At 62.9% G+C, this 57,671-nt stretch carries 49 protein-coding genes, 3 tRNA genes and 3 rRNA genes (2 of these 55 only partly in view); 30 read left to right on the top strand and 25 right to left on the bottom strand.

Annotated features, from left to right (window positions below; translation table 11 throughout):
* The 7 genes from PF049_04790 to nadA all read left to right on the top strand — a co-directional run.
* Positions 1-491: the 3' portion of an MBL fold metallo-hydrolase gene (locus PF049_04790; GenBank protein ID WBY17472.1), read on the top strand. The gene continues 394 nt to the left of window position 1, outside the view; 491 of the gene's 885 nt are visible here — the last part of the coding sequence; its start codon lies beyond the left edge, outside the window; it ends in the stop codon at positions 489-491.
* Positions 476-1,186 carry a DUF4230 domain-containing protein gene (locus PF049_04785; GenBank protein WBY17471.1) on the top strand — a complete coding sequence of 237 codons (711 nt, stop codon included), beginning with the start codon at positions 476-478 and terminating at the stop codon, positions 1,184-1,186. The genes PF049_04790 and PF049_04785 overlap by 16 nt, the downstream gene beginning before the upstream one ends.
* Positions 1,187-1,347: 161 nt before the next feature.
* Entirely contained in the window at positions 1,348-1,677 is a 330-nt protein-coding gene (locus PF049_04780) for a BCCT family transporter (protein WBY17470.1), read from the top strand.
* Between the two features lie 169 nt (positions 1,678-1,846).
* The gene (locus tag PF049_04775; GenBank protein WBY17844.1) at positions 1,847-2,623 is read left to right on the top strand and encodes a TonB-dependent receptor; all 777 of its coding nucleotides are present in this window, start codon (positions 1,847-1,849) and stop codon (positions 2,621-2,623) included.
* A 105-nt stretch (positions 2,624-2,728) separates the two neighbouring features.
* Positions 2,729-4,702 (top strand): sulfotransferase, encoded by a 1,974-nt coding sequence (locus tag PF049_04770; GenBank protein ID WBY17469.1) that lies wholly within the window; start codon positions 2,729-2,731, stop codon positions 4,700-4,702.
* Between the two features lie 57 nt (positions 4,703-4,759).
* Entirely contained in the window at positions 4,760-5,545 is a 786-nt protein-coding gene (locus PF049_04765; protein WBY17468.1) for a hypothetical protein, read from the top strand.
* A gap of 72 nt (positions 5,546-5,617) precedes the next feature.
* Complete coding sequence (gene nadA, locus PF049_04760; GenBank protein WBY17467.1) at positions 5,618-6,619, top strand: quinolinate synthase NadA; 1,002 nt, start codon at positions 5,618-5,620, stop codon at positions 6,617-6,619.
* Positions 6,620-6,649: 30 nt separating this feature from the next.
* On the opposite strand, the gene PF049_04755 is transcribed toward nadA, so the two are convergent.
* Both PF049_04755 and PF049_04750 read right to left on the bottom strand, forming a co-directional pair.
* On the bottom strand, positions 6,650-7,390 hold the full coding sequence (locus PF049_04755; protein WBY17466.1) for a Brp/Blh family beta-carotene 15,15'-dioxygenase: 741 nt from the start codon (positions 7,388-7,390) through the stop codon (positions 6,650-6,652).
* Positions 7,391-7,469: 79 nt separating this feature from the next.
* On the bottom strand, positions 7,470-8,339 hold the full coding sequence (locus PF049_04750; protein WBY17465.1) for a bacteriorhodopsin: 870 nt from the start codon (positions 8,337-8,339) through the stop codon (positions 7,470-7,472).
* 158 nt (positions 8,340-8,497) lie between these two features.
* Here PF049_04750 and PF049_04745 point away from each other — a divergent pair, with 158 nt between their 5' ends.
* On the top strand, positions 8,498-9,796 hold the full coding sequence (locus PF049_04745; GenBank protein ID WBY17464.1) for a DUF2254 domain-containing protein: 1,299 nt from the start codon (positions 8,498-8,500) through the stop codon (positions 9,794-9,796).
* A complete protein-coding gene (locus tag PF049_04740; protein WBY17463.1) occupies positions 9,796-11,121 on the top strand; it encodes a DUF2254 domain-containing protein in 1,326 nt (441 codons plus the stop codon). The genes PF049_04745 and PF049_04740 overlap by 1 nt, the downstream gene beginning before the upstream one ends.
* Here PF049_04740 and PF049_04735 read toward each other — a convergent pair.
* Positions 11,118-12,017 (bottom strand): DMT family transporter, encoded by a 900-nt coding sequence (locus tag PF049_04735; GenBank protein ID WBY17462.1) that lies wholly within the window; start codon positions 12,015-12,017, stop codon positions 11,118-11,120. The genes PF049_04740 and PF049_04735 overlap by 4 nt on opposite strands.
* Before the next feature lie 64 nt (positions 12,018-12,081).
* Between PF049_04735 and PF049_04730 the strand changes: the two genes are divergently transcribed.
* Both PF049_04730 and PF049_04725 read left to right on the top strand, forming a co-directional pair.
* Entirely contained in the window at positions 12,082-13,173 is a 1,092-nt protein-coding gene (locus tag PF049_04730) for an alkene reductase (GenBank protein ID WBY17461.1), read from the top strand.
* A gap of 35 nt (positions 13,174-13,208) precedes the next feature.
* On the top strand, positions 13,209-14,090 hold the full coding sequence (locus tag PF049_04725; protein ID WBY17460.1) for a CoA ester lyase: 882 nt from the start codon (positions 13,209-13,211) through the stop codon (positions 14,088-14,090).
* 7 nt (positions 14,091-14,097) lie between these two features.
* On the opposite strand, the gene PF049_04720 is transcribed toward PF049_04725, so the two are convergent.
* A complete protein-coding gene (locus tag PF049_04720) occupies positions 14,098-14,361 on the bottom strand; it encodes a hypothetical protein (protein ID WBY17459.1) in 264 nt (87 codons plus the stop codon).
* A complete protein-coding gene (gene lipB, locus PF049_04715; GenBank protein ID WBY17458.1) occupies positions 14,358-15,017 on the bottom strand; it encodes a lipoyl(octanoyl) transferase LipB in 660 nt (219 codons plus the stop codon). The genes PF049_04720 and lipB overlap by 4 nt, the downstream gene beginning before the upstream one ends.
* Positions 15,018-15,076: 59 nt before the next feature.
* Between lipB and PF049_04710 the strand changes: the two genes are divergently transcribed.
* Entirely contained in the window at positions 15,077-15,925 is an 849-nt protein-coding gene (locus PF049_04710) for a hypothetical protein (protein WBY17457.1), read from the top strand.
* Positions 15,926-15,932: 7 nt separating this feature from the next.
* Here PF049_04710 and PF049_04705 read toward each other — a convergent pair whose 3' ends face one another.
* Complete coding sequence (locus PF049_04705; protein ID WBY17456.1) at positions 15,933-16,562, bottom strand: methyltransferase domain-containing protein; 630 nt, start codon at positions 16,560-16,562, stop codon at positions 15,933-15,935.
* Between the two features lie 169 nt (positions 16,563-16,731).
* On the opposite strand from PF049_04705, the gene PF049_04700 reads away from it, so the two are divergent.
* Entirely contained in the window at positions 16,732-18,099 is a 1,368-nt protein-coding gene (locus PF049_04700) for an MFS transporter (protein WBY17455.1), read from the top strand.
* Positions 18,100-18,150: 51 nt separating this feature from the next.
* On the opposite strand, the gene arsC is transcribed toward PF049_04700, so the two are convergent.
* Complete coding sequence (gene arsC, locus PF049_04695) at positions 18,151-18,495, bottom strand: arsenate reductase (glutaredoxin) (GenBank protein ID WBY17454.1); 345 nt, start codon at positions 18,493-18,495, stop codon at positions 18,151-18,153.
* Positions 18,496-18,686: 191 nt separating this feature from the next.
* On the opposite strand from arsC, the gene PF049_04690 reads away from it, so the two are divergent.
* Positions 18,687-20,765 carry a TonB-dependent siderophore receptor gene (locus tag PF049_04690; GenBank protein WBY17453.1) on the top strand — a complete coding sequence of 693 codons (2,079 nt, stop codon included), beginning with the start codon at positions 18,687-18,689 and terminating at the stop codon, positions 20,763-20,765.
* Between the two features lie 14 nt (positions 20,766-20,779).
* On the opposite strand, the gene PF049_04685 is transcribed toward PF049_04690, so the two are convergent.
* Complete coding sequence (locus tag PF049_04685; protein WBY17452.1) at positions 20,780-21,325, bottom strand: (2Fe-2S)-binding protein; 546 nt, start codon at positions 21,323-21,325, stop codon at positions 20,780-20,782.
* Between the two features lie 32 nt (positions 21,326-21,357).
* Positions 21,358-22,122: a class II aldolase/adducin family protein gene (locus tag PF049_04680; protein ID WBY17451.1), complete on the bottom strand. Its 765-nt coding sequence runs from the start codon at positions 22,120-22,122 to the stop codon at positions 21,358-21,360.
* 131 nt (positions 22,123-22,253) lie between these two features.
* Between PF049_04680 and PF049_04675 the strand changes: the two genes are divergently transcribed.
* Genes PF049_04675 through PF049_04665 form a run of 3 tightly spaced genes read left to right on the top strand, consistent with a single transcriptional unit; the run spans position 22,254 to position 24,942 of the window.
* Positions 22,254-23,636 carry an MATE family efflux transporter gene (locus PF049_04675; GenBank protein ID WBY17450.1) on the top strand — a complete coding sequence of 461 codons (1,383 nt, stop codon included), beginning with the start codon at positions 22,254-22,256 and terminating at the stop codon, positions 23,634-23,636.
* Positions 23,633-24,211, top strand: coding sequence for a TIGR04282 family arsenosugar biosynthesis glycosyltransferase (locus tag PF049_04670; GenBank protein ID WBY17449.1), 579 nt, complete (start codon positions 23,633-23,635; stop codon positions 24,209-24,211). The genes PF049_04675 and PF049_04670 overlap by 4 nt, the downstream gene beginning before the upstream one ends.
* Positions 24,208-24,942, top strand: coding sequence for a glycosyltransferase (locus tag PF049_04665; protein ID WBY17448.1), 735 nt, complete (start codon positions 24,208-24,210; stop codon positions 24,940-24,942). The genes PF049_04670 and PF049_04665 overlap by 4 nt, the downstream gene beginning before the upstream one ends.
* 3 nt (positions 24,943-24,945) lie before the next feature.
* Here the strand turns inward: PF049_04665 and PF049_04660 are convergent, their stop codons facing one another.
* A complete protein-coding gene (locus tag PF049_04660) occupies positions 24,946-25,959 on the bottom strand; it encodes an SDR family oxidoreductase (protein WBY17447.1) in 1,014 nt (337 codons plus the stop codon).
* Positions 25,959-27,014 (bottom strand): methyltransferase domain-containing protein, encoded by a 1,056-nt coding sequence (locus PF049_04655; GenBank protein ID WBY17446.1) that lies wholly within the window; start codon positions 27,012-27,014, stop codon positions 25,959-25,961. Before PF049_04655 ends, PF049_04660 begins: the two co-directional genes overlap by 1 nt.
* A gap of 98 nt (positions 27,015-27,112) precedes the next feature.
* On the opposite strand from PF049_04655, the gene PF049_04650 reads away from it, so the two are divergent.
* The 5 genes from PF049_04650 (at position 27,113) to PF049_04630 (ending at position 33,285) form a co-directional block, all read left to right on the top strand.
* Positions 27,113-28,540 (top strand): FAD-dependent oxidoreductase, encoded by a 1,428-nt coding sequence (locus PF049_04650; protein ID WBY17445.1) that lies wholly within the window; start codon positions 27,113-27,115, stop codon positions 28,538-28,540.
* Positions 28,537-29,535 carry a radical SAM protein gene (locus PF049_04645; protein ID WBY17444.1) on the top strand — a complete coding sequence of 333 codons (999 nt, stop codon included), beginning with the start codon at positions 28,537-28,539 and terminating at the stop codon, positions 29,533-29,535. Before PF049_04650 ends, PF049_04645 begins: the two co-directional genes overlap by 4 nt.
* A gap of 65 nt (positions 29,536-29,600) precedes the next feature.
* Positions 29,601-30,590, top strand: a complete 990-nt coding sequence (gene cysD / locus PF049_04640) for a sulfate adenylyltransferase subunit CysD (GenBank protein ID WBY17443.1) — start codon at positions 29,601-29,603, stop codon at positions 30,588-30,590.
* Positions 30,590-32,527, top strand: a complete 1,938-nt coding sequence (cysN, locus tag PF049_04635) for a sulfate adenylyltransferase subunit CysN (GenBank protein ID WBY17442.1) — start codon at positions 30,590-30,592, stop codon at positions 32,525-32,527. Before cysD ends, cysN begins: the two co-directional genes overlap by 1 nt.
* Before the next feature lie 14 nt (positions 32,528-32,541).
* Positions 32,542-33,285, top strand: a complete 744-nt coding sequence (locus PF049_04630) for a 3'(2'),5'-bisphosphate nucleotidase CysQ (protein ID WBY17441.1) — start codon at positions 32,542-32,544, stop codon at positions 33,283-33,285.
* 3 nt (positions 33,286-33,288) lie between these two features.
* Here PF049_04630 and PF049_04625 read toward each other — a convergent pair whose 3' ends face one another.
* Genes PF049_04625 through PF049_04610 form a run of 4 tightly spaced genes read right to left on the bottom strand, consistent with a single transcriptional unit; the run spans position 33,289 to position 37,995 of the window.
* Positions 33,289-34,152, bottom strand: a complete 864-nt coding sequence (locus PF049_04625) for a CoA ester lyase (protein ID WBY17440.1) — start codon at positions 34,150-34,152, stop codon at positions 33,289-33,291.
* Positions 34,153-34,155: 3 nt separating this feature from the next.
* Positions 34,156-34,608 (bottom strand): MaoC family dehydratase, encoded by a 453-nt coding sequence (locus PF049_04620; GenBank protein WBY17439.1) that lies wholly within the window; start codon positions 34,606-34,608, stop codon positions 34,156-34,158.
* A gap of 54 nt (positions 34,609-34,662) precedes the next feature.
* Positions 34,663-36,207, bottom strand: coding sequence for an acetyl-CoA acetyltransferase (locus tag PF049_04615; GenBank protein ID WBY17438.1), 1,545 nt, complete (start codon positions 36,205-36,207; stop codon positions 34,663-34,665).
* A 36-nt stretch (positions 36,208-36,243) separates the two neighbouring features.
* On the bottom strand, positions 36,244-37,995 hold the full coding sequence (locus PF049_04610; GenBank protein ID WBY17437.1) for a class I adenylate-forming enzyme family protein: 1,752 nt from the start codon (positions 37,993-37,995) through the stop codon (positions 36,244-36,246).
* Positions 37,996-38,083: 88 nt separating this feature from the next.
* Between PF049_04610 and PF049_04605 the strand changes: the two genes are divergently transcribed.
* A complete protein-coding gene (locus PF049_04605) occupies positions 38,084-39,328 on the top strand; it encodes a serine hydrolase (GenBank protein ID WBY17436.1) in 1,245 nt (414 codons plus the stop codon).
* Positions 39,329-39,373: 45 nt separating this feature from the next.
* The gene (locus PF049_04600) at positions 39,374-41,410 is read left to right on the top strand and encodes a 3-hydroxyacyl-CoA dehydrogenase NAD-binding domain-containing protein (protein ID WBY17435.1); all 2,037 of its coding nucleotides are present in this window, start codon (positions 39,374-39,376) and stop codon (positions 41,408-41,410) included.
* 219 nt (positions 41,411-41,629) lie between these two features.
* Here the strand turns inward: PF049_04600 and PF049_04595 are convergent.
* From PF049_04595 to PF049_04570, 6 genes are all read right to left on the bottom strand, one after another.
* Positions 41,630-41,706, bottom strand: a tRNA-Met gene (locus tag PF049_04595).
* 102 nt (positions 41,707-41,808) lie between these two features.
* A 5S ribosomal RNA gene (rrf, locus tag PF049_04590) occupies positions 41,809-41,923 on the bottom strand.
* A gap of 116 nt (positions 41,924-42,039) precedes the next feature.
* A 23S ribosomal RNA gene (locus tag PF049_04585) occupies positions 42,040-44,828 on the bottom strand.
* 267 nt (positions 44,829-45,095) lie between these two features.
* Positions 45,096-45,171: transfer RNA gene (locus PF049_04580), tRNA-Ala, on the bottom strand.
* Between the two features lie 27 nt (positions 45,172-45,198).
* Positions 45,199-45,275: transfer RNA gene (locus tag PF049_04575), tRNA-Ile, on the bottom strand.
* A gap of 203 nt (positions 45,276-45,478) precedes the next feature.
* Positions 45,479-46,967: ribosomal RNA gene (locus tag PF049_04570) — 16S ribosomal RNA — on the bottom strand.
* The 16S, 23S and 5S rRNA genes sit together here with 3 tRNA genes alongside, the layout of an rRNA operon.
* Before the next feature lie 587 nt (positions 46,968-47,554).
* On the opposite strand from PF049_04570, the gene PF049_04565 reads away from it, so the two are divergent.
* From PF049_04565 to PF049_04550, 4 genes are all read left to right on the top strand, one after another.
* On the top strand, positions 47,555-49,048 hold the full coding sequence (locus PF049_04565) for a lipopolysaccharide biosynthesis protein (protein ID WBY17434.1): 1,494 nt from the start codon (positions 47,555-47,557) through the stop codon (positions 49,046-49,048).
* A 67-nt stretch (positions 49,049-49,115) separates the two neighbouring features.
* A complete protein-coding gene (locus PF049_04560) occupies positions 49,116-50,120 on the top strand; it encodes a retroviral-like aspartic protease family protein (GenBank protein WBY17433.1) in 1,005 nt (334 codons plus the stop codon).
* A 94-nt stretch (positions 50,121-50,214) separates the two neighbouring features.
* Positions 50,215-52,059, top strand: a complete 1,845-nt coding sequence (locus tag PF049_04555; GenBank protein ID WBY17432.1) for an ABC transporter ATP-binding protein/permease — start codon at positions 50,215-50,217, stop codon at positions 52,057-52,059.
* A gap of 151 nt (positions 52,060-52,210) precedes the next feature.
* Positions 52,211-53,704 (top strand): SulP family inorganic anion transporter, encoded by a 1,494-nt coding sequence (locus tag PF049_04550; protein WBY17431.1) that lies wholly within the window; start codon positions 52,211-52,213, stop codon positions 53,702-53,704.
* A gap of 95 nt (positions 53,705-53,799) precedes the next feature.
* Here PF049_04550 and hslU read toward each other — a convergent pair whose 3' ends face one another.
* The 3 genes from hslU to bamE all read right to left on the bottom strand — a co-directional run bounded on the left by hslU (position 53,800) and on the right by bamE (position 56,180).
* Complete coding sequence (hslU, locus tag PF049_04545; GenBank protein WBY17430.1) at positions 53,800-55,101, bottom strand: ATP-dependent protease ATPase subunit HslU; 1,302 nt, start codon at positions 55,099-55,101, stop codon at positions 53,800-53,802.
* A 20-nt stretch (positions 55,102-55,121) separates the two neighbouring features.
* Positions 55,122-55,679 carry an ATP-dependent protease subunit HslV gene (hslV, locus tag PF049_04540; GenBank protein WBY17429.1) on the bottom strand — a complete coding sequence of 186 codons (558 nt, stop codon included), beginning with the start codon at positions 55,677-55,679 and terminating at the stop codon, positions 55,122-55,124.
* 78 nt (positions 55,680-55,757) lie between these two features.
* Complete coding sequence (gene bamE, locus PF049_04535; GenBank protein ID WBY17986.1) at positions 55,758-56,180, bottom strand: outer membrane protein assembly factor BamE; 423 nt, start codon at positions 56,178-56,180, stop codon at positions 55,758-55,760.
* Positions 56,181-56,491: 311 nt separating this feature from the next.
* On the opposite strand from bamE, the gene PF049_04530 reads away from it, so the two are divergent.
* On the top strand, positions 56,492-57,007 hold the full coding sequence (locus PF049_04530; protein WBY17428.1) for a ubiquinol-cytochrome C chaperone family protein: 516 nt from the start codon (positions 56,492-56,494) through the stop codon (positions 57,005-57,007).
* On the top strand, positions 57,004-57,549 hold the full coding sequence (locus PF049_04525) for a DUF177 domain-containing protein (GenBank protein WBY17427.1): 546 nt from the start codon (positions 57,004-57,006) through the stop codon (positions 57,547-57,549). The genes PF049_04530 and PF049_04525 overlap by 4 nt, the downstream gene beginning before the upstream one ends.
* A gap of 80 nt (positions 57,550-57,629) precedes the next feature.
* On the opposite strand, the gene ssb is transcribed toward PF049_04525, so the two are convergent.
* On the bottom strand, positions 57,630-57,671 hold the 3' end of the coding sequence (gene ssb / locus PF049_04520; protein ID WBY17426.1) for a single-stranded DNA-binding protein. It continues 501 nt past the right edge of the window; only the last 42 of its 543 coding nucleotides appear in the window; its start codon lies beyond the right edge, outside the window; the stop codon is at positions 57,630-57,632.

Raw genomic sequence — 57,671 nt, 5'->3', positions numbered from 1 at the left:
GCGAGGCCATGACCGGGCCGGGCTGGACACTGCGGGCGATCCATACGCCCGGACACACCTCCAACCATTTGTGCTTCGCGTTGGAGGAAACGGGCGCGCTGTTCACCGGCGATCATGTCATGGGCTGGTCGACCAGCGTCGTCGTCCCGCCGGACGGTGACATGGGCGACTACATGAAAAGCCTGGAAAAACTGTATGCCCGGACCGAGGACGGGACGGACCGGGTCTATTATTCGGCCCACGGCGCCCCGATCGAAAAACCGCGCCAGTTGGTGCGCGGCATGATCGGCCATCGCCGCCAGCGAGAGAACCAGATCATGCGGCTGGTGGCCGAGAAACAGCGCACGCTGCCGGAATTCATTCCGCTGATGTACAAGGGTCTGGACCCCCGCCTCGACAAGGCTGCCCAGATGAGCGTGCATGCCCATCTCATCGATCTGGAACGCAGGGGGATGGTCGTCCGTTCAGGCGACACATGGCAGACCGTTTGAAGACCGAAGACCGCAGCGCACAAGGCAGCGCGGAGACACTCGTCCCCAAGGCGGAGCGGCAGAAGTCGCTCGCCCGGGTTCAGGGCGTCCCATGGCTTATCGTAATCCTGCTGCTCGCAGCCGTTGCATGGCTGGGGTACCGCGCCTTCATCTACCAGGAAGAAGGCGATCCCGTCGGCAGCGCCATGCTCGCTTTCGAGAAACAGAACTCGCTTACCGTATTCAGTTCGCGGTTCGAGGTTGTTGCGGAAAGCGAGGACCAGCGCGGCGTTTTCGGCGTTCCGATCCTGCAATCGCGACAGGCGGCCATCGTCCCGGCCAGCGTCGAATACCGGCTGGACCTGTCGGACATGGATCGCGGCGACTTCGTCTGGGACGAGGCAGCGGAAACACTGACCGTCACTCTGCCACAGATCCAGACCAGCACGCCCAATATCGACGAAGGCAGCGCGCGTGTCTTTACCGAAGGCGCATGGGTCACGCGCGACGCTTCGACAGACCTCGCCCGCAACAATTCGCGGCAGGCGGAACGCAAGGCTACGGCCTTCGCGAAAAACCCCGAAATCCTCGCCCTCGCGCGCCAGTCGGCAAAGGAAGCGGTTACGCAGAACCTCGCCATCCCGCTGCAGGTTGCGGGGTATGGCGATGTGACGGTCAATGTGCGTTTTGCCGATGAGGTAAACCCAGCCAGCTGACGCCCCGCGCCAGCCTCTCCCAAAGACCGGGGGTTGCCCAGGGGGGCGCAAACCTGCCATCAGGGCCCCGATATCCGGCACGGCGCGCTGCGGCGCCCGGCACGGTCGCAGCCAGTTGCCATCCCGGCGGCGTGCGCGCGCAACGGGGAAGAGGACACACCTTGACACAGACACCGGCAAACGCCGCCGCCAGCAAGGACGGCATGGAACCGCCTCTGTGCGAATTGCCCATCACGATTGCCGATGGCGGTTTCTACCACGGCTTCAACAAGCTGGTCAGCGTCTCCTCGAAAGTCATCGTCAGCGCCCTGATCCTCTGGACGATCCTGTTTCCCGTGCAGGCCGGCGAGACGCTGGCAGAGGCAAATGCGACGCTGATCCGCGAATTCGCCGGGTGGTACGTGTATCTCGTGGCCTTCATCATGCTGGTCGCGCAGCTTCAGCGCGGTCGACCAGGACGCCTTCGGGACCGACCTCAACGACCTGTATGACGGCGACGGCCAGTATACCTTCATCGGTAGCTGTAACCCGGCGCTGCGACAGACGTTCAACCAGGGCGACACGCTGGCCGATATCCAGGCAGCGGGCCTCTCCGCCGGCCAGGCACAGCAGGTCTTCAACGCCCTGCAGGCCCCGGACGTCGCAAAGGCCGAAGGCGCGATCTACAAGGGCACGGTCACGCTGACGCCCACGCCGGATACGCTGTTCTATGCGACCTATTCGGAAGGCTTCCGTCCCGGGTTGCTGAACCGTCCCGGCGGCGCGACCAACGGCGCGGGCTTCACCGTCCCGTTCGAACTGGAGACCGACGAGGTCAAGAACTACGAACTGGGTGCGAAGCTCGACCTCCTGGACGGCCAGCTTCGCTTCAACGCATCGGCGTTCTATGTCGACATCAGCCGCCTGCAGACGACGATTTTCGATCCCAGCATCACCAATTTGTTCTTCAGCGACAATGCTGCGGACGCGGAGATCAAGGGCGTCGAGGGTGAATTCACCGTGGCACCCTATTCGGTGCCGGGCCTGACGCTGACCGGCGCGTTCAGCTTACTCGATACCGAGATTACCGAGGTTCTGACGCCGACCAACGACGTCATCGTGGGAAGCGAACTGGCCTACGCGCCCAGCTTCCAGGGCAATGCCCGCGCGCGTTACGAATGGATGTCGGGCGATCTCGACTACTTCGTGCAGGGGCAAGCCACCCACTCGTCCAGCAAGAACACGGACATCATCACGATCAACACGATCGAGCTCGACAGCTACACGACCTTCGGGTTCTCGCTGGGCGTCCAGAAGGATGAATGGTCGATCGAACTGTTCGGCGAAAACGTGACGGACGAGCGGGCAGAGATTGCCGGCAACTACGTCAACGATCGCGAGCGTATCACGACGAACCGTCCGGCGACCTTCGGTATCCGCGTCGGCTTCGACTACTAGGCAGTGCCGACCGCGCTTCCCGCGCGGCAGCACACAGGCGGCGGGCAGGCTTCGGGCCTCGCCCGCCGTTTTGCGTTTGGCGGCAATTCTGGCACGGGAGCCTGCATGGAAAAGAGCGATGAATTGAAGGCTTCGGCGCAGTCGGCGTTGCAGGGCGGGGATTTCGCCAGGGGACGCGATCTCGCCTTGAAAGCCCTGGAAAGCGCGCCGGACGACCAGGAAGCGCTCTACATGGCGGCGGTCGCGCATCGTTATTGCAGGGAATACGACAAAGCGGACGCCGTGCTCTCGCACCTTCATGCCGTCTCACCGGAATTCGGCCGTGCGTGGCAGGAAACCGGCCACCTGCTGCGCGACAGGGGCGACGGGGATGCAGCCGTCGCGGCCTATGCGCGGGCGGTGAAATTCAATCCCGCGCTGGAGGCAAGCTGGCGTGCTCAGGCCGATCTGCTGGCCTCGGCGGGACGCACTGCTGAAGCGAACGCCGCGATGCAGCAGAGCCAGCGCCTGCGCGCCATCCCCCGCGAACTGGTCGCGGTTACCAACCACCTGCACGAGGGCCGCGTGCTGCGGGCAGAGCAGATCTGCCGCGCCTTCCTGCTGCAGCATCCGCGCAATGTCGAGGGAATGCGCCTTCTCGCCCAGATCGGCATCAAGCTGGGCATTCTCGACGATGCGGAATTCCTTCTGGAAAGCGCCGTTTCGTTCGAGCCCGACAATGTGCAGCTGCGGCTCGATTACATGGACGTGCTGCGACGCCGCCAGAAATTTGCCCGCGCCCGCGAGGAGGCGGAGGCGCTGTATGCACGCGATCCGGACAGCCCCCTGTTCCAGTCGCATCTGGCCGTGGAGAGCATGCAGACCGGCGATTACGAGCGGGCTTTTTCCCTGTTCGACCGCGTGCTGGAAAAGCTACCCAGCGACCCCGCAACGCTGACCAGCCGCGGCCATGCACTCAAGACCACGGGCAGGACCGATGAGGCGGTCGACAGCTACCGCGCGGCTTTCGCAGCGAAACCCGATCACGGCGACGCGTGGTACGCGCTGGCCAATCTCAAGACCTATCGCTTCACCGATGACGAGATGGCGGCGATGCGGGAGCAGGCCGCGCGGGCCGACCTCGCCTTCATGGACCGGGTCCACCTGTCTTTCGCCCTGGGCAAGGCGCTGGAGGATCGGGAGGCGTATGAGGAAAGCTTCGGCTTCTACGAACAGGGCAATGCGCTCAAACGCGCACAGACCCGCTACAGCGCCGACCAGATGAGCGAGGAACTGGCGAAACAGCGCGAGACCTGCACTCCGGAGCTGTTCGCGAAGCACGAGGGTTCGGGGCACTCCGCCCCCGACCCGATCTTCATTCTCGGCCTGCCGCGCGCAGGCTCCACCCTGCTGGAGCAGATCCTTGCCAGCCACAGCCAGGTCGATGGCACGCTGGAGCTGCCCAATATTCTCTCGCTCGCCCACCGCCTGCGCGGTCGCAAGGCAGGCCGGTCGCGCTATCCCGAAATCCTGCACGACCTGCCGGGCGAACGTCTTGCCCAATTTGGCGAGGACTTCATCGAGAACACCCGCGTCCACCGCGCAGGCGCGCCCTTTTTCATCGACAAGATGCCGAACAATTTCCGGCATATCGGCCTGATCCACCTGATCCTGCCCAATGCGACGATTATCGATGCGCGGCGCGATCCGATGGATTGCTGTTTCTCCGGCTTCAAACAGCTGTTCGCGGAAGGGCAGGAGTTCACTTACGGACTTACGGAAGTCGGCCGGTACTACGCCGATTATGTCGAGCTGATGGACCACTGGGACCGCGTGCTGCCGGGCAAGGTCCTGCGCGTGAACCACGAGGACGTGCTGGACGACCTCGAGGGACAGGTACGGCGCATCCTCGATCATTGCGGCCTGCCGTTCGAACAGGCGTGCGTCGAGTTTCACAAGACCGACCGCGCGGTTCGCACGGCGTCGTCGGAACAGGTGCGGCGCCCCATCAACCGCTCCGGCCAAGGCGCATGGAAGCCTTACGAGCCATGGCTGGGCGACCTGATAGCGGCCTTGCAAGGCGTGAACGCACAGGCTTGACCGCCGGGTCTCCTGCGGCGTAGCCAGGTCAGTGGGTCGTTCGCTCTGGGGGGAAACATGGCAACGATATCCGAAGCTGCGCGCGTAACCGGCCGCGGCGAATTGCACGACACACGGTTCTTCCTGATCATGGCGATCGTCATGTCGGCGATCATCGTGGCGGGTTTCATCGTCAATCTTGCAGCAGGCCGTTCGAGCTTTGCCGTGCCCGCAGCCTACCACGTGCATGGCGCGGTCTTCATGGGCTGGATCGCCCTGTTCCTGGCCCAGCATGCCACCATCCATTCCGGCGCGAGAGCGCTCCATGTCCGGCTGGGCAAGCTGGCCTGGTTCTGGATACCGGCCATGGCCGTGACCGGGACGTGGGTGATGCTGGTCGTCGCCCGGCGAACCGGCGGGCCGTTCTTCTTCCACAAGAGCGAGTTTTTGTTCAGCAATCTGGCAGTGCTGTGGTGTTTTGCAGGGCTGGCATGGTGGGCCCTCAGGCGTCGGCGCTATACCGGTTGGCATCGCCGGCTGATGCTATGCGCGATGGCGGTCCTGATGGGGCCCGGTCTTGGCCGGTTGCTGCCCATGCCGCTGATGATCCCCAATGCATGGCTGGTGACGCAGGTCGTCACGTTCGCGTTTCCAGTTATCGGAATGATTGCGGACTTGCGCGCCCGAGGCCGCGTGCACCCCGCCTATTTCTGGGGTCTGAGCATCTATATCGCGATGTTTGCCGCGTCGATGCTGCTCGCCTATTCGCCGGTCGGCATCACCCTGACGGAGCGTTTTCTCGCCGGAACCCGGGGCGCCGAGCGTCCGATGGAAGCGTTCCTGCCGCCGGGTTTTGCGCTGTAGGCGGAACGCCCTGCCATTGACGCCCGTTACGTGTATGAAGCGCGCATATCGCGCCACCAGACGGGACACGACATGACTGCACAAACCACGCTGCCCACGGGCGAGGACCTGCTCGCCGAAATCAACCGCCTGCGTAAAGAGAAGAACGCGGTGATCCTGGCGCATTACTACCAGACGCCCGATATCCAGGACCTCGCGGATTTCGTCGGCGACTCCCTCCAGCTGTCGCAGATGGCGGCGGAAACGGACGCCGATGTGATCGCGTTTTGCGGGGTGAAGTTCATGGCCGACACGGCCAAGATCCTAAGCCCGGAAAAGATTGTCGTCCTGCCCGACATGGATGCGGGATGCAGCCTGGAAGACAGCTGCCCGCCGGAGAAATTCAAGGCTTTCCGCGAGAAACATCCGGATCACATCGCGCTGACCTACATCAATTGCTCGACCGAGGTGAAGGCGCTGTCGGACGTGATTGTGACCAGTTCCAGCGCGGAAACGATCCTGGAGCAGATCCCGAAGGACCAGAAGATCATCTTCGGCCCCGACCGCCATCTGGGCGGTTACCTCTCGCGCAAGTTCGACCGGGAGATGCTGCTGTGGCCGGGCGTGTGCATCGTGCACGAAGCCTTCAGTGAGACGGAGCTCCTGAAGCTCAAGGAACAGCACCCCGGGGCGCCGATCGCGGCCCACCCCGAATGCCCGCCCACCATCGTCGATCATGCCGATTACGTGGGCTCGACCAGCGGCATCCTGCAATTCGCGGAGACTTTCGAAGGCGATACGCTGATCGTCGCGACGGAGCCGCACATCATCCACCAGATGGAAAAGGCGCTGCCGAGCAAGACCTTCATCGGTGCACCGGGAGCAGACGGGAATTGCAGCTGCAATATCTGCCCGTACATGGCGCTGAACACGATGGAGAAGCTCTACACCTGCCTGCGCGACCTCGAACCGCGGATCGAGATCGAGGAAGGCTTGCGCCTGAAGGCGAAGCGCAGCCTCGACCGGATGCTGGAAATGGCCAGCGGCACGATCGGTCACGGCGATCTGGGCAAGGTAGCCTTCACCGCAGACTGACCCAGGCCTGCTACCGGGCGGTGGAATGCCTCATTGCTCGAGCCGCTCGGTCAGCATGTGCGGCGTGGCCAGCCCTATGCCGAGCGCTGCAGCGACCGCGGTAGCGAGCAGTCCGGTCGTGGTTGCCGCCACAAGCAATGCGGCTCCCGCCAGTGCGACCAGCGTCGGGACCGCGCTTGCCCGCCAGACTGCATCGGTTCCGTAACGGGCCAGTTGTCGCTTTTGCACCGGCAGGGCGTGACCGGTCAGGAATATGACCCCGACGGCAAGCACGGGATGGAAGAAGGCGGTTGCCGCCAGCGCGAGAAGCGCAGGAAGCCGCCCCGCGTCCCCTCGCAAGGCTGCAAGACCCGCCAGCGCCGCGCCGCCTGCCCCGACCAGCGCGAGGATGCCCAGCATGGGTGCAGGTATGGCCACGTCCGTAATGCCGGAGAAAACGGCGGCCGTTTCGGTCGGCCGGAAAAGGACGCTGCCGCCCGTCGCCAGACCCGCGATTGCCAGCCGTGACGAGCGCGCAAAGCCGCACTCGGTCCGCGCGAAATGCCAAGCGGACAGGGCGAGGAACAGCACCAGGCCCGCTGCCGGTGCGGCAAGGAACAAACCGGCAAAGGCGAGGCCGACGGCGACATAGGCGCCAGCGTGCAGTAGGCCAAAGGGGAGGATCGCGTCCTGCTGTTCGTCCCCGGCCCCATGCGCCAGCCCCGCTGCGAAGAGGCAGAGGCCGATGACGACCGGCGCCGCTCCGCCTGCAATCTGGGCACCACATGCCAACAATACTGCCCCGCACGCGAAAAGGGCCCCGGCATCATGCCAGGGCCCCGTTTCACCGGCGTGCCGGGCACGCTGCAAGTCAATCGCCCCGGGCGGAAGCGATCTTGCTGCCGAGCGGACTGGTTTCCAGAGCCTCGGCTGCAGGGACGTAGCCTTCCAGCGCGCTGCGACGCAGGACGTAGCGGGACAGGATCACGCCGTAGATCAGCTTGGTCGAGATGTCCGCAATCGAGAACAGGAGCTGGCGGACCACCACGACATCGCCATTGAAGCCGAGCTGCGGCAGGGCGTAGGCGATGGGGTAGAGGCCCCAGGTGGCAAGGAAGTACCACCAGATGTTCTTGGGCCAAGCCACCAGCGACGGCGGGCTGTTGGCAATCGCTGCCGAGATCACGCCGCGCACCTCGATGATAAGCCATACGAAGAAAAGGGTAGAGATGACGCCCCAAATGTTGAGCCGCGAGAAATCGCCGGTTTCACCGAACTGCCCATACAGGCCGGTCCAGATCATCAGCAGCGCCGGGATGCTCATGCGCAGGGCCCGCTTGTGAAGGTCGGGCCGCGACAGGGCGAAGGCGATGGGAAGCTGCGTCAGCAGGATCGGCACCGTGATCGTCCAGTTGCCGTAGCGATAGGCATTGGTGAAGGTCTCGCCATCGGCCAGCGGGGTGTAGACGCTGCCCGCGAACTCGTACGCCGCTTGCCAGGTCGAAAATTCGCGCAGCAGGCTGAGGCCTGCGCTGGCCATGACGATCGCCGACAGAACCGGCACGATCCGGTAACGCGGGGCAAGCTGCATGCTTGTCATGAGGAAATAGAGAATGAAGGCGAAATGCGCGCCGTAGCTGACCATCAGGATCAGCGAACCGGTCGTGTATTGGCCCGAGGTAAGTGTAACCAGATTCTCGATATTGCCCACCATGGCAGCACCGTTTTCCGAAAGAGCCATGTCAGCCCCCTTTCTTGTATGCACGTGGCATGCACATCGGTCTGCCCCGGCGAGATACGCGCCTGCTGCGCGCTGCAACTTAATTCGGTGTGGGTCGTTGGGTTCCTTACAAAATTACCCACGCAACAAATCTTGGTTCGGTCAGGGGGCATTTGCCGGTGGACTTGAAACGTATTTCCGGACTGCCCGGTTGGATCCTGCACAGGCTGTTTACCAGTTACTGGCTGCTGGCAGTGTGCGCGGTGCTTGCCGCGCTGCCCTTCGCGCTTGCTATCCTGTGGCTGGACCGAGAGGCGGCGACAGCGTGGCTGCTGGCCCGCGATCTCGCGACTGTGGCCACCGCCGATACGGCCAAGGATTTCACCGGCGTCGCAGCCGGTGTGAATGCCGCCTTCATCACGCTGTATTTCTCCATCACCCTGATCGTGCTCAGCATGGCGGCAGGCAATCTCGGCGCGCGCCTGATCGACCGCTGGATCGAGCGGCCGCTGGTACGGGTAAGCCTGGCCGGACTGTCCTTCTCCATGATCGTCAGCCTGGTGGCCATGCTGGCGACAGATGCCGAGGCCGATCTGGCCGATACGCCGCTGCTGCTGGTCGGGGTCGTCGCGCTTCTCCAGGCGATAAACGTCGCCATGCTGTCCGTGTCACTCCACGATCTGGGCCGGACCATGTTCGTCGATACCTCTATCGACCGGCTGTGCGTCGATGCCTGCAAGCGGTCGATAGATCTCGAACCCGTGGAGCGCAGCACACGGAGCGAGCACGTCGTATTGCGTGCCCCGCGGGAGGGATATGTCGAGGACATCGACCTTGCAAAACTGCGGAACATCGCCTGCGATGGAAGCGCGGTAACCCTGCACGTCGCGCCGGGTCAGCACGTCCTGAAGGGAGAGCCGATCCTGTGCTCCCCTTCGGATTTGGATGAAAACCAGGTCAAGTCGGCCATCGCCATCGGCCCGTACCGCTCGGACGCGCAAGGCCCGGTCTTCCGCATCCGCCTGCTGGCGGAAATCGCGGCGCGGGCCCTGTCTCCGGCGATCAACGATTTCTACACCGCCATTGCCTGCGCCGACAAGCTGGCCGCCGTCATGGAAAGCCAGGTCGATAGCTGGATAGACGACGACCGCGATCCGGCGCTGAAAGGCTGCCCCGAACTCGTCCTGCTGGGCCAGGATTTTCGCGGACTGTTCGAGGATCCGATGAGCGCGTTCCGCCAGGCTGCATGCCAGTATCCATCGGTATCGATCCGCATGATCGACAATTATGCCCGCATTGCCGCGCGGATCGAACGGGAGGGCGGCCCGGCCCAGCTCATCGACTTCATCCGCGACCTTGCCAGGCACTTGCGCGATCACGCGGATAGCGTCACGCAATACGGCATGGACAAGAGATCGATAAACGCTGCCTTCGACAACGGTTTCGGCGATGGGAATACTGCGGGCGGGCACGCCTGATGCCGAACGATATCCGTTTCTTCCTCGCCCGGCTGAACGCCAATTACTGGTTCTATCCCGCGACGTTTTCGCTCGCAGCGGCGCTGCTTGCGCTTGGCGCAGTCTATCTCGACCGGTCCGGCTTCACCTCGTTCCTGAACGACGTCAAATGGCTTCTTCCGGCGCGGCCCGACGGTGCGTCGAACATGTTGACCGTCATGGCCAGCAGCATGATCGGCGTGGCCTCGACCGTGTTTTCCATAACCATCGCGGCGGTCGCCTATGCCAGCGGCAATTACGGGCCGAGGCTGCTCACCAACTTCATGGAAGACCGCGGCAACCAGTTGAGCCTGGCGACCTTCATCGGGGCGTTCGTCTATGCCCTTGTGGTGCTGCGAAATGTCAGGGGTGAGGACGAGACCCCCGCCGCCGATGCCGCAGCCAGCGCCTTGCCCGGCTTCGTTCCCCAGCTGTCGCTGCTGATCGCCTATGTGCTCATGGCCGTATGCGTTGCGGTGCTGGTTTTCTTCCTCAACCACATCCCGTCCAGCATCCGCGTCAACAAGGTGCTGGAAGGCATAGGCCGCCGCCTGCTGGACGCCATACGGTCCACCTACCCGGTCGAGGACGAGTTTTCAGAAGCCGTGGAGCCGAGGGGCGGGGAACCGCTGACCGCGTGGGAAACGGGTTATGTCCAGTTGATCGATTTCGACGACCTGTTGTCCATTGCCAAGGACTGCGAAGGCACGTTCAGCCTGAAGGTTCGCACCGGCGATTTCGTCCACCGCGACCTGCCATTGATGGAAGTCGACGGGTGCGATCCCGGCTCTATCGGGGACAAGGTAAGGGAATGCTTCACCCTCGGCCCGACGCGCACGCCGGAACAGGACCCGCAATTCCTGATCGACGAGCTGGTGGAAATCGGCCTGCGTGCGCTGTCCCCGGGGATCAACGATCCTTTCACCGCGATCACTGCACTCCACTGGCTGGGCGCTGCCACGTCCGACATCGGACGCCGCGATTTGCGCAAGAATATCTGCGGGGACGACGAGGACAATTGCCCGGTCATTCCCGCGCCGGACGATTTCGCCCATTACCTGAAGCGCGGATTCGGCTCCATTCGAAGCGGGGTCGCAACCTCGCCGATCGCGGCGGAAGTCATGCTGGACGTCATTTCACAGGCATCAACCCCGCTCGGCCATACGGACCGGCAGGAACAATTGCGAATGGAAGGACACCGCCTGGCCGAACAGGCCCGCCTCCATTTGGTCGGCCCCGACCTCGAGCGGTTCGAGCAGCACAAGGCGGCGTTCGACCGGACGTTCTGGCAGTCCAGTACGGCCTAGGGACGCGGCACACGATCTTCCTGCGACTTGCGGGCGAAAACCAGCGCGCTGCCGAGCATGGCCATGCCGACGATGTCCGGAATGCCCAGGATCTCGCCGAAGACCGCCGCGCCGTAGATCGCCGCTACGGCGGGCTGCGTCAGCAGGGCCAGCCCGATCACCAGTGGCGGGAAATGGCGCAGGCTGAAGACCAGCAGGCCCTGCCCCACAACCTGACTTAGCAGCGAGAGCACGATCAGCGGCGTCCAGTCCGTAGGCCAGACGGGCTCGCCCAGCAGCAGCGCCATTGCCAGCAGAACCGGCGATGCGATCAGCGCGACCCAGGTCAGCAGCGACCACCCTCCGAACTGGCCGCGCACTTCCTGCAAGGTGAGCAGGTAGACGGCATAGGCCAGACCTGCGGCGAGGCAGAAAATGTCGCCGATCAGGGTCCCGACGCTGATTTCCAGGCTGCGCCCCATCAGGATCGCCGCGCCGCCTAGCGCAAGCGCGATGGCAAGCCAGTCAACACCGCGCGGCAGCATCCGCCCCATGATGAAGCCCCAGAAGAGCAGCACGATACTGCCCGCATTGCCGAACAGCGTCGCATTGCCCAGCCGCGTGCGCTCTATCCCGATATGCCAGCTGCCGAGGTCGAAAGCGAAGGCGACCGCGCCCAGGGCAACAAGGCCCAGCGCGCGCCGCGGCATTCCGCCCAGCCGTTGCCCCGACCTTGCCGCAATCAGGGCGAGAAAGGGCAATGCCAGGACCATGCGCCAGAAAGCCGCCGACACCGGCCCGCTATCGGCCAGCCGCACGCTCCACGGCCCCAGAGCCAGCGCCACGTTTCCCGCAAGCAACGCGGCCAATAGCCACCATCGTCTGCCTGAAACGGTTTCTTCAGTTGCGGCCTTCATGCCCGCTCCCTAGCTCCGGGACCACAAACGCATAGCATTAATTCAACGCAGGACAGGTACTGGCATGGCACACGACAATCTTCTCGAGCCGATCACGATGGGCGCTCTGGAGGCACGCAACCGCATCTTCATGGCGCCGCTGACCCGTGGCCGTGCAACCGTGCCGGGATCGGTTCCGAACGAGATGATGGCGACGTATTACCGCCAGCGCAGCGGTGCCGGGCTGATCATCAGCGAGGCGACCGGTATCTCCCGGGAAGGCCTGGGCTGGCCCGCCGCGCCCGGCATCTGGTCCGACGAACAGGTCGAAGGGTGGAAGCAGGTCACGCAGGCAGTGCACGAGGAAGGCGGCCTGATCGTCCTGCAATTGTGGCACATGGGACGGATCGTCCATCCCGACTTCCTGGACGGCGATGCGCCGGTCTCTGCCAGCGCGACCACCGCGCCCGGCCATGCCCACACGCCTACGGGCCGGCAGGATCACCAGCAGGCGCGTGCGCTGTCGGTGGCCGAGATTGCGCGCGTGGTGGAAGATTACCGTCACGCTGCCGAAAATGCGAAGAAAGCGGGTTTCGACGGCATCCAGCTTCACGGCGCGAATGGGTATTTGGTCGACCAGTTCCTGCGCTCCAGCACCAATCTGCGCGAAGACGAATATGGCGGTTCGGCAGAAAACCGTGCGCGCTTCCTTGACGAGGTGTTGGCCGCCCTGGTCGATGTCTGGGGCGCGGACCGGGTGGGCCTGCGCCTGTCGCCCAATGGCGAGACGCAGGGCTGCGACGATCTCAATCCGGCGGAAACCTTCGGCGTCGCCTCGGCGGTAGCGCAGAAGCACGGGCTCGCTTTCCTCGAACTGCGGGAGCCGGGGCCCGAAGGGACCTTCGGTTCGACCGACGTGCCCAAGCAAAGCCCGATGATCCGCAGCACCTTTACGGGGCCGCTTGTGCTCAACAGCGATTATACCGCGGAAGAAGCCAGCGCCGACCTAGCCGCGAACCGCTGCGACGCGGTCAGCTTCGGCCGGCCCTATATCTCGAACCCCGACCTTGCGAACCGCATTCGCGAAGGCGCGGAATGGGCCGAAAACGTCAATGTCCCGAAAAGCTGGTATCTGCCGGGTCCGGAAGGATATATCGACTATCCGGCAATGGACTGAACGGCCGGCCTGCCAAGGCAATCCCGGGGGAGATAATGGGAAAAGCACTGCGATCCTGGCTGGTGGTCCCGGCTGACGAACCGGCGAAGCTGGAAAAGGTCGCGGCGCTCGACGCCGATGTTGTCCTGCTCGATCTTTCCGGCGTGGCTGAAGATGCGAAATCGCAGGCGCGGCAAATGGCGGCCGATTATCTCACGGGCCGCCCCTCCCCCGCCCCGGGAATGCCGGGGTCGCAGCGCTGGGTCAGGATCAACCCGATGGGCAGCGCCCATTGGCGCGAGGACCTCGTCGCCGTGATGCCCGCCGCGCCCAATGGCATCGTGCTGCCGCGGGCAACCGGACCCGAACAGGTCGCCCAACTCGCAAGCGAGATCTACGAGCTGGAGCAGACAAGCCCGGCAGAGCACAATTCGGTCCGCATCGTCCCGCAACTGGGCGATACCGCCGCAGGGGCATTGTCCGCGCCGGACGTTATTCGCGAACCGCATCCGCGCCTTGCCGGACTGGCATGGGACGCCGATGCGCTGATGCATTCAGCAGGCCTGCGCCCCTTCGGAAAAGGCGCACGTCGCTGGCCTGCCACCGTCAATCACGTTCGCGCTCAAGTCGTCCTGGCAGCCCGCGCTGCCGGGCTGTTCGCGCTGGAAACCGGCAGCCACGTAACGAAGGACGCCGACGTTTTCCGTGCACTGGCAAGCGAGGCGCGGTCGGCCGGTTTCGATGCCATGATGGCGCGTCATCCCGCCCAGATCAGGCCGATTGCCGACATCTTCTCGCCCACCGAAGAGGAACGCGCCCGCGCTCGGCTGATCCTTGATGCGTTCGAGCGCCAGCCCGAAGCGCAGGTCGTATCGGTCGACCGTTTTGCCGCCGACCGCAGCGAACTGGCACGCGCCCGCACCATATTGGGCGAGTGACGCCCGATCAGTCGCCCGCAGATTCTTCGGTCGTTTCGTCGCCGGCTTCTTCGTCATTGCTCGCGGAAGCCCCTCCACCTCGTGGCGGCGAGGTGGAAGTGACCGATTCCAGTGGCAGCATGGAGTCGCTGATTACACCGCGCTGCACATCCCCGGCTGCACCGGAGCCGCCGGCGCCGCCTGCAGCAGGCGCGCTATCGTCGCCGCAGGCTGCGAGACCTGTCACCATCAGGAGCGCGGGGGCGAGGAATGTGACGTATTTGCGGGTCATGCCGTTTCTCCGGAAAGGGCCGCCAAGAAGCCGGGCGCGGTTTTCATGAGCTGCGCATCCCACTGCTCGGCCGACCTGGCAATACCGAGCTTTTCGAGACTGGTGACGCCCAGCGTATCGATACCGCATGGCACGATACCGCCGAAATGGGACAGGTCGGGCGACAGGTTCACGGAGAATCCGTGCATGGTCACCCAGCGCCGCACGCGCACGCCGATGGCACCGATCTTGGCCTCTGCCCCGTCCACATCGCGCGTCCATATCCCGACGCGGCCATCGACCGCCCAGCTTTCGACGCCCAGCTCCGCCAGCGTGGCGATCACCCAGCCTTCCAGCGCATGGACGAAACGCCGGACATCGCGGCCCCGCTTTTTCAGGTCGAGCATCACGTAGCCGATCCGCTGGCCCGGACCGTGATAGGTGTAGCGCCCGCCCCGGCCCGTCTCCACGACGTCGAATTGCGGGTTCAGCATTTCTGCCGGATCGGCGCTGGTCCCGGCAGTATAGACGGGCGGATGTTCAAGCAGCCAGATCATCTCGCGCGCCTCTCCGGCGGAAATGGCGGCATTGCGCTCTTCCATCTCGGCCAGCGCGGCGCGATAGGGCACGGCTGCACGGCCCTGTTGCCAGTCGATAGTATCGTCGGTTCCGGTCATCACCGGCATTGCTGGGGTTTGCCGCCCCGCTTATCAAGAGGGCTGACAGGGAGTTACCGATGGTACGCAGCAATTCGTTCGACATGACCCGCGCCTGGGAAGAGGCGGTGGCGCTACTTTCCGCCAATCGCCAGACGGTGTTCGTGGTCGCCGGCGTCTTCTTCTTCCTGCCCTATCTCGCCGTCGTGCTGCTGGTCCCCGAGCTGGGCTCCATCATGGCCGGGCAGTCGGAGACGGCCGATCCCGATGCAGCGATGGCTGCAATGCAGGCGACGATGTCGCAATACTGGTGGGTCGTCGTGCTGTGGTCGCTGGTGCAGATGGTCGGTTCGCTCAGCCTGCTGGCATTGCTCGGGAAAAGCGGACGGCCCACGCTGGGCGATGCTCTGAAGGAAGGGCTTGCCGGCCTCCTTCCCTATGTCGCGGCCTATGTCGCCGTTGCCCTGGGGCTGAGCCTCGCGCTCGGCCTGCTGATCGCGCTGTTCGCAGCCACCGGGTCGCAGGCTCTCGCGGCCATTCCCGTGCTCCTTTCGCTGCCGGTCATGATCTATGTATTCGTGAAGGTATCGCTGGTCGCCCCGCTGATCGGGGCGGAGGGCCTGCGCAATCCCGTCGCTGCCCTGCGCCGGTCCTGGTCGCTCACGAAAGGCAATTCGTTTCGCCTGTTCCTGTTCTACGCCCTGCTGTTCACCGCCTACATCGTCCTCAGCCTGATGGTGACGCTTGTGCTCGGGCTCGGCCTGGCCCTGTTCGGCGAAGGCATCGCGCTGATCGGAGACGCGCTTGTCAGTTCGGCGGTCAGCGCGCTGGCTTCCTGCATATCGTTGGCAGTCCTTGCCGCGGTCCATCGCCAGTTCACAGGCCACACCACCCGGGCAAGCGTGCCGCGCGTGACGAAGGACGGCTGAGCCTGCCTCAGTCCTTCCAGCCCCAGAACATCTTGCAGGGCAGGATATTCCAGAACTCGAAACCGGAATCGATCCGGTCGAACCGGGTCGCCATCAGGTCGCGCACCGCAGCCGTGAACTGGTAGGCCATGAAGGCACCGCCCGGGCGCAGGATGCGGTGGGTGGCCGCCATGATGGCTGGACCGACACCGTCCGGCAGCGTGGAGAAGGGCAATCCGGACAGGACGTAGTCGGCATGGGAATGCCCGCCCGCATGGACGATTTCCTCCACGTCTGCAGCCGAGCCCAGCACGGCGGTGAAACGGCTGTCGCGGATCGTGTCGTTCAGGTAATCCACGAATAGCGGGTTGGTGTCGATCGCGATCAGCGCTCCATCGGCCGGCAGGCGTTCGAGCACGGGCAGGCAGAACGTGCCGACGCCCGGGCCATATTCCACGAACACCTTGCACTGCGCCCAGTCGACAGGCGCCAGCATGCGTTCGATGGTGAAGCGGGACGAGGGGATGACCGATCCGACCATGCGCGGATGCTCGACAAAGCCGCGGAAGAATACACCCCACTGCCCCGCCAGCCGCGAAGCCTTGCGCGACAGGCGGTCGCGCAGGCGGGTCGAGGCGAGAATATCGTTATCGGTCAATCTGATCCTCCGGATGGCCACACTGGCCCTTGGTCGCGGTTCGCTTGCGAACTGACAAGGGTCGCGCATCAATGCAAGCCTGCTCGCACCCATAGTCCCATTGCCAGAGCCACATGTGCGGCGTAGCGCTCCGTGCAACGCCATGGCCGATGCCGAACCACCTCCCCGCATGTCTGCAGCAGCCCCGCAGGCTCGCCCGCGCACGATATCGCGCGGACGGCTGGTTCTGCTCTTCACCGTCATGCTGGTGACGGCGGCAGGCAATACGGCCATGCAGTCGGTCATGCCCAGCATCGGCACCGCGCTGGGCGTGTCTGATGTGTGGATCAGCCTCGCCTATAGCTGGTCGGCGATCCTGTGGGTGACCTGCGCGCCCATATGGGCGAAGCGCAGCGACCGGCGCGGACGCAAGGCGATGATGGCGCTGGGGCTCGTCGGTTTCGCGTCGTCGATGGCACTGTGCGGGATCGTATTGTGGGCCGGCCTCGCCGGATTGATCCCGGCGCTGTGGACGCTGGTGCTGTTTGCCCTGTGCCGCTCGCTCTACGGCCTGCTGGGATCGGCTGCGCCGCCCGCCGTGCAGGCCTATGTCGCCAGCCGCACGCCGCGCGCGGAAAGGACACAGGCGCTATCGCTCATTTCGTCCAGTTTCGGCCTGGGGACCGTTGTCGGACCGGCCTTGGCGCCGCTCCTTATCTTCCCGCTGGTCGGCCTGACAGGCCCCTTCATCGCCTTTGCCGCCGTCGGCCTTGCCACGTTGATCGCTCTGCGTCTGCGCCTGCCCAATGACGAGCCGCAATTCGAGGCGCGCGGACGGGCTTTCGACGCGCCCTACGGCAATAGCGGCAGCGCGCGCGAGGCACGGCGTTCCGATGCGGCGGCCGGGGACGCCATCGAAGACGAGGACGACGACAGCGGCGATCTTCCCGGCGACATTCCGGACCTGCTGTGGAAGGATCGCCGCACATGGGGCTGGTACGTCTCCGGCCTGCTGGGCGGTCATGCGCAGGCGATGATCCTCGGTATCTCGGGCTTTCTCGTCCTCGACAGGCTGGGCCTCAGGGACGATCCGATGGCCGGGGCCGGCCCGGTCGGCATCGTGCTGATGGTCGGCGCGGTCGCCACCCTTCTGGCGCAGTGGGGCCTGATCCCGACGCTGCACATGGGACCGCGCTCGGCAACGCTGTGGGGCATGGCGCTTTCCATTGCCGGCGTGGCGCTGTTCGCCGTGGGCGGCGATCTGCACGCAATTGCCCTCGGTTTCGCGATCGCCTCGCTAGGCTTCGGGTTGTTCCGCCCCGGTTTTACTGCCGGAGCCTCGCTTGCCGTGACGCGGCCCGAACAGGGGCAGGTGTCGGGCAAGGTCGCGGCGATCAACGGCGCCAGCTACGTCTATGCACCCGCCCTCGGCGTCTGGCTGTATGGCTTGTCCGAAACCGTGGCATTCGCCGTCGTCATCGGGTTCTGCCTGTCGGTGCTGATTCTGGGCTGGCGCAGCCTGCAGGCGGATGAGGACCTGACGCAGGAACGCCGCTGAGCCCCGCCCGCCCGGATCCGACCGGACCGGGGTCAGCCGGCATGCTTGCGGTCAGAGGATTTCCTCGACCTTTTCCTTTGGCCGGCACAGCCGCACGCCCTTCTCCGTTTCGACCAGCGGACGCTCGATCAGGATGGGGTCCGCCACCATCGCATCCAGGATCGTGTCGGCATCCGCACCGGGCAGACCGCGTTCCTCTGCGTCTGTGCCGCGCAGGCGCAGGCCGTCGCTCGGGCTGATACCGGCATCGGCGTAAAGCTGGGCCAGTTTCTCGCGCGTGGGCGGTTCCTTCAGATATTCCACCACGGTCACGTCGACGCCGTCCCGCTCCTGCAGGATGCCGAGCGTATTGCGGGACGTTCCGCATTTCGGGTTGTGCCAGATCGTTGCTTTCATGCGGGGAACTCCTTTGCTGGACAAGGCGCGCGCGGGCGGCCTGTTACGCAAACGCTAATCGAGTGCGTCGGTCAGATCCCCCTAATCGATGCGAATTTTCTCACAAGGCCAAGGCTACGCTTGCAATTGCGAATTACTCTCAATAGCAGGCCCGCAATATTGAGAATAACTCGCAAGAAAGTCCCGATTCGATGAAAAGCACAGTGCGCGCAGCCCTCCTGACCGGCGCCGTCTTCCTTCCTGCCTTCCCCGCCCTCGCCAGTGCGGATGCCGCGCCAGAGCGCGATTACCTGCCGTCCGAAATCGTCGTTACCGGGGAAAAGGACGGCTATGGCGACAGCGACGGATCGACCGGGACGAAAACGCCGACGCCGCTGGTGGATGTGCCGCAGACCGTCACTTTCATCACCGAAGACCAGCTGGAAGACCAGTCGGTGCGCCAGCTGGGTGAAGCACTGCGTTACGTGCCGGGCGTCAGCCTGGAAACGGGCGAAGGCCACCGCGACGAGATCTTCATCCGCGGACAGGAAACGACCGCCGACTTCTATATCGACGGCCTGCGCGACGATGCGCAATATTACCGCTCGCTCTACAATATCAGCCGGATCGAGGTGCTGAAGGGCGCCAATGCTCTGATCTTCGGACGCGGCGGCGGCGGCGGTGTCGTCAACCGCGTGAGCAAGCGCGCAACCTTCAACGATGCCTTCACGCAGGGCGAGGCGTCGGTCGATACGTTCGGCGCGTTTGCCGGCGTGGTGGACGTCAACCAGCCGGTCAGCGATACCGTGGCCCTGCGCCTGTCCGCGACCTACGAGGAATTCGACAGCCACCGCGATTTCTACGAAGGCAATTTCGTCGGTATCTCGCCGACGATCACCGCGGCCCTCGGCCCCGACACCACCCTGACCGCGCATTATACCTATGACGAGGACAACCGCCTGACGGATCGCGGCGTGCCGGCTTTCAATGGTGGTCCCTTGCGCGGTTATGACGAAACGCTGTTCGGCGACCGCGACTTCAACGACAGCGAAATTGAGGCGCATATTGCCCGTACCCGTCTGGAGCACGAGTTCTCCGGCACGCTGTCGGCCAATGCCAGCATCCAGTACGCCAATTACGACAAGACCTACGCAAACATCCTGCCCCGGGGCACGGATGGTACGACCGTCCGGCTGGGCGGCTACCGGGATGCGACGCAGCGCGAGAACCTGTACGGTCAGGCGAACCTCGTCTGGCAGGTCGATACCGGCCCGGCCAGCAACACGCTGTTGCTGGGGGTCGAGGCCGGCCGCCAGGATACGCAGAACCAGCGCTGGAATGTCAATTTCGACACCACCGACACGGTGACGCTGGCCGATGTGATCAGCATCCCCGCCTTCACCACCGCCCAGTCGCGTTCGCGGGACAGCAATCTCGATACGTTCTCGGCCTATATCCAGAACCAGCTCGACATCGGCGATCATTTCGAAATCATCGCAGGCCTGCGCTTCGATCGCTTCGACCTCGATACCGTGGACCTGATCAGCGGAGTGGACGGCAGCCGCGTGGACGAGGAAGTCTCGCCGCGCGTGGGCCTCGTCTTCAAGCCGCAGGAGAGCCTGTCGATCTACGCTTCCTACGCCGAAAGCTTCCTGCCGCAGGCCGGCGACCAGTTCCTGCTGCTGTCGCCGACCGATGCCGCGTTCGAACCGGAGGCGTTCCGCAATTACGAAATCGGTGTGAAGTGGGCCGCGCGTCCGGGCCTGCTGGCAACGGCTTCCGTGTTTCGCCTCGACCGCGACAACACCACCGCTCCCGATCCGGCGAACACCGGCCTCACCGTCCTGACCGGCGCCAGCCGGGTCGAAGGGTTCGAGGCCAGCATCATCGGCGAAATCACGCCGTTCTGGGAAGCCAGCCTCGGCTACACCTATCTCGACGGCGAAATAACCGAGACAACGTCCAGCGCCGCTGCGGGTACCCGACTGCAGCAATTGCCGGAGCACCAGTTCAGTGCCTGGAACCGCTTCAACCTGAACGAGAAGTTCGGGATCGGTTTCGGCGTCATCTACCAGGACGAGCAGTTCGCCAGCTTCTCCAACAATGTGGTGCTGCCCGATTACTGGCGCGTCGACACCGCCGCGTTCTACGACGTGAACGAGAACGTGTCGCTGCAGGTCAATATCGAGAACCTGTTCAACGAGGATTACTATCCCAGCGCACACGGCGACAACAACATCCAGCCGGGCGAACCCTTCAGTGCCCGCTTCGGTGTGCGCGTGAAGATGTAACCGGTTGCCCGGGGTCAGTCCGGCCGGGGCGGAGCCATTGCAGGCACCGCCTCGGCGGCATCCTCTGCCGTGATACCCGGCGCGGGCGCGGCGCTGATGCGCTCTTCCCGCCGGGTCACGGAGGCTGCCCTCTGGATTGCCCGGACCAGCCGGGGCTGTACCCCGCAGGGGCAGAGATTGGGGATCGCAGCCTCTATCTCGGCCTCGCTCGGCCCGGCATTGCGATCGAGCAGGGCGGCTGCGGCCATCGCAATTCCGGGTGTGCAGAAACCGCACTGGATCGCCTGGTTCGCGACCAAGGCCTGCTGGACCGGATGCGACCGGTCACGCGACAGCCCTTCGATCGTGGTGATGAAGCGCCCTTCCGCTTCCTCGATCGTGATCAGGCAACTGCGCAGGGCCGATCCGTCGACCAGCACCATGCAGGCCCCGCAATCCCCCTTGCCGCAGCCATTCTTGGTGCCTGTAAGATTGGACGCCTCGCGCAGGGCGACGAGCAGGGGCGTCTGCCCGTCGAGCAGATATTCGACCGGACGGTCGTTCACGGTCATGCGCGGCATGGCGCCCTGCCCCTACCCTGAGTTGCCCGGCCTCAGCTGCGCCAGCTATCGTCGATGCGGTCGATCTTGCGCTTCCAGGCCTCGAAATCGAACAGGCCTGCACCGCCTTGCGTCTGCATCACGGACAGGTCGCGCTGGTGAACATCCACCACGTCCTGCGTTACGATATTGGCATTGCCCTGGCTCAGCGTTGCGATCTGGATCTCGCAGGCGCGCTGCAGGGCCCACATCTTCACGAACATGCCGGGAATGGTGCGGTCCATGACCACGGGTCCGTGATTGCGCAGCATCAGGATGGAGTGCTTGCCAAGGTTCTCGACCAGTCGCTCGCCCTCTTCCTCGCGGACGGTGACGCCCTCGAAATCGTGGTACCCGATCTGGCCCTGGAAATTGCAGGCATAGAAATTGGTCGGCAGCAGCCCGTCCTTGTGGCTGCATACCGCCATCGTCGCCGTCGTATGAACATGGCAGATGGCATTCGCACGCTCGCCCAGATGCTTGTGAAAATAGGCGTGCTGCGTGAAACCGGCCTTGTTCACCGGATAGGGCGAACCGCCGATATTGTTGCCCTCGACGTCGATCTTGACGAGGTTCGAAGCGGTCACTTCCTCGTAAAGAAGGCCGAACGGATTGATCAGGAACGCACCCTCTTCGCCGGGCACGGCCACGCTGATGTGGTTGTAGATCGATTCCGACCAGCCGAGATGGTCGAAGATGCGGTAGCACGCCGCCAGGTCCAGGCGGGCCTGCCATTCTTCCTTGCTGTACTCTTCCTTGGGCTTGAGCTGCGTGGCCATCGGTATCTCTCCTTGTCTTCGTTGCCCGCCATATCGCACGGATGGTGCGTTTCGCACAAGCTGGCTCGCGGTCTTTGCCCTTTCCCACCCGGCGCCCCGCCGCTAACGCGGGAGGGTATGAGCAAGCCTCTATGAGCGACAATGCCAAGCTGACACGCGGCAGCATTCCGGGTCATCTCGTCACCCAGACCGCCCCGATGGTGATCGGGGTCGCCGCCATCATGTCCATCGGACTGGTCGACACCTACTTCATCGGCCAGCTCGGCGCGCCGCAACTGGCGGCCATGTCGTTCATCTTCCCGATCAGCGTGGCCCTTTCCAGCCTGGGTGTCGGCATCATGGTCGGCATCAACTCGGTCGTCGCACGGGCGCTGGGTGCAGGAAACGACGAGCGCGCGGCACGGCGGGCCAATTTCGGCATGGTCTTCGCCGTGGGATGTGGCATTGCGCTGGGCCTCGCCCTGTTCCTGCTGATGGACCCGTTGTTCCGCCTGATGAACGCGGAAGACGACCTGCTGCCCTTCATCCGGACCTATATGCGGCCCTACGCGGTCAGCTTCCCGCTGCTCCTTGCCATCATGGGGATCAACGGCGTCCTTCGCGGCCAGGGTGAGGCGAAGAAGACCTCGCTGATTTCCGTCACCTATGCTGCGGCAAATTGGGTGCTGGATCCGATCCTGATTACCGGGGCATTCGGTTTCGGCGGGCTTGGTATCGTCGGCGCAGCCTATGCGACGGCCATCGGCTGGGCCTGCGGTATAGCCGCCGGTTTCGTCCTGCTAAGGAAGACCGCCCTGCCTTTCGACCTCACCTTGCTGAAACGCTGCGGCGTCGGCGAATCGGCCGCTGCGATCCTGAAGGTCGCCGGGCCTGCCGCCTTTTCCAATGCGATCAACCCGATCGGCCTGTCGATCCTGACCGCGCTGATCGCGATAGAGGGGCAGGCCGCGGTCGCAGGGTTCGGCGCAGCGGGCCGGTTGCAGAGCTTCGCCGTCGTGCCGCTGCTTGCGCTGTCGGGGGCCATTGGCGGTATCGTGGGCCAGAACTGGGGCGCGGACCGGCATGGCCGGGCCCGAAAGGCGGCAGCCTATGCCGGCGGTTTCAGCATCGTCTACGGCCTTGCGATTGCCGTGTTGCTGTTCGCTTTCGGGGACTGGTTCGCCGATATCTTCACCGAAGAGGCGGCGGTTATCGAACAATTCTCCCGATATCTGACCATAGCCGCCTGGGGTTATGCCGGATATGGCCTCCTGATTGTCGGCAATGGCGTACTGAACGCCGTCGACAAGGCATCGCTTGCTTTGCTGCAAAGCTGCGCGCGCGTTTTCCTCGTCATGCTGCCCTTCGCCTGGTTCCTGCGTTCGAGCTGGGGTGCCGATGCCATCTATGCAGCGGAACTTGCGTCCAATGTCGCAGGGGGCGCCGTTTCCGCCGCTGTCGTCTGGTGGGTCCTGCGCGATCGTTCGACCACCGCGCCTGCCAAGTCCGTATCGGCGGAACCGGAGGCAGCATGAGCGCGCCCGTCGTTTCCATCTTCGCGCGCTGGCCGACACCGGGTGCGGCAAAGACGCGGCTGATCCCCGGCTATGGCGAGGATGGGGCCGCTGCGATCTATACCCGCTTGCTGGAGCATACGGTGCGCGAGGTGCGCGGCTCCGGATTGCCCTTCACCCTGCGCACGACAGGCAGCGAAGGCCCCGCTTTTCGCGAATGGCTGGGCGAGGAAGTGTCCGTCACCGACCAGGGCGATGGCGACCTGACGGACAGGCTATGCCGGGTGCCCGCTCCCGGGATTTGCATCGGCAGCGATTGTCCAGGGCTTACAGCCGGTCTGCTGCAGGATGCTGCCAGCGCGCTGGAAAGCGCGCCGGTGGTCATCGGCCCTGCGAGCGATGGCGGATACTGGCTGATTGGTTTCTCGCACCCCTCACCCTGGCTGTTCGCCGACATGCCGTGGAGCACCGATGCCGTCCTGCCCACGACCCTGGAGAGATGCGCAGCACGCGGCATCGAACCGGTCCTTCTCCCGCAGCTCTCGGACGTGGACGAGCCTGAGGACCTTACCGACTGGCCGGAATTCCTGCCGTGACAGGGGATGAAGCGAGCGTCGCGCTGGTCATCCCGGTGCTGGATGAAGAAGCCGCCCTGCCCTCGTTGATACGAACCTTGGCGAGGCTCGAGCCTGCGCCTTCCGAGATCATCGCCGTAGACGGCGGCTCCATGGACGGGACGGCGCATCTGGTCCGGGAGGCGGGCTGGACGCTCATTGCCTGCGAGAAGGGCCGGGCGCGGCAAATCAATGCGGGCGTTGCAGCAGCCACGGCAGATCATGTCTGCGTGCTGCATGCCGACACGATCCCGCCCGCCGACATGGTGCAGGTGATCCGCGACACGCTGGCCGATCCGAAGATCGCTCTCGCCAGCTTCACGCCGCTGATCACCGGGCAAAAGACCCGCTGGATCACCAGCGCGCACAATTTCATCAAGACCTGGTACGCCCCGCTCATCACCCGGCCGCATCATTTCGTCCGCGGCGTCCGCCTGCTGTTCGGCGATCACGCGATGTTCTTCCGGCGGAGCGATTTCCTGGAAATCGGCGGATGCACGCCGGGCGATGCCATCATGGAAGAAGCCGACCTGTGCGTGAAATTCGCCGCACTGGGCCGCACGAAAATGGTCCGCCGCGTGGTGCGCACTTCGGACCGGCGCATTGCTGCATGGGGTCCGCTGAAGGCGAACTGGATCTATTTCAAGGTCGGGATGCTCTGGGCTTTCGGGATGCGCGACAGGATGGGCGCGCATTATCCCGATATCCGTTGAGCCTCAGGCTTTCAGGAAGCCGACATCGATGCAGTACTGGATCAGTTTTCGCAGCATCGCGTGGTCCATCGGCGGCGCCTGAATGCCCGTAACCGTGCGCGTGTTCGCATCGTCGAACCGCGGGTCGCGCTGGAAATAATTGGCGTAAAGCCCGGCCACCCGCCGGAACAGCCGCCGCTCCATTGCAGGCAGCGTTGCAGGGTCGAAATCTTCCGCCTTCACCAGCGTCGGCGCATCGAACGCATCGAAGCTGCCAATGGCATCGGCAAACGCCTGCACGGGAACCGGGCCTCCCGATACAAGGTGATAGGTTCCGCCGTCCGCTGACATCATGTCCTGCGCGATCGCCACAATCCCCGCAGCCACATGGTCGACCGGCACGAAGTCCAGGGTCGCGCCTTCGGCGACCGGCATGTGGCGGACCCGGCCCTCGGCAATCAGCTTGAACGCCGCGTAGATGGTGTCGAACTGGCGGATCGCGCCGGTCCTGCTGTTGCCCACGACGATGCTGGGCCGCGCTATGGCATGGGTCAGGCCGCTCCCGCGGACCAGTGCCTCGGCCTCGGCCTTGCTCGCCTCGTAGCCATTGGTGAAACCGGTGGACGGCAGGGGATCGCTTTCCAGCACCGGTCCGCTCCGCGCGCCGCAGACATAGGCGGTGGAGACGTGCAGCAGTGCTGCGCCGCTGGCCCTGGCCAGCTCGACGACGCGCCGCGTACCCTCGACATTGGTCGCGTGGTAGGCGTCCTTTTCCAGGTCGAACCGGGTGAGCGCCGCGCAGTGGATTATTACGTCCACACCCTCTGCCAGCCGGGCGCGCGTCTCTTCATCCAGTCCCATGCCGGGCAGGGACAGGTCGCCTTTCACCGTCTCGGCAACACCGGCGGGCCGCCCGTCATTGGCGGCGACTTCCGGCTTCGAGCGCACCAGCGCAGTGACCGTGTGCCCTGCATCCGACAGGCGCGCGCTGACCTCTCCGCCGATCAGACCGGCAGCCCCCGTAACCAGTATACGCATCAGCAGCAGGCCGCGGGACCGGCCGGAGCCGTTCCTTCATCCGCGCCGAAGGGGACGGCGATGCCGCAATCGGGAAATACGCCGTAATGGGTCGTGAAATCGCCGAAGAAGTCGAAATGTCCGGCAAAGCGGGTATCGGCCAGCATCTTCCAGCTATTGCCGCAGATGGGGAACATCCGCCCAGCCTCGATATGGTGGTGCCCGTCGAGTTCGAACACGCGCTCCTGGCCCTCGACAGTGCCCCTGTACCGCACGGCCTGGCCGTAATCCTCGCACTGCGTTTCGAGATCGGGCAACTTGAACAGGCGATAGGTCGCGGAATGGAAGGCAATGCCATCCAGTTTTTCCGCGACCTGCGGATCGCCGATTTCCAGCGGCCGGCTGGTCACCAGCCGGGGATCGGCAAAGCCCGCTTCCCTGGCCAGCGCAAGGAAGTCGGCCCAGTATAGCGCGCCCGACAGGCATTCGCCGTGCAGTACGGGATCGTCTTTCAGGGCATCGGGAACGCGGCGTTCGGCATAGACGTCGGAAAAATACAGCTCGCCGCCTTGCTTCAGAAGGTCGTGCGCGGCGGCGAATACCGCGCGCTTGTCCGCGACGAGGTTGATGACGCAGTTGGAGACGATGACGTCGTAATGTCCGGCCGGCAGGTCCAGCGCGCGCAGTTTCTCGATATCGCCTTCCACGAAGGACACGTTGCCTTCTGCGTAACCGAAGCGTTCCCGGTGCCAGTCCAGATGCTCGCGCGCAACGGCGAGCTGCTCGGGCGTGGCATCGACGCCGGTCACCGTCCCGCGCTCTCCGACCATCTGCGCGAGGATATAGGCGTCCTGCCCGCTGCCCGATCCAAGGTCGAGGATATGCGCGCCCTTGATCGCCTGCGGAGCAACGAGACCGCAACCGTAATAGCGGGACCGCACGTCCTCGTGCACGTTCATCATCGCCTTCAGAATGGCGGGCGGCGGGGCCTCTGCCGTGCAGCACGCATCGGTTTTCAGGTCCAACGACCCTTCCAGCACGCGGCCGTAATAATCCTGACTGTTTTCCAGATTCATGTAACTACGCACCCTTCCGGTTCGAAACACGATGTGGTCGGCATGCGGGCATTCGCATGGCGAGACTTTTGGTTACAGGCCGTCTACAAGGGACGCATATGAAATTCACCCATGATGTCATCGTTATCGGCGGCGGAGCGGCCGGGCTCACCGCCGCGGGCGGCTGCGCGCTGTTCGGTCTGAAGGTAGCCCTGATCGAAGGGCACAAGATGGGCGGCGAGTGCCTGAACAATGGCTGCGTCCCGTCGAAGGCGCTGATCACCGCGGCCCGGCGTGCGGCGGAAGCGCGCACCGAAACGCTGCACGGGGTGACGCTGGCCGCACCAATAGTCGAATGGAGCGGCGTCCACCGGCACATCCACGAGGCCATCGCCCACATCGCCCCGCATGATTCCGAAAAGACATTCGAGGAGATGGGCTGCGAGGTCATTCGCGACTGGGCGAAAGTGACGGGCAAGCACGCGGTCGCGGTCGGCGGCAGGACCCTGACTGCGCCCCGCATCGTGGTGGCCACCGGATCGAAGCCGTTCGTTCTCCCGATAGACGGGCTGGATGCCGTATCTTACCTGACCAACGAGAACCTGTTCGAGCTGACGGAGCAGCCCGGTCACCTCCTTATCATAGGGGGCGGTGTCATAGGGATGGAAATGGCGCAGGCCTTCCGCCACCTGGGCAGCGAGGTCACGGTCATCGAACCGGACACGCCCATGGGCCGCGACGATCCCGACAATGTGCAGGTCGTCATAGACACGATGGAGGCGGAGGGCGTCCGCTTCGTGAAGGGCAAGGCCAGCGCCGTCTCCGGCACTGCCGGAGATATCCGGATCACGCTCGACAATGGCGACACGGTCGGCGGGACGCACGTGCTGTTGGCAGTGGGCCGCCGCGCCAATACGTCCGGCTTCGGGCTGGAAGAACTGGGCGTTGAGATGGCCGGAAACGGCATCAAGGTGGACGATCGCAGGCGCACATCGGTCAAGTCCATCTACGCGATCGGCGATTGCCGCAACGGTCCGCGCCTGACCCATGTTTCGGGCTATGAAGGATCGAACGTGGCGCTGGAAATCGTCACCGGCCTGCCGACGAAAGTGGACTGGAAAGCGCTGCCATGGTGCACCTTCACCCAGCCCGAGGTCGCCCAGATCGGCATGACCGAGGTAGAGGCGCGCGAGAAACTCGGCGACAAGGTCACGGTCGTGACCGAAGGGTTCGACGACAATGAACGCGCCATCGCGGAAGGCTCCACGAAGGGTCGCCTGAAGGTCATCCTGAAGGGCAAGAAGGTTATCGGGGCGAGCATCGTGGGCAAGAATGCCGGCGAGCTACTCTTGCCCTTCACCCAGATGATTACCGGCAAGAGCGGGACCTTCGACATGGGCTCTGCCATCATCAGCTACCCCACCCGCAGCGAAATCACGAAAGCTGCCGCATTCAGCGCATGGGAACCGACGGTGTTCGGATCGCTGCCGAAGAAATATGCGGCATTCGTTGCCAAGATGCGCCGGACGTTTACCTCGGCATCATGAGCACAGGCACACGCACCAGAAGCCGCAACGCGCCGCAGGGCCCCTCCCCCTTTGCGGTGGAGGCGGATGAGCTTCCACCGGCGAAATTCACCGACCCCGACATCACGGCCAAGGGCGAGGCCCGGGCGCAGGTCCCGCTGACCGGGCTGGAAACGCTGTGGTTCAACACCGGCACGCTGTGCAATCTCGCCTGTGCCAGCTGCTATATCGAGAGCAGTCCGACCAACGATGCGCTGGTCTATATCCGCCACGCCGACGTCGCCGCCTATCTGGACGAGGTCGCGAGTGGCGGCCTCGACACGAAAGAGATCGGCTTCACCGGCGGCGAACCGTTCATGAACCCCGAATTCCTTGCCATGCTTGCGGACACGCTGGACCGGGGGTTCGACGCGCTGGTCCTGTCCAACGCCATGAAACCGATGCGCCGCCACGAAACCGCTTTGCTCGCCCTGCGCGAACGCCACGCGGACCGGCTGACCATCCGCGTGAGCCTCGATCACCATAGCAAGGCCGTGCACGAGGCAGAGCGCGGACCGAACAGCTGGGATGCGGCAATCGGCGGCCTGAAATGGCTGAGCGACCACGGCTTCTCGATCGCCGTCGCAGGCCGGATGCTGCCCGGCGAAGGCGAAATGGACGAGCGGAAAGGTTATGCCGCCTTGTTCGACAACGAAGACATTGCCATCGACGCCCACGATCCCATGCGTCTCGTCCTGTTTCCCGAAATGGACGAGGACAAGGACATTGCCGAGATCACCACGGCCTGCTGGTCCATTTTGGACAAGGATCCCGCCGACATCATGTGCGCGACCAGCCGCATGGTCGTCCACCGCAAGGGCGAGCCAGCCCCGCGCGTCGCGGCCTGCACGCTGATACCCCACGACCCCGGTTTCGACATGGGTGCGACCCTGGAAGAGGCAAGCGCGCCGGTTAAGCTGAACCACCCGCATTGCGCGCGCTTCTGCGTCCTGGGCGGGGCGAGCTGTTCCGCCTGAATAGGTATGCTACCGGGCCGGCTCGGACTTCTACGGCAAAAAGCCCTTCGCATTTGCACCATGAAATGCCATTGGGCGTAACCGTCGAACTGCAGGGCGATTTGCCCCTAGAACGCCACACGGATAAAACCCCCGATCCCATGACCAAATCCCTGACCCATCTCGAACGCCTCGAGGCCGAGAGCATTCACATCATGCGCGAAGTCGCCGCAGAGGCGCAGAAGCCGGTGATGCTGTATTCCATCGGCAAGGACAGCGCCGTGATGCTGCACCTTGCCAAGAAGGCGTTCCATCCCTCGCCCCCACCCTTTCCCCTGCTGCATGTCGATACGACCTGGAAGTTCAAGGCGATGTACGAACTGCGCGAACGCAGCGCGCAGGAAGCCGGGATGGAGCTGCTGGTGCACCAGAACCCGGAAGCCGAAGAGCGCGGCATCAACCCGTTCGACCACGGCCCGCTCCACACCGACATGTGGAAGACGCAAGGGCTGAAGCAGGCGCTCGACAAGTACGGCTTCGACGCAGCCTTCGGCGGCGCGCGCCGCGACGAGGAAAAAAGCCGCGCGAAAGAGCGCATCTTCTCGTTTCGCACGGCGAGCCATGGCTGGGACCCGAAGAACCAGCGCCCTGAGTTGTGGAACATCTACAATGCGCGTAAAGCCAAGGGCGAAAGCATCCGCGTGTTCCCGCTCAGCAACTGGACGGAACTCGATATCTGGCAGTACATCATGGCCGAGAATATCGAGATCGTGCCGCTGTACTATTCGGCCAGGCGCCCGACCTACGAATATGAAGGCGGCCTGTTCATGGCCGACGATCCGGAGCGGCTGGAAAAGGTGCTGGGCCACATGCCCGAGCTGACCGAACGTTCCGTGCGCTTCCGCACGCTGGGCTGCTTCCCGCTGACCGGGGCGGTCGAGAGCGAGGCGGCGACATTGTCCGACATCGTGCAGGAAATGCTGCTGACGACCACCAGCGAGCGGCAGGGCCGCGTCATCGACAAGGATTCGGGCGACGCCTCGATGGAGAAAAAGAAGCAGGAGGGCTATTTCTGATGACCGAACAGGCCGCCTCCACGGATCCCGTCTACAAGACCGACGCGCTGATCGCGGAAGACATCGACGCCTATCTCGATGCGCACCAGAACAAGACCATGCTGCGTTTCATCACCTGCGGGAGCGTGGACGATGGAAAGTCGACCCTGATCGGGCGGCTGCTGTACGATTCGAAGATGATCTTCGAAGACCAGCTTGCCGCGCTGGAGAACGATTCCAAGCGCGTCGGCACGCAGGGGCAGGACATCGATTTCGCCCTGCTGGTCGACGGTCTCGCGGCGGAGCGCGAACAGGGCATCACGATCGATGTCGCCTACCGCTTCTTCGCGACCGAGAAACGCAAGTTCATCGTCGCGGATTGTCCGGGCCACGAACAATATACGCGCAATATGGTCACGGGCGCCAGCACTGCCGACCTAGCCGTGATCCTGATTGATGCGAGGAAGGGCGTTCTCGTCCAGACGCGCCGCCACAGCTTCCTGTGCAAGCAGCTGGGCATCCGCAATATCGTGCTGGCGGTGAACAAGATGGATCTCGTCGATTACGACCAGTCCACCTTCGAAACCATCGTTGCCGATTATCGCGTCTTCGCAAAGGACATCGGGATCGAGGATTTTACCGCCATCCCCATGTCGGGCCTGGCGGGCGACAACATCACCGACCGGTCGGACAATACCGGATGGTATGACGGCCCGACCCTGCTGGAAGAGCTGGAAGGCGTCGAGGTGCTGAGCGCGGTCAACGCGTCCAAGCCCTTCCGCATGCCGGTGCAGTGGGTGAACAGGCCCAATCTCGACTTCCGCGGTTTCTCCGGCCTGATCGCAACCGGGACGATCGCGCCGGGCGACACCGTCCGCTCGCTCCCGTCGGGCAAGACCAGCACGGTCAAGTCCATCGTCACTTGGGAAGGCGAACTGGAGGAAGCACAGGCCGGCCAGTCCGTGACCATCACGCTGGAAGACGAGATCGACTGCTCGCGCGGCGACGTGCTGGCGACCGCCGATGCTCCGCCCGAGGTGTCCGACCAGTTCGAGGCGACGCTGGTGTGGATGGATGACGAGCCGATGACGCCGGGCCGGGCCTACTGTCTCAAGCTGGGCACGCAGAACGTCTCCGTGACGGTGCAGGCGCCGAAATACGAGATCAACGTCAACGACCCGGGCAATACGGGATCGCATCTCGCTGCCAAGACATTGGAGCTCAACTCCATCGGCGTGGCCGAGATCACGACCGACAAGCCGGTGGTGTTCGAAGCCTATGAAGACAACCGAGCGCTGGGCGGTTTCATCCTTGTCGACAAAATTACGAACCGGACTGTGGCAGCCGGGATGCTGCATTTCAGCCTTCGCCGTGCGCAAAACGTGCACTGGCAGGCGACCGATATCGGGCGCAAGCACCATGCAGGGCTGAAGAACCAGACGCCGCGCGTCCTGTGGTTCACCGGCCTGTCGGGCAGCGGAAAATCGACCATCGCCAACGAGGTGGAAAAGCGCCTCAGCCTGATGAACCGGCACACCTTCCTGCTGGATGGCGACAATATCCGCCACGGCCTGAACAAGGATCTGGGCTTCACCGACAGCGACCGGATCGAGAATATCCGCCGCATCGGCGAAGTGGCGAAGCTGATGGCCGATGCGGGCCTGATCGTGCTGACCGCCTTCATCAGCCCCTTCCGCGCGGAACGCCGGATGGTGCGCGACATGCTGCCCGAAGGCGAGTTCATCGAGATCTTCGTCGACACCCCTCTGGAGGTCGCCGAGGAACGCGATGTGAAGGGTCTCTACAAGAAGGCCCGCGCAGGCGATCTCAAGAACTTCACCGGGATCGACAGCCCGTATGAAGAGCCGGAGAATGCCGAGATCCGCGTCAACACGGTCGAGATGACGCCGGAAGAGGCCGCGCGTTATATCGTCGACCAGATCATGCCGCTGAAATGACGGACACCGCCCCCATGACACCCGCCGACATGAACGACGCGCAGCTGGCCGCGCATCTCGCCCATCACGCGGGCCGCATCCTGATGCAGGTGCGCGAAGCAGGCGTGTTCGAAGGCAAGGCGCTGGGCAATGCAGGCGATGAAACCGCCAACCAGTTCCTCGTCCATGCGCTGCGGCATCTGCGTCCCGATGACGGCCTGCTGTCCGAAGAAAGCAAGGACACCCGGGACCGCCTGTCGAAGGAACGTGTCTGGATCGTCGATCCGGTCGACGGCACCCGCGAATATGGGGAGGCGCGCACCGACTGGGCCGTCCATGTCGCGCTGGCGGTCGGCGGCAGGCCGGAAACGGGTGCCGTCGCGCTGCCCGGTCTCGACCTGGTGCTGCGAACAGACGAACCACAGGCAGTTCCCGCCGCAGCGGACAAGCCGCGCCTCGTCGTCAGTCGCACGCGCCCTGCCAAGGAAGCGGTTGCCGTTTCGGAGGCCATCGGCGGCGAACTTGTCGGCATGGGCAGCGCGGGGGCGAAAGCGATGGCGGTCGTGCGAGGAGAGGCGGAAATCTACCTCCACACGGGCGGCCAGTACGAGTGGGACAGCTGTGCGCCCGCTGCGGTGGCACTGGCGCATGGCCTGCATGCCAGCCGCGTCGATGGCAGCCCTCTCGACTACAACCAGGCCGACACCTACATGCCCGACCTGCTGATCTGCCGCCCCGAATGGGCCGAGCGGGTACTGGCCGAAGTGGCCAGGCTTTAAGGCTCAGTCGTCAAGCGCGGCCAGCAATTGCCGGGCGCGTGACAGATGCGGGCGGTCGTACATCTTGCCGCCGCGGCCGATCGTGCCGACACCGGGATTGTCCTCGAACAGGGCAACGACCTTGCGCGCTTCCTCGATTTCGGTCTCGGCAGGCGTGAAGGCCTCGTTGATCGGGCCGATCTGCGCCGGGTGAATGGCGAGCATCCCGCCGAAACCCTGCCGCCGGACAGTCGTCGCACGCTTCGCCAGCCCGTCCAGATCGCGGAAGTCGGTTGCGATCGTCTCGATTGCCGGGACGCCTGCCCTCGCCGCGCCCAAGAGGCATAGGGTACGGGCGAGGATATAGGCGGGGTCGTATTCTCCCGCCTCGTCCACATTGGCCTGCGCCCCGATGGAATCTGAAAGATCCTCCGCCCCCCAACTCATCGCCGCCAGCCGCGGTGCATTTGCATAATTGCCGGCTTCGAACATAGATGCAGCGGTTTCCGTGACCAGCGCCATGACCGGCGTCGAACCGGCCTCGACCCCGTTGGCGACCTCGAACGCGGAGAGGTAATTATCGAGCCGCGCGACCTGCTCGGGCCCTTCCGCCTTGGGCAGCATGATACCGCCCGGCCGCGCAGGCATGACAGCAGCGAGGTCGGCCAACGGCATATCGGTATCGAGCGGATTGATGCGAACCCATAGCCGCTCGCGATCGCCTGCGCCTGAAAGACTATCAGCGACCATCTTGCGAGCATCGGTTTTGACCTCGGGCGCGACCGCGTCCTCAAGATCGAAGATGGCGATATCGGCATCGCTCGCGGCTGCCTTGCCCATTTTCTTCTCGCTATCGCCCGGGGCGAACAGCCAGCTGCGCATCTTCATCGCTCAGGCTCCCTTTTTCTTGAGGAGCGCCATTCGCAGGCAACTGCACACGATTTCGTCACGCTGGTTCAGGCATTCGTGTCGGAACGTGACGATGCCCGCTCCGGGCCGGGACTTGCTTTCCCGAAGCTCGGTCACCTCGCTGGTGGCACGCAGGGTATCGCCGATGAAGGTGGGTTTGGGATGGACCAGCTTGTCATATCCCAGATTGGCCACCAGCGTGCCCAGGGTCGTATCGCCCACGCTGACCCCGACCATGAGGGAGAAGGTGAAGGTTCCGTTGACCAGGATCTGCCCGAACTCGCTCGCTTTCGCCGCCTCCAGATCGAGGTGCAACGGCTGTGCATTGTGCGTCATGGTCGTGAAGAGCAGATTGTCGGTCTCGGTAACCGTGCGCCGGATCTCGTGTTCGATCCTGTCGCCCACACTCCATTCGTCGAAATACCGGCCTGCCATTACCAACTCTCCAATTCTTTCCGGTCCGGCTAGTCGTCGCTGCACCCGGCGTGGTCAACCCTGCTGCGCCTGGGCCCCCGCGTGCCGGAAGTCATTCTTCCCGTCGGCCATCGCGATGGTCACCGACATCCCGAACGGCTCGCCGCCCTCCAGCAGGGACAGCGCGTCGGCATCCGCAGGGACGGCAGCGACCCTCTGCCCGCCCGGGATGCGCGCGACGATGGTGCCCGATGCACCTTCGCGCCCGTGCTGGATCGTATAGGTTTCGATGGTTGCAGGGCCGGAATAACTGTCGAGGCTTTCCACGGCGTCCGGCTGGTCGGGGCAGGTTCGCACCCTCTCGCGTGACCAGTCCGCGGCTTCGGTGGAATAGATGCCGCAGGCATATTTGCTCATGAAGCCGCCATTGGCGACGACCACCGCGGTGCTGCCCGGCTGGTTTCGGCAGCGCGCGACCGCCTCGGCGATAGCATGGGCCGAGTAATTGTTACCCGCGCCGCCGAAATAGGGCAGCCCGCCTGTCAGGGTGAGCCCGCGCGGATCGTCCGGCGCTATCCCCATCGCCTCGATCAGGTTGGATACGGGAATCGGGAAACAGCTGTAGATGTCAAAATGATCGATGTCGCCTTGGGCTATTCCGGCGATTTCCAGTGCAGCATTGGCGCAATCGACCGCGCTTTGCGCTAGGTGGAGATCGGCGCGGTGCAGTACGCTCGCTTCCCTCGCGTCGGTCGCGGCGTGGATATGCACCCAGCGGTCGGGCGGAATGCCCAGCTCTCGAGCTTTGCCGACAGAGGCAATCACGATGGCCGCAGCCTGGTTCACCTGATCGCGCGCGATCATGTCCTTCGTATAGGGTTCGGCCACGATGCGGTTGCGCTGCGTCGGTGTCGCGATGACGTCTGCCGATTTCTCCTTCGGCGACGCTGCATGTGGATTGCCGGCCGCGACTTTGGTGAACGGCGCGAACAGCTCGGCCATGTGGTCCCGATGCTCCTCGAGCGAGCGGCCGAGCACGCTGCGCCGCGCGTTTTCCATCAGCGCATAGGCCGGGATCGCACCGCGCACCCCGTGTGCGATCAGCGTCTGGTCGAGCAGGCCCTTCATTCCGAAGCCGCGATCCTCCAACTGCCCGCCGATCTCCTCGCGCCAGTCGGGTTTTTCGCCCTTCGCTGCCAGCGCGAGCGTGGTGGAAATGGCCTCCGCCCCGACGATGGCGGCCATGTCCGCCCGTCCGTCGGCTATTTCCTGCGCAAGCTCGCCAACCAGTTTCTGCGGCCCCTGCCCGCCGACATATTCGAGAATTGCGCGCGCGGGATTTGCGCCCACGCGCCGTGCAATCGCGCGCGGCGGATTGTCGGCCCGTCCGAATGGAGCCACCGCTGCAGGGGTCGAAATCTCGAATTGCCTTATGGCTGCAAGCACATCGATTGCGCCTGCGACATCGCCTCTTGCCTGCGCATCGGCAATCGCGGCGCCCAATGCCTTCCCGCCGAGGTCCATCGGCGAAAGAGCGGCATAGCCGGGATCGTCCAGCCTTTCCGAAGCCTGTCCCACACCGATGACAACCGGGGTGCGCGGGTCGAGTTCGTCGGTCATGTGCGCTTGGTATCCTGCGTTGCGGGAACGGGTCTGTCAGGCCTCTTCGAACATGGCTTTGAGGTCCTTCTTCAGGATCTTGCCATTGGCGTTTCGCGGCAACATTTCTTCCGCAAACAGGATGCGGACAGGCACCTTGAATTTCGCGAGACGGGCCGCGACCCATGCCATGAGCTCTGCCTCGTCCGCTTCAGTACCGGGCGCCAGGTGTACCATCGCCACCGGTTCCTCGCCCAACGTGCGGTGCGGCCGGCCCAGAACGGCGGCATCGGTGACTGCGGGATGATCGTAGAGGACGTTCTCCACTTCGGAGGAATAGATGTTCTCTCCTCCGCGGATCACCATGTCCTTCGCCCGGTCGACGATGTAGCAGAAGCCTTCTTCGTCGATGCGGGCAAGATCGCCGGTGTCGACCCAGCCATCGCGGAAGGTTTCCGCCGTCGCATCGGGTCGCCCCCAATAGCCCATCACGACCTGCGGGCCGCGCGCATGGAGCGTGCCGATTTCACCGGGGGGGAGCGCGTTGCCCTGCTTGTCGACAACCTTGATGTCGCTGACCGGGACCGGCGGACCGGCGCTTTGCGGGCGATGCAGATAGTCCTCCGCCGAATGGCTGGTGACCGTCGCCATGGTCTCCGTCATGCCCCAGCCATTGCCGGGCATGCATCCGAAGGTTTCATGAATCTTCCGGACCAGTTCCGGCGCTGCCGGCGCACCGCCATAGGCAATCGCCTCCAGGCTCGAGAGGTCGAAATTGTCCCGCTCCGGATGCTCGATCATCTGCCAGGCGATGGTCGGTACGCCGCCGGTAATGTTGACCTTTTCGCGTTCGATGATGCCGAATGCCTCCACTGCATCCCAGCGATGCATGTAGATGAACGTATGCCCCGAAAAGACCTGACCCATCAGGCCGGCGGAACAGGCGGTGACGTGGAACAGGGGTATGACCGTCAGTCCGACCTTGGGCGCGGGAGCAGGAATGGCTTCGCCCCGGCGCAACAGTCCGCGCGCCGCCGCATAGGCGCTGGAGAGGATGTTGGTGGTCAGGTTGCGATGACTTCCCAGGGCCCCCTTCGGCTGGCCGGTCGTTCCGCTGGTGTAGAAAATCGTTGCGGGATCGTCCGGCGCGATTGCGACGTCGGGTATGGATGTGTCGGGCAGGTCGCCCCATTCGTGCGGCGTCCCGATTATGCTTTCCAGCGCCCGCGCATCGCCGTCCAGGGCCCCGGCCCGGGATACCAGTACGTGCTCAAGGTCCGGACATTCGCTGCGTTCGGGCGCGATGCGTTCCCATCGCTCGGCATCGCAAATCAGGAGACGGGCGCCGGAGTCCGACAGGCCGTAAGCCAGCTCCTGCCCTGTCCACCATGCGTTCAGCGGAACGCAGATCGCGCCGATCGAGGTCGCGGCAAAGAACGCCACGGGCCATTCCGGCAGGTTGCGCATCGCCAGCGCCACTCGGTCGCCCTTCCCGACACCACAGGACTGCAATTCCCCTGCCAGCGCAGCGACCGCACGGTACCACGCTTCGTACGGGACACGCTCGTCCTCGAAGATGGTCATCAGGCGCTCGCCATGACTGCGTGCGTGATCGGCCAGGGCGCGCAGCGACGGGGGCGCGTTTTTCCACGTGCGGGTGGGCACGCCGCGAATGTCGTGAGTCTCCATCTCGAACGTCGCGCCCGGGGCGCAGAGAGCCGCTTCTATCTCTGGCAAGGAACTGGCCGGCCAACCCGCAGGCGCCGTCCACTGCGCGCCGGCTGCTACCGTCGATGCGATCTCACTCAACTCGTCTCTCCCGATCGGGTATGTTTTATTCTGCAACCGATGCTAGGTCGGAATCAGAGCGCGCTCAAGCGCCAACCGGGGAGAGTTTATGCCGATACCCTTCGAATGCGCCGATCCGGCGGAACTGGGTTTTGATGCCTCGCGACTGGAGCGCATCCCGCAGTTCCTGAAATCCGGGTATGTCGAAAACGGCCGCCTGCCCATGACACAGCTGATGGTCGCACGCGATGGCAGGCCCGTGTTCTATGACGCGCAAGGGACCATGGGCGAAGATCGCGAGGGATTGAGGGACGAGGCGATCTTCCGGATCGCGTCCATGACGAAACCGGTGACCTCCGTCGCTTTTATGCAATTGGTCGAACAATGCCGGATCGCCCTGGAAGATCCGGTTGCCAAGGTAATCCCCGAACTCGCCGATCTGCGCGTCTATGCAGGTGGCGGCGGGTCCGTGCCCTTCACGCCGGGCGAGCGGGCCAAGCCCATGCGGTTCGTCGACCTGCTAACGCACATGTCGGGCCTGACCTACGGCTTGCAGAACCGGACGAATATCGATGCCGTCTACCGCGACCATAATCTGGATTTCGCGAGAAACCGGCACGATTCCGACGAATATGTCGAAATACTGTCCAGGCTCCCGCTTGAATTCGCACCGGGCCATGGCTGGAATTATTCGGTATCGACCGATGTTCTGGGCATCGCGGTCGAGCGCCTGTCGGGCATGCGGCTGGGGGAATATTTCCGGCAATATATTTTCGAACCGCTGGGCATGACCGATACGGCATTCGGAGTTGCACCGGATCAGGCGGAGCGGCTCGTGGACGCCTACCAGTACATCCCCGGCAAGGCACCGCGAATGATAGACGGCGGCAGGCAGAGCAGCCTGACACAGGGCGGAAAATTCGACAGCGGCGGCGGCGGATTATGCGGAACGATCGCCGATTATCACCGCTTCGCCGCCATGCTTCTGAACGAAGGAACATTGGGAGACGCCCGGATCCTGAGCCCGAAGACCATTCGCCTGATGCGGACCAATCACCTGCCCGGCGGCGCCGACCTGACCGAAATATCGAGCAGCCTGTTTTCCGAGGCGAACAATGCCGGCACCGGTTTCGGTCTGGGTTTCGCCATGGTCATCGACCCGGCCAGGACCCTGATGCCTTCCAGCCCCGGCGAATTCTACTGGGGCGGTGCCTATTCGACCGCCTTCTTCGTCGATCCGCTGGAGGGGATCACCATGGTCTTCATGACGCAGGTCTACCCCTCCAGCATCTATCCCATTCGCCGCCAGCTGAAGACGCTGATCTATTCCGCGCTGACGGAAAGCCGCGCCTGACGCCTGGCCCAGCACCCTTCGATAACGAAACACAAGGAGAGACACATGACTTCACCGATCCGCACAGTGCGACACGACGACGTCCTGGTCATCATATCGGACAACCCGCCGGTGAACGCGCTGGGCCAGAAGGTTCGCGAAGGCCTCAAACAGGGCATCGAGGAAGCCCTGTCGGACGACAGCGTGAAGGCGGTTGTCATCCGCTGCGACGGCCGGACCTTTTTCGCTGGCGCCGATATCACCGAATTCGGCAAGCCGCCCGTCGGCCCGAATCTGCCCGAAACGCTCGATGCGATGGAGGCCAGCGACAAGCCCGTGATTGCGGCGATCCATGGCACGGCCCTTGGCGGCGGCTGCGAGGTCGCGCTCGCCTGTCACTACCGCGTGGCGGTGCCAAGCGCGAAGCTCGGTTTGCCCGAGGTGAAACTCGGCCTGATACCGGGGGCCGCTGGCACACAGCGCCTGCCCCGCGTGGTCGGCGTGGAGAACGCCCTTCCCATAGTCGTCCAGGGAAATCCGATTTCGGCCGGCAAGGCACTGGATATCGGCCTGCTCGACAAGATTTTGGACGAAGACAGCCTCGAAGCGGACGCGATTGCCTTCGCCCGCTCGCGCATTGGCAGCCCCGTGCAGCGCAGTTCGGAAGGGACCGCGCATGAGGACGGCATCAAGAACCCCTCCCTTTTCGACGAGTTTCGGGCCAAGCATGCCCGGAAAATCCGCGGCGTCCATGCTCCCGAGGCGGCCATCCAGGCTGTTAAGGCGGCTACCGAGATGGACTATGCCGACGGGGTCCGGAAGGAACGGGAACTGTTCAGCGAACTGATGGGCGGCACGCAAAGTGCGGCAATGCGCCACTATTTCTTTTCCGAGCGCGCAGCCAACAAGATCGACGACATCGATCCCTCCACCCGCCCGATCGAAATCGCAAAAGTCGGCATCATCGGCGCAGGCACCATGGGTGGCGGCATCGCCATGAACTTCCTTTCCGCCGGCATCCCGGTCACCATGCTCGAAATGAAACAGGAAGCGCTGGATCGGGGAACAGGCGTCATCCGCAAGAATTACGAGCGCACTGCGGCCCGCGGGCGGATGAAGCCGGAACAGGTCGAACAGGCGATGGGCCGGCTGTCGACGACGCTCGACTATGCCGATCTCAGCGACTGCGACCTGGTGATCGAAGCCGTCTACGAAAGCATGGACGTCAAGAAGGACGTCTTCGGCAAGCTCGACGACGTGATGAAGCCAGGCGCGATCCTTGCGTCGAACACCAGCTACCTCGATGTGGACGAGATTGCACAGGCGACGAAGCGCCCCGGATATGTGCTGGGCCTTCATTTCTTCTCGCCGGCCAACATCATGAAGCTGCTGGAGATCGTGCGCGGCGCAGAAACGCGCGACGATGTCCTGCTCACCGCTATGAAACTGTCCAAGACGATCGGGAAAGTGGCCGTCGTGTCAGGCGTATGCCATGGCTTCATCGGCAACCGCATGCTCAGCCCGCGGCAGGAACAGGCCAATGCCCTCATCCTCGAGGGTGCGAATTACTGGGATGTCGATGATGTCCTGCTCGAATTCGGCTTTCCCATGGGACCGTTCCAGATGGCCGATCTGGCGGGCATCGATATCGGTTGGCACCGCGACCCGACCAAGGTCACGACCCTACGCGAGGCGCTGTGCGCCGCGGAACGCTTCGGACAGAAAAACGGAAAAGGCTTCTACGACTACGACGAAGCACGCAATCGGAGCCCTTCCGAAGAGGTTCAGGCGATCATCAAGGATTTCGCCGCTAAAGCCGGCCACACCCAACGCGAAATATCGGCCGATGAAATTCGCGAGCGCCTGCTTTATCCGATGGTCAACGAAGGGGCGCTGATCCTGGATGAAGGCATGGCGCAGCGTGCAAGCGACATCGATGTCGTGTGGATCAACGGTTACGGCTGGCCGCTGACCACAGGGGGGCCGATGTTCTGGGCAGACACGATTGGTCTCGACACGGTCGTTGCCGGGCTTAAGAATCACGATTTGCCGGTAAGCGACTACCTGCGAGCGAAGGCAGAAGAGGGCGGAAGCTTCAACTGATATTCGAAGGCGAAAGGCCGGGTTGGACCGATGTCCGACCCGGCTTAGCCTTTCCGCGCCTTCGTCTCAGGCGTCTCTCCTGCGGGTTGACCCCATCCGAAGTGCGTGGGGCAAAGTTCGACCTACGAGCCATCCTGCGATTGAGTCCTGCCGGTCAAACGCAAAAAAGCCCCACTGCGAACAGTGAGGCTACCGCGATGTTGCCAAACGAGACATCGGTGGTTGCGGGGGTTGGATTTGAACCAACGACCTTCAGGTTATGAGCCTGACGAGCTACCGGACTGCTCCACCCCGCGTCACCGGTTTATCAGCGTGCAGAGACGCCAAAAGGGCTGCCCTTGTAGGGTCAGCCCTTTGACTTGTGAATGGGTTTTGCAACCGCGCCCGCAAGCTACAATGCCTGGCGGCGACCTACTCTTCCAGTGCTTGAGCACTAGTACCATCGGCGCTGTCTGGTTTCACGGCCGAGTTCGAGATGGGATCGGGTGGGTCACAGACGCTTTGACCACCAAGCAATGAAGCTTGCGTGCGGGTTTAATCGATGCACCTCTTTCGAGGGTAATCAGTGGGCGATCTGGCTGTGAGGATCCTCCCCAACAACAGCAGGGCTGTCATTGACAGTGCAGACTCTCAAGCGCGATCAGAACTATTAGGACTGGTTAGCTCCACGTATTACTACGCTTCCACACCCAGCCTATCAACGTCGTGGTCTACGACGGTTCGAAGATACCTTATCTTAAGGGAGGCTTCCCGCTTAGATGCTTTCAGCGGTTATCCCGTCCATACATAGCTACCCTGCGGCACCCTTGGCAGGATGACAGGTACACCAGAGGTATGTTCACCCCGGTCCTCTCGTACTAGGGGCAACTCCTTTCAAGTATCGACGCCCACGGCAGATAGGGACCAAACTGTCTCGCGACGTTCTGAACCCAGCTCACGTACCACTTTAATTGGCGAACAGCCAAACCCTTGGGACCTGCTCCAGCCCCAGGATGTGATGAGCCGACATCGAGGTGCCAAACGATTCCGTCGATATGAGCTCTTGGGAATCATCAGCCTGTTATCCCCGGCGTACCTTTTATCCGTTGAGCGATGGCCCTTCCACGAGGGACCACCGGATCACTATGACCGACTTTCGTCTCTGCTCGACCTGTCGGTCTCGCAGTCAGGCAGGCTTATGCCATTGCACTCTCGCAGACGGTTTCCAACCGTCCTGAGCCTACCATCGCGCGCCTCCGTTACTCTTTAGGAGGCGACCGCCCCAGTCAAACTACCCGCCATAGAGGGTCCCTGATCCGGATAACGGACCTAGGTTAGACATCAGAAAACAACAGGGTGGTATTTCACAGGTTGGCTCCACTCGGACTGGCGCCCAAGTTTCAAAGCCTCCCACCTATTCTACACAATTCTTTCCTAATGCCACTCTAAAGCTGCAGTAAAGGTGCACGGGGTCTTTCCGTCTAACCGCGGGTACTCCGCATCTTCACGGAGAATTCAATTTCGCTGAGCATATCCTGGAGACAGTGGGGAAGTCGTTACGCCATTCGTGCAGGTCGGAACTTACCCGACAAGGAATTTCGCTACCTTAGGACCGTTATAGTTACGGCCGCCGTTTACTTGGGCTTCAATTCGGAGCTTGCACTCCTCCTCTTAACCTTCAAGCACCGGGCAGGCGTCAGACCCTATACGTCGTCTTGAAGCCGACTTAGCAGAGTCCTGTGTTTTTGATAAACAGTCGCTACCCCCTGGCCTGTGCCCCCTGAAAAGAGTTGCCTCGATTCAGGGCCTCCTTCTTCCGAAGGTACGGAGGCAATTTGCCGAGTTCCTTCAGGATACTTCTCTCAAGCGCCTTGGTATACTCTACCTGACCACCTGTGTCGGTTTCGGGTACGGTCTATATGAAGAGGCTATTTCCTGGATCTGCTTGGCAGCCCGTTCAATCCAGTAAGAACGAACTACATCCACAAACCGTCACACATCTTCAGGCCCACGAATATTAACGTGGTTCCCATCGACTACCCCCTTCGGGCTCGTCTTAGGGGCCGGCTTACCCTGCGCCGATTAGCGTTGCGCAGGAACCCTTGGTCTTTCGGCGAAAGGGCATCTCACCCTTTTTATCGCTACTCATGTCAGCATTCGCACTTCCGATATCTCCACCGTCGGTTACCCTTCGGCTTCATCAACTTACGGAACGCTCCGCTACCGCTGCAGTAAACTGCAACCCTAAGCTTCGGTGCATATCTTTAGCCCCGTTACATCTTCGCCGCAGGAACCCTTATTTAGACCAGTGAGCTGTTACGCTTTCTTTAAAGGATGGCTGCTTCTAAGCCAACCTCCTGGTTGTTTTGGGATTCCCACATGCTTTCCCACTTAGATATGACTTGGGGACCTTAGCTGTAGGTTAGGGCTGTTTCCCTTTTGACGACGGACCTTAGCACCCGCCGTCTGTCTGCCAGACAAGACTCGATGGTATTCGGAGTTTGGTTAGGTTTGGTACCGCTCGCGCAGCCCTAGCCCATCCAGTGCTCTACCCCCATCGGCATACATCTGACGCTCTACCTCAATAGATTTCGCGGAGAACCAGCTATTTCCCGGCTTGATTGGCCTTTCACCCCTAAACACAGCTCATCCGAGAATTTTTCAACATTCAACGGTTCGGTCCTCCAGTGCATGTTACTGCACCTTCAACCTGGCCATGCCTAGATCGCCGGGGTTCGGGTCTAATCCAACATACTCATTCGCCCTATTCAGACTCGCTTTCGCTGCGCCTACACCTAACGGCTTAAGCTTGCATGCTAGATTAAGTCACTGACCCATTATGCAAGAGGTACGCTGTCACTCCCTATGAAGCTCCAACTGCTTGTAAGCATTCGGTTTCAGGTACTGTTTCACTCCCCTAATCGGGGTGCTTTTCACCTTTCCCTCACGGTACTGTGTTCGCTATCGGTCATGCACGAGTATTTAGGCTTGGAGGGTGGTCCCCCCATGTTCAGACAGAATTTCACGTGTTCCGCCCTACTCAAGTCCTTTTCAATCACTTTTACATACGGGGCTGTCACCCGCTATGGCCACACTTTCCAGAGTGTTCTGTTAGTTCATGAAAAGGCACTGGCCTGGTCCCGGTTCGCTCGCCACTACTACGGGAATCTCGGTTGATGTCTTTTCCTCCGGGTACTGAGATGTTTCAGTTCCCCGGGTTCGCTTCACCAAGCCTATGTATTCAGCTCGGTGATACCTTGTCCACCTCTCTCAGATCACCAGAAGGTAACCGGAAAGAAATGGTGAAGGTGGGTTTCCCCATTCGGAAATCGCCGGATCAAAGTTTGCTCACAACTCCCCGACGCTTATCGCAGCGTGCCACGTCCTTCATCGCCTGTGCATGCCAAGGCATCCACCAAATGCTCTTACCTCACGCTTGAGAATCCACACCATCAACGACAGACCTGCATAAAAGTCTGTGCGCTTGAAGATGGCGCGGAGGATAATCTCAGCCAGATTATTACATCTGATAATGCAATGCAGCAGATTTCAGTCCCTATGGTCCTAAGACCAGCAGAACCGATTTCCGTGCATTACGGCATCGATTAAAAAACCCATTCACAATGTCAAAGACGGCGATCGAAATCACCTACCCGCCAGATGCGGGATCCGTTTTCTTTTCATCCTGGAGATACTGTCGAGTATCTGGTGGAGCCTATCGGGATCGAACCGATGACCCCCTGCTTGCAAAGCAGGTGCTCTCCCAGCTGAGCTAAGGCCCCTTTAGATACAGAGTGCTACCTTGGCAATGGTGGGCCGAGGAGGATTTGAACCTCCGACCTCACCCTTATCAGGGGTGCGCTCTAACCAACTGAGCTACCGGCCCTCCGCGCCAACTGGCCGAACAGCGCCGGGCGGCGCCAAATCGGCCGAAGGCAGCAAGAACGCCAGCTCAGGCAAATACAGCAAACGCTTTGCAGCGAATGCTGATCTCCAGTGATGAAAGGACATGAGGACGACGGCAATGTTCTTTGGAACTTGCGAAGCACTTCCGATGGCTAGCATCGGCGCTTTCGCAAAAATCCTTAGAAAGGAGGTGATCCAGCCGCAGGTTCCCCTACGGCTACCTTGTTACGACTTCACCCCAGTCGCTGATCCCACCGTGGTTAGCTGCCTCCAGTAAACTGGTTAGCGCACTACCTTCGGGTGAAACCAACTCCCATGGTGTGACGGGCGGTGTGTACAAGGCCTGGGAACGTATTCACCGCGGCATGCTGATCCGCGATTACTAGCGATTCCGCCTTCATGCTCTCGAGTTGCAGAGAACAATCCGAACTGAGACATCTTTTGGAGATTAGCTAACCCTCGCGGGATCGCTGCTCACTGTAGATGCCATTGTAGCACGTGTGTAGCCCAGCCTGTAAGGGCCATGAGGACTTGACGTCATCCCCACCTTCCTCCGGCTTATCACCGGCAGTTTCCTTAAAGTGCCCAACTAAATGATGGCAACTAAGGACGAGGGTTGCGCTCGTTGCGGGACTTAACCCAACATCTCACGACACGAGCTGACGACAGCCATGCAGCACCTGTCACTAGGTCCCCGAAGGGAAGGAATCTGTCTCCAGAAACCGTCCTAGGATGTCAAAGGCTGGTAAGGTTCTGCGCGTTGCTTCGAATTAAACCACATGCTCCACCGCTTGTGCAGGCCCCCGTCAATTCCTTTGAGTTTTAATCTTGCGACCGTACTCCCCAGGCGGATAACTTAATGCGTTAGCTGCGCCACCCAAGCTCTATGAGCCCGGACAGCTAGTTATCATCGTTTACGGCGTGGACTACCAGGGTATCTAATCCTGTTTGCTCCCCACGCTTTCGAACCTCAGCGTCAATACCTGTCCAGTCAGTCGCCTTCGCCACTGGTGTTCTTCCGAATATCTACGAATTTCACCTCTACACTCGGAATTCCACTAACCTCTCCAGGATTCTAGCCATCCAGTTTCAAGGGCAGTTCCGGGGTTGAGCCCCGGGATTTCACCCCTGACTTGAAAAGCCGCCTACGTTCTCTTTACGCCCAGTAATTCCGAACAACGCTAGCTCCCTCCGTATTACCGCGGCTGCTGGCACGGAGTTAGCCGGAGCTTATTCTCCAGGTACTGTCATTATCATCCCTGGTAAAAGAGCTTTACAACCCTAAGGCCTTCATCACTCACGCGGCATTGCTGGATCAGGCTTTCGCCCATTGTCCAATATTCCCCACTGCTGCCTCCCGTAGGAGTCTGGGCCGTGTCTCAGTCCCAGTGTGGCTGATCATCCTCTCAGACCAGCTATAGATCGTCGACTTGGTAGGCCATTACCCCACCAACTATCTAATCTAACGCGGGCCCATCCAAAGGCGATAAATCTTTGGTCCGAAGACATTATCCGGTATTAGCAGTCATTTCTAACTGTTATTCCGAACCTAAGGGCAGGTTCCCACGCGTTACGCACCCGTGCGCCACTCACTCCGAAGAGTTCGTTCGACTTGCATGTGTTAGGCATGCCGCCAGCGTTCGTTCTGAGCCAGGATCAAACTCTCAAGTTTGTGTCACACACCAGACAAGCACGGGGATAACCCCGTTAACCTGCTTGGCATGAGCTTCAAGGAGCCGATACCTGCACTGTCAAACGTAATGGATACGAATGAACATGCATCATCACAAACCACCTGTGGAGGTGATCAGGATGTGGCGTCGGCTTGAGTTAACCGGTTACCGGAGCCTTGAGGTCCCCGGACCGGGCGCCGTCGCCCACATGTCCCTTCATCAAAAACTAACAATGTCAAAGAGCCGACCAACATACTGTGGCGGACAGCGATTGGGCCCCCAATTTACACCGGGGGACCGGCTATCCGAATATGTTGGCGACCGGTTGCTGCGGGGCCGTTGAAGCGTCCTCGTTGCGTCCGGTGAGAGGGCATATATGGGGGGCTTTGATTCTGGTCAACACGGTTTTGCAATTTTGTTTCAAAAAAATCGAAAAATCCCAGATTTCCGCGGGTTTCAGATGGCACTTTTCTGACAGCCAAAATCACCCCGAATGGCCCGCCCCGCGCAAATCGGCGCGAATCCGCCCGTGAATCGGTGAATCGGCTGCAAATCCTTCATCATTTCTGCCTAGTTCGGCCCCATTGTGATCGAGGCCGCGCCCCAAACAGAATCAGAAGACACGGGATTCGCCTCGCGAGTCCGTTCCGCCGTCGCTTGGCGATGGGGCAGCCAGCTGATCGCGCAGATCATCGCCTGGACCTCTACCCTTATAGTGGTGCGGTTGCTGGAGCCCGGGGACTATGGCCTGTTCGCCATGACCCAGGTCGTGCTGGTCGCGCTGAACTTCCTCAACGGTCACAGCTTCGCGACATCCCTTATACAGGCTGACAAGGTGGACGAGCGCCGCATCGGCCAGGTCTTCGCCATGCTCGTCATGCTCAATGCCGGGCTGGCGGCTTTCCAACTGGTGATGGCTCCGGTTGCGGCCGACTATTACAACCAGCCGCAGGTCGAGACGATATTGCGGGTGCAGGCCCTCATCTTCTTCACCACGCCTTTCATCGCGCTGCCGACCGCCCTTCTCTCGCGCCGACTGGAGTTTCGCAGCCAGGGCCTGGCCAACATGACGGGCGCAATCACCGGCGCGGTAACCGCGTTGGGCATGGCGTGGCTGGATTACGGCGTATGGACGCTGGTGGTGGCGCCGATCGTAGGCTTTGCATCGCGCGGCATCGTGCTGACCTGGGCAGCGCGCCTTCTGGTCTGGCCGGTGTTCGACATGAGGGGCGCAGGCGATCTTATCAGTTTCGGCGGTGCGCTGACGATCTGCCAGCTGTTCTGGATCGTCCAGAGCCAGAGCGACATCTTCATCGCCGGGCGCTCTTTCGACCTGCATGACCTCGGCCTCTATTCCGAGGCCCTGTTCCTGACGCTGATCGTGACGGGCCGGTTCCTGCCCCCGATCAACGAAGTGGCCTTCCCCGCCTATGCCGAACTGCACAAGGCCGGCAAACCGCTCGGCCCGTTCTTCATCACGACGCTGCGGACCGTCCTGCTGGTGACCGCACCTATATATATAGGGCTCGCCCTGACGGCGGACGAGGCGGTGTATACCCTGTTCGGTCCGAAGTGGACGGAGATGGCGCCGATCGTTGCCGGCCTTTCGCTGGCCATGCCCCTGATGGCGCTGCAGATCATATGCAGTCCGGCGACCAATGCGATGGGCAAACCTTCCGTCTATCTGGCGACGAACGGATTCGGAGCGCTTCTTTATCCCGCGCTGTTCCTCCTCGGTGTGTCCGCCGGACCGATGGGCCTTGTCCACGCATGGTGGGCTGCTGCGCCGTCGCTTCTTATCGTAACGCTGGCGCTGACCTTGCCGAAGGTCGGCGTTGGCTGGCGGCAGCTTGCCGGGGCCCTCGCACCCTGCCTGGCCGCAACGCTGGCCATGGCTCTTATAGTGATGTGGGCAAAGCCGATGCTGCCGCCCCTGCCCCCGCCCGTTACCCTGCTGCTGGTCGGCGTGCTCGGTGCGTCTATCTATATAGGGGTGCTGCTGGTCATCGCGCGGCCGGCCCTGCGAGAGATCCGGACATTCATCCTCCACCGCGAACTGGACCCCGCCGCCACGGCCTGACGGCCATATTTTGCCGGTTGATAGGCATGTGATATCTCCTGGCCGCGAGGGGTTGATGGAGAGAGGCATGGCGGGACAGCTGAAAAGCACGGGCATTCGAGCGTCTCTGACAGCAGCGGCCGCCCTCGCTCTGGCCCCGATCGCTGCACAGGCGGCGCAGACCACGTCCGAAACCATCCGGTCCATCGAACAGCGGATGAGCATGATAGAAGGCGACATCGTGTCGCTGACCAGCGATCGCCATCGCCGCATGACCGTGCTGGTGACGATAGCAGGCGAGGGTCCGTTCGATTTCATGATCGACACCGGGGCGCAGGCGACCGTCGTGACGCCCGAACTGTCGGAACGCTTCGCCATGACGCCGGCCGGCACGGCGACCCTTGTCGGGATGAGCAGCACGGCAGAAGTCACGCTGGTCGACCTCGACGGGCTCGAATTTGCCGGAAGGCAATTCGACAATCTCAGGGCGCCGCTGCTGCAGGAACGCCATATCGGGGCGGACGGTATCCTCGGTCTCGATTCGCTGCAGGACCTGCGCGTCGTCATCGATTTCCGGAGCCGTACGCTGACCGTGGGCGACGCCTATGAAGAAGAAGCCGGCGATTCTTTCGAGATCGTCGTGCGTGCCAGGCGCAAGCTTGGGCAGATGATCATCACGAATGCGCGGGTCGATGGCGTGCGTACCGCCGTCATCATCGACACCGGCGCCCAGAGCTCGGTCGGAAATCTTGCGCTCAAACGGAAGATGAGGAGCAGGGCCGCCGGGCAGAGCGTGGCAACCGATGTGAACGGCGTGACCACCACGAGCGATTATTCCTTTGCGCGAAAGGTGCGGATTGCCGACCTCGAACTGTCGCGCGTGCCACTCAATTTCGCGGACGGCCCGGCCTTCGCCGCGCTGGGCCTCGCCGACAAGCCGGCGATCATCCTGGGAATGGGAAGCTTGCGCAGTTTCGACCGGGTGGCGATCGACTTTGCCACCAGGGAAGTCCTCTTCGACCTGCCGGGCGCGGCAGGTCCGCGCAAGAGGGTGCGGCCCAACTCGCGTGCCACGCGAATTGACCACATCTAGCCACGCAATCCCCGCATCCGCACCCGCCCCCGCACCGGCGTCTCGCACGGACGGCCCATTGCCGCAGCGCCGCCTGCACACCACATAGCGCCCCGTGCCTCCCGATACCGCTCTTCCGAATGATCGCCCCCCGGCCGACGGCTGGGCGACGATACGCCGCTTCCTCCCCTACCTCTGGCCGAGCGACCGGCCCGACCTGAAGCGCCGCATCATCGGCGCGATGGTGATGGTCCTGCTGGCGAAAGGCGTCGTTCTCGCCACGCCGCTGGCGATGAAATACGCGGTCGATGCGATGGCGGGTGCAAACGATACCGGGCGCGATGCGCTCTGGCTGGTCGCGACCGGATTCGTCCTTGCCTATGCAGGGGCCCGCTTCCTGTCGGTAGGATTCGACAATATCCGCAACGTGATTTTCGAGCGGGTCGGCCAGGTCGCGACCACCGATCTTGCAGAGGACGTCTTCCGGCGCCTGCACCGGCTATCGCTCCGCTTCCACCTGTCGCGCCGGACGGGAGAGGTGACGAAGACCATCGAGCGCGGGACGAAGACCATCGATTCGATGCTCTATTTCCTGCTGTTCAACATCGCGCCGACGATCATCGAGCTGATCGCGGTGGGCATCATCTTCTACACCCTCTTCGGGGCCGAGCTGGTGATCGCCACTGCGGCCGTGGTCGTCGTCTATATCGCGATCACCCGCTGGATTACCGAATGGCGCACCAAATTGCGCGCGCAGATGAACGCCATGGACGGTACCGCCCTTGGCCGCGCGGTCGACTCGCTGCTGAATTACGAGACCGTAAAGTATTTCGGTGCCGAATCGCGGGAACAGGACCGCTACGCCAGCGCCGCGCGCGAATACCAGCAGGCTGCCGTGAAGAGCGAAAACTCGCTCGGCCTGCTCAACATCGTCCAGTCCTTCATCACCAACGCCCTGATGGCAGGCGCGATGGCCTTCGTGGTCTGGGACTGGAGCCGCGGGAACCTGACGGTCGGCGACCTGACGGCGGTGAACATGTATCTGATGCAGCTGTTCCGTCCGCTCGACATGCTGGGCTGGGTCTATCGGACGATCCGGCAAGGCCTCGTCGACATGGCCGAGATGTTCCGCCTGATCGATACGGAAGTCGAGGTCGAGGATGTCCCGGGCGCGCCGGCCCTCACCCCCTCCCCGCCGACCATCGCGTTCGAAAACGTGGTCTTCGGCTACGATCCGGAACGCACCATCCTTCACGGGCTGAGCTTCGAGGTCGCCGCCGGTTCGCGCACCGCGATCGTGGGTCCGTCGGGCGCGGGCAAGTCCACTATCGGGCGGTTGCTCTTCCGCTTCTACGATCCGCAGGCGGGCCGCATCCTCGTTGCCGGGCAGGATATCGCCAAGGTTCGGCAGGACAGCCTGCGCCGTGCCATCGGCATCGTTCCGCAGGATAGCGTGCTGTTCAACGACACGCTGGGCTACAACATCGCCTACGGGCTGCCGAGCGATCTTGGCACGGCGAGCGAGCAGCAGATTATCGATGCGGCCCGCGACGCCGCGATCCTGCCATTCATCGAACGCCTGCCCGGAGGGATGGATACGCAGGTCGGCGAGCGCGGCCTCAAGCTGTCGGGCGGTGAGAAGCAGCGCGTAGCCATCGCTCGCACGCTGCTGAAGGATCCGCCCATCCTGCTGTTCGACGAAGCGACGAGTGCGCTCGATTCGCGGACCGAGCAGGAAATCCTCGCCACGCTCGACCGGGTCAGCCGTGATCGCACGGCACTGGCGATCGCGCACCGGCTGTCCACCATTGCCGATGCGGACGAGATCCTGGTCCTAAACGAAGGCCGCCTCGAAGAGCGGGGAACGCATGCGCAATTGCTGCGCCGGGATGGCCTGTACGCGGAGATGTGGGCCCGGCAGCAATCGGACGGGGACGCGCGCGCCGAAGCGGCGGAATAGCATTCTCCTTCGCGGTCGCTGGCGGTCCCGAATCGGCGAAACCTTGTGCTGCAGTGCAGCGAAGCGTAGGGCGCGGGCGAACCATATCCTGCCCCTGCCGACCGCGGCATGGCGGCTTCCAAACGAAAATCCGGGAAACATCATGACCGCAATGGCTGCGACGTCTTCGTTCAAAGACGACTGGTTCGGTAACATCCGCAAGGACATCCTGGCCGGCATCGTCGTTGCCCTTGCCTTGATCCCCGAAGCCATCGGCTTCTCGATCATCGCCGGCGTCGATCCCCGCGTCGGCCTTTACGCCTCGATCGCGATCGCCATGGTCATCTCCTTCACCGGTGGACGCCCCGGCATGATCAGCGCTGCGACAGCCGCGGTGGCCGTCGTCGTGATCCCGCTGGTGCAGGAATACGGGGTCGAATACCTCTTCGCCGCGACGATCCTGATGGGCATCTTCCAGGGTATCGCCGCCATCCTGCGGCTCGACCTGCTGATGCAGTTCGTCAGCCGCAGCGTCATTACCGGCTTCGTCAATGCGCTGGCGATCCTGATCTTCATGGCGCAGGTGCCGCAACTGGTCGGTGTCGGCTGGCAAACCTATGCAATGGTCGCCGCCGGCCTCGCGATGATCTACCTGATTCCGCGCGTGACGACCGCCGTGCCCAGCCCGCTGGTGGCAATCATCGTACTGACGGTTCTGTCGATCTGGCTGGATGCGCCGGTCAACACGGTTAGCGACATGGGCGAATTGCCCGAAGGTCTGCCCTATTTCATCGTTCCGGATGTGCCGCTGACGCTGGAGACGCTGCAGATCATCCTGCCCTATTCGCTGACAATGGCAGCGGTCGGCCTGCTCGAGTCGCTGCTCACCGCGCAGATCGTCGACGACATGACGCATACGGGCAGCAACAAGCAGCGCGAAAGCGCAGGGCAAGGCGTGGCCAACGTGGTCGCGGCGTTTTTCGGCGGCATGGGCGGCTGCGCCATGATCGGCCAGTCGGTGATCAACGTGACCAGCGGCGGCCGCGGACGCCTGTCCAGCTTCACCGCGGGTCTATCCCTGCTCATTCTTCTGGCCGTGCTGGGACCAATCGTCGGACAGGTTCCGATGCCCGCGCTGGTCGCGGTGATGATCATGGTCAGCATCGGGACCTTCAGCTGGAACTCGATTCCCAACCTTACGCGCCATCCGTGGCAAAGCAGCGTCGTCATGCTGGCGACCGTCATCATGGTGGTGTGGACTCACAACCTTGCACTGGGCGTGCTGGTCGGCGTGCTGCTGTCGGGAATCTTCTTCACCGGCAAGGTGCGCAGCATGTTCGGCGTGGTCCGCACGCGCGAGGCGGACACTGCGACCTATGTCGTGACCGGCCAGATCTTCTTCGCCAGCGTCGATCGGTTCAGCGAATCCTTCGGTCGCGAAAGCGCGCGGCCCGACCCCGCCGATCACGTCATCATCGACGTCAGCCGAGCCCATTTCTGGGATATTTCGGGTGTCGATGTCCTCGACAAGGTGGTCGAGCGCATGCGCCGTAACGGCCGCAGCGTGCAGGTGGTCGGACTGAACGAGGCGAGCGCGGATCTGGTCGACAGGTTTGCCATGACGGACAAGACCGGCGTGGAAATCGGCCTGGCTCCGCATCCCTGAACGGGTTCTCGGGGCTGCGTGCCTCCTGGCATCACCCGCACACCGGAAATTCGTGACCCGTCCAGCGCCTTCTCGCGCCGGACGGGTCAATCGTATCAGAGGATGTACTTGCTGAGATCCGTATCCTCGGCGAGGTCCTTGAGCCGCTCGCGCACATAGGCCGCATCGACCGTCACGGTCTCGCCCGCATGATCTTCTGCATCGAAACTGATGTCTTCGAGCAGCCGTTCCATGACAGTCTGCAGACGGCGTGCACCGATATTCTCGACGCCTTCGTTCACCTGCGCGGCAATGCGCGCGACTTCGCGGACAGCGTCTTCGGTGATGTCGAGAGTGACGTCCTCCGTCCCGATCAGCGCCTTGTACTGCGCCACCAGGTTCGCCCGCGTTTCGCTGAGGATGGCGACAAAGTCTTCCTCCGTCAGCGCGCGCAGCTCCACGCGGATGGGCAGCCGGCCCTGCAATTCAGGGAGCATGTCGGACGGCTTGGCGACATGGAAGGCACCGGAGCCGATGAAAAGCACATGGTCGGTCTTCATCGGCCCGTGCTTGGTCGACACCGTCGTTCCCTCGATCAGCGGCAGCAGATCACGCTGCACGCCTTCGCGGCTGACGCTTCCGCCGCGCACATCGCTGACCGCGATCTTGTCGATCTCGTCCAGGAACACGATGCCATTCGTCTCGGCATTTTCCAGCGCGACGCGGGCGACGTCGTCCTGGTCCATGCGCTTTTCCGCTTCCTCGTCGACAAGACGGTCCCACGCATCAGGAACCTTGAGCTTACGGCGCTTGGTCGGCTTCTTGCCCATCGCCTTGCCGAACATGTCGCTAAGGTCGATCATGCCGACATTGCCGCCCATGCCGGGAATATCCATCGGCATGGAAGGAGCTTCCGTCACGTCGATTTCGACCTCCACGTCGTTCATCGCGTCGTCGGTGATCCGCTGGCGGAAACTCTGGCGAGTCGCCTCGCTGGCATTGTCGCCCACCAGAGCGTCGAGCAGCCGCTCCATCGCGGCTTCGCTGGCCGCTTCGCGCACGGCATCGCGGCGGCGGTCCTTCTCGAGCCGGATCGCGTCCTCGACCAGGTCGCGGGCGATCTGTTCGACATCGCGGCCGACATAACCCACCTCGGTAAACTTGGTCGCCTCGACCTTCACGAAAGGGGCATCGGCCAGCTTTGCCAGCCGGCGGCTGATCTCGGTCTTGCCGCAACCGGTCGGGCCGATCATCAGGATGTTCTTGGGCGTCACCTCATCGCGCAGATCCGCGCCCAGGCGCTGGCGGCGCCAGCGATTGCGAAGGGCCACGGCAACGGCGCGCTTGGCGTCCTTCTGCCCGATGATGTGTTCGTCCAGAGCGGCGACGATCGCCTTGGGGGTCAGTGCTTCGGTCATGAAATTCGAAAGTTTCCTGATCAGACGGTCTCTAGGGTGACCTGGTCGTTGGTGAAGACGCAGACCTCGGCGGCCACGGCCATGGCCCGGCGCGCGATCTTCTCCGCATCGTTCTCGTAATCGGAAAGCGCCCGGGCTGCGGCCAGCGCATAATTCCCGCCGCTCCCGATCGCGGCAATTCCGCCCTCGGGCTCCAGAACGTCGCCATTGCCGGTCAGGACCAGGAGCGTGTCCGCATCGGCCACGATCATCAGGGCTTCGAGATTGCGCAGGTACTTGTCGGTCCGCCAGTCCTTCGCCAGTTCGACCGCGGCACGCATGAGCTGGCCGTTATACTGGTCCAGCTTGCGCTCCAGCCGTTCGAACAGGGTGAAGGCATCGGCAGTCGCGCCCGCGAATCCGGCGACGACCTTCCCGTCTCCGATGCGGCGCACCTTGCGGGCGTTCGGCTTCATCACCGTATTGCCCATGGAAACCTGGCCGTCGCCCGCAACGACAATCTTGTCGCCGCGCTTGACGCCGATGATGGTGGTGCCGTGCCACGGCGTCAGGCCGTGGGCTTCGTGTGAACTGCTCATGCCCCGCGATATGGGGCGCAAGGCTTCCGTATCAAGCCGGACGCCAGCGGAAAGGCCGACCTTCCCGCAGGCTAAACCTCAGTTGCCGGGACCGACCGGCGCATTGACGGTGCCGATATTTCCGAACAGGTCTTCGAAGAAGCTGCGTTCGCGGCCCAGCGTCGGCGTCTCGTCGCCATCCGGCGAGAGATAGACGACGTCTTCGATGCCCGAATTGTCGACCGATACGACATTGCCCGCTTCGTCGAACCGGACGGCGAGCACATTGTGCATCTCGATCCGCGGACGAACGAAGGGTTTGCGGCCCGTCGTGCTGGAAACGTAATACCAGATCGGCTCCCCGAACTGGCTGGTGAAGCTGGGCCGGCCGAGCGTCGATTCGACCGAACGGCGATTGTCGATCCCCGGCTGGATGGAGCTTGTGAGCTGTTCGCTGGCGATATAGCCCGCGCCTTCTGTGATGGAGGTGCAGCCACCCAGGCTGAGGGCCAGCGTTGCCATGGCCAGTACCGGCGCCAGGGCAGGCTTGGCAGAATTCCGCCGGCGCGCATTGGACAGCTTCATCACTCTCGATCCTTCAAATTCTTCCGGTCTTCCGACCTGCCTGCCAAGGTCCGCCTTTAAGCGGGTCTTGCCGGGCCTATATAGGTTGCACTCCGCCTTACGGGCGTGCAGCGCTGCTGGCAACTTGTGCTTGCCCCGGACGGGATCCGGCCGGGACTTGGGCCACACGGCAGCCACCGCGTCTCACTGGCGCGCACGCATTGAATTGCGGATGAACATTCACGCCACTCGCGGAGCTTCGAACAGCGATGTCCCTCTTCTCCAGAATCTTCAACCGGCAGCCCGATCCGAAGGAAGAAATCCGCCCCCTGTGGCACCGGCTCGTGGGACTGGCGCGGGACCCTGCCTGGTATGCCGAATGCGGCGTGGCCGATACGCTGGAGGGCAGGTTCGATATTCTCAGTACGATGGTCGCGCTCGCCATGCTGCGGTTCGAACAGGATCCGGCCACGATCCCGTCCAGCGCCCGCCTGACGGAACTGTTCGTGGAGGACATGGAAGGCCAGCTGCGCGAGGCGGGTATCGGCGATCCCACGGTCGGCAAGAAAGTCGGCAACCTCGTCAGCGCGCTTGGCGGCCGGACCGGCGCGCTGCGCGAAAGCCTGACACAAGGCGATGCGGCGCTCGCAGCGGCGATGGAGCGCAATATCACCTTCATCGAAGGCGGATCGCCGGAATGCGTGGCGCGCAAGGTGAAAAACCTCGCCATCGTCATGACGGGCATGCCCTACGAGCATCTGCTGGACGCGGAGCTGCAGCTATGAGCACGCGAGCGCCTGACACGCCCGAATTGTCCCGCCCGGTCCGCCTTCGCCAGGTGGATGCCAAGCCGGTGCGGATCGAGGCGAACGAAAGCGAACGTGCCGCGCTGGCGAAACGGTTCGCCATTCCGTCGATCGAGAAGCTGGAAGCCGACCTTGCGCTGGATGCCGATGGAGACCGGGTTCGCGTCCATGGCGAAATGATAGCTGCGGTTACGCAGGACTGCTCCGTGTCGGGCGAACCCTTCGCCGTTGATCTGGAAGAGCCGATCCTGCTTGTCTTCGTCCCCGCCGGCGAACACGCGACTGTGGACGAGGACGGCGGGATCGAGATCGAACTGGAACGCGAAGAGCTCGACGAGATCGAGTATGACGGCGACACGATCGACCTTGGCGAAGCAGTCGCGCAGACGCTGGCGCTCGCCATCGATCCCTATGCCGAGGGACTGGACGCCGACCGTTTCAGGGAAGAGAACGGCCTTCAATCCGAAGGTAGCGAGGACGGGCCGATGGCGGAAATGCTGGCAGCGCTCAAAAAGAGTTAGGCGGGCCGACAAACGAAAGGGGCCGGCACGCTTATCGCATGCCGGCCCTTTTTCCTGTCCGGGATCGGCAGAAAGCCCGATCAGAACGGAATGTCGTCATCGAGGTCGTCGTAGTTCGAGCC

Source organism: Erythrobacteraceae bacterium WH01K, from assembly GCA_027941995.1.
Lineage (GTDB): Bacteria > Pseudomonadota > Alphaproteobacteria > Sphingomonadales > Sphingomonadaceae > CAJXSN01.
The sequence above is the reverse complement of the archived record's forward strand: the minus strand, read 5'-3'. Positions and strand labels throughout refer to the sequence as shown.

What these genes read in the sequence shown, in the direction of transcription:
- PF049_04630 (WBY17441.1), top strand. Translation starts at nt 32,542, where the DNA reads ATGACACCCGCCGACATGAACGACGCGCAGCTGGCCGCGCATCTCGCC.
- PF049_04770 (WBY17469.1), top strand. Translation starts at nt 2,729, where the DNA reads ATGGAAAAGAGCGATGAATTGAAGGCTTCGGCGCAGTCGGCGTTGCAG.
- PF049_04750 (WBY17465.1), bottom strand. Translation starts at nt 8,339, where the DNA reads ATGGCTCTTTCGGAAAACGGTGCTGCCATGGTGGGCAATATCGAGAAT.
- bamE (WBY17986.1), bottom strand. Translation starts at nt 56,180, where the DNA reads ATGGCAACGCTGGCCCTCAGCCTGGGTGGCTGCACCTCCATCACAGAA.
- PF049_04725 (WBY17460.1), top strand. Translation starts at nt 13,209, where the DNA reads ATGGGAAAAGCACTGCGATCCTGGCTGGTGGTCCCGGCTGACGAACCG.
- PF049_04735 (WBY17462.1), bottom strand. Translation starts at nt 12,017, where the DNA reads ATGAAGGCCGCAACTGAAGAAACCGTTTCAGGCAGACGATGGTGGCTA.
- PF049_04685 (WBY17452.1), bottom strand. Translation starts at nt 21,325, where the DNA reads ATGCCGCGCATGACCGTGAACGACCGTCCGGTCGAATATCTGCTCGAC.
- PF049_04530 (WBY17428.1), top strand. Translation starts at nt 56,492, where the DNA reads ATGTCCCTCTTCTCCAGAATCTTCAACCGGCAGCCCGATCCGAAGGAA.
- PF049_04720 (WBY17459.1), bottom strand. Translation starts at nt 14,361, where the DNA reads ATGACCCGCAAATACGTCACATTCCTCGCCCCCGCGCTCCTGATGGTG.
- PF049_04625 (WBY17440.1), bottom strand. Translation starts at nt 34,152, where the DNA reads ATGAAGATGCGCAGCTGGCTGTTCGCCCCGGGCGATAGCGAGAAGAAA.
- PF049_04605 (WBY17436.1), top strand. Translation starts at nt 38,084, where the DNA reads ATGCCGATACCCTTCGAATGCGCCGATCCGGCGGAACTGGGTTTTGAT.
- PF049_04675 (WBY17450.1), top strand. Translation starts at nt 22,254, where the DNA reads ATGAGCGACAATGCCAAGCTGACACGCGGCAGCATTCCGGGTCATCTC.
- PF049_04550 (WBY17431.1), top strand. Translation starts at nt 52,211, where the DNA reads ATGGCTGCGACGTCTTCGTTCAAAGACGACTGGTTCGGTAACATCCGC.
- nadA (WBY17467.1), top strand. Translation starts at nt 5,618, where the DNA reads ATGACTGCACAAACCACGCTGCCCACGGGCGAGGACCTGCTCGCCGAA.
- PF049_04690 (WBY17453.1), top strand. Translation starts at nt 18,687, where the DNA reads ATGAAAAGCACAGTGCGCGCAGCCCTCCTGACCGGCGCCGTCTTCCTT.
- PF049_04525 (WBY17427.1), top strand. Translation starts at nt 57,004, where the DNA reads ATGAGCACGCGAGCGCCTGACACGCCCGAATTGTCCCGCCCGGTCCGC.
- hslU (WBY17430.1), bottom strand. Translation starts at nt 55,101, where the DNA reads ATGACCGAAGCACTGACCCCCAAGGCGATCGTCGCCGCTCTGGACGAA.
- PF049_04615 (WBY17438.1), bottom strand. Translation starts at nt 36,207, where the DNA reads ATGACCGACGAACTCGACCCGCGCACCCCGGTTGTCATCGGTGTGGGA.
- cysN (WBY17442.1), top strand. Translation starts at nt 30,590, where the DNA reads ATGACCGAACAGGCCGCCTCCACGGATCCCGTCTACAAGACCGACGCG.
- PF049_04740 (WBY17463.1), top strand. Translation starts at nt 9,796, where the DNA reads ATGCCGAACGATATCCGTTTCTTCCTCGCCCGGCTGAACGCCAATTAC.
- cysD (WBY17443.1), top strand. Translation starts at nt 29,601, where the DNA reads ATGCCATTGGGCGTAACCGTCGAACTGCAGGGCGATTTGCCCCTAGAA.
- arsC (WBY17454.1), bottom strand. Translation starts at nt 18,495, where the DNA reads ATGAAAGCAACGATCTGGCACAACCCGAAATGCGGAACGTCCCGCAAT.
- PF049_04645 (WBY17444.1), top strand. Translation starts at nt 28,537, where the DNA reads ATGAGCACAGGCACACGCACCAGAAGCCGCAACGCGCCGCAGGGCCCC.
- PF049_04660 (WBY17447.1), bottom strand. Translation starts at nt 25,959, where the DNA reads ATGCGTATACTGGTTACGGGGGCTGCCGGTCTGATCGGCGGAGAGGTC.
- hslV (WBY17429.1), bottom strand. Translation starts at nt 55,679, where the DNA reads ATGAGCAGTTCACACGAAGCCCACGGCCTGACGCCGTGGCACGGCACC.
- PF049_04655 (WBY17446.1), bottom strand. Translation starts at nt 27,014, where the DNA reads ATGAATCTGGAAAACAGTCAGGATTATTACGGCCGCGTGCTGGAAGGG.
- PF049_04650 (WBY17445.1), top strand. Translation starts at nt 27,113, where the DNA reads ATGAAATTCACCCATGATGTCATCGTTATCGGCGGCGGAGCGGCCGGG.
- PF049_04670 (WBY17449.1), top strand. Translation starts at nt 23,633, where the DNA reads ATGAGCGCGCCCGTCGTTTCCATCTTCGCGCGCTGGCCGACACCGGGT.
- PF049_04765 (WBY17468.1), top strand. Translation starts at nt 4,760, where the DNA reads ATGGCAACGATATCCGAAGCTGCGCGCGTAACCGGCCGCGGCGAATTG.
- PF049_04785 (WBY17471.1), top strand. Translation starts at nt 476, where the DNA reads ATGGCAGACCGTTTGAAGACCGAAGACCGCAGCGCACAAGGCAGCGCG.
- PF049_04710 (WBY17457.1), top strand. Translation starts at nt 15,077, where the DNA reads ATGGTACGCAGCAATTCGTTCGACATGACCCGCGCCTGGGAAGAGGCG.
- PF049_04620 (WBY17439.1), bottom strand. Translation starts at nt 34,608, where the DNA reads ATGGCAGGCCGGTATTTCGACGAATGGAGTGTGGGCGACAGGATCGAA.
- PF049_04560 (WBY17433.1), top strand. Translation starts at nt 49,116, where the DNA reads ATGGCGGGACAGCTGAAAAGCACGGGCATTCGAGCGTCTCTGACAGCA.
- PF049_04700 (WBY17455.1), top strand. Translation starts at nt 16,732, where the DNA reads ATGTCTGCAGCAGCCCCGCAGGCTCGCCCGCGCACGATATCGCGCGGA.
- PF049_04730 (WBY17461.1), top strand. Translation starts at nt 12,082, where the DNA reads ATGGCACACGACAATCTTCTCGAGCCGATCACGATGGGCGCTCTGGAG.
- PF049_04680 (WBY17451.1), bottom strand. Translation starts at nt 22,122, where the DNA reads ATGGCCACGCAGCTCAAGCCCAAGGAAGAGTACAGCAAGGAAGAATGG.
- lipB (WBY17458.1), bottom strand. Translation starts at nt 15,017, where the DNA reads ATGACCGGAACCGACGATACTATCGACTGGCAACAGGGCCGTGCAGCC.
- PF049_04600 (WBY17435.1), top strand. Translation starts at nt 39,374, where the DNA reads ATGACTTCACCGATCCGCACAGTGCGACACGACGACGTCCTGGTCATC.